Source organism: Stutzerimonas sp. VN223-3, assembly GCF_045999685.1.
In the GTDB taxonomy this organism is placed as follows: Bacteria; Pseudomonadota; Gammaproteobacteria; order Pseudomonadales; family Pseudomonadaceae; genus Stutzerimonas; species Stutzerimonas stutzeri_AR.
Genome location: NZ_RBEC01000001.1, coordinates 1,023,344 through 1,079,726 on the forward strand (window position 1 = coordinate 1,023,344; position 56,383 = coordinate 1,079,726).

Here is a 56,383-nt window from a genome sequence, read left to right on the forward strand (position 1 = left end):
CGACGGCGGCGCGGCGGCCCGCCAGCGACTCCAGCTCGCCGAGGAAGCTGACCTTCAATGCAGCATCGCCACTGTCGGCGGCCGGCAGCAACCAGCGCAGCAGCCAGGGCAGCGGAAATAGCAGGAAAATCCACGGCCACGCCAGCTCAAACATGTTTGCGAATCCAGATCTGCACGGCCTGTTCAAGGCCCTGAATGGCCTTGTCATCCAGCCGGCATTCGGCGCGGTAAACTCCTTCGACCAGAACCATCCAGCGAGTGAGGCCGGCGGCTGGGCAGCGGCTATCGAGAAACGCCAGCCAGGCGCGACCGCTGAGCGTGTGCGGATGATCGTCCGGATAGCGGATTCGGCAAAGGCGCTTGAGTAGCGCGTTGAGTTGTTGCAACCACTGGTTTGCCGGCTGCCCATCGTAGGGCTTGTTCAGCTGACTGAGTTCGATCAGCGCGACATGGCGCTGAGGCTCGATGTCAGCCTCTGTGCTGTCGTCGACTTCGTCTCGTTGCCAGCGCCGCCAAGGCCGCAAGCGCACCAGCAAGAGAATGCCGAGGCTCAGCGCTGCAAGAAACCACCAGCCGGGCGCTGGTGGCCACCAGACAACCGGCGGCGGTGTGATCAAAGGTTCGAGTTGATCGAGCGAGCTCATCGGCGCGCTCCGGGATGCTGCACGCTGAGGTGATCGCGCAGCTGATCTACCAGCTCATGCTGGGCATTCAGCGGCATCAACGGCAATCGCAGGCGATCAGCCAAGCGCTGCCAGCGTGCGCTGCGGGCTTCGCCCTGGCGGCGGTAGGTCTGGCGCAGGGCCGCATCATGAGTGTCCAGCTCCATCCGTGCGCCGAACTGAGCAAAACGCAGCAGGCCGGCGGCAGGCAAGGCGTGGTCGAGCGGGTCGAAGACTGGCATCAACAACAGGTCGACGTGGCGCGCGAGTAATGTCAGCTGTTGTTCGGCGGCATCGCCGAGGGTGCGCTCGTCACAGACGATCACCGCCAGACTGCCGGGACGCAACACTTCGCGGGCACGTCTCAATGCCAGGCCGAACGAATCCGGGTCGCTGTGCTGGTCTGCGGACAGCCCGGTATTTGCCCGGGCCAGACGATCTAGCAGCTGCAACAGACTCTGTTTGCTGCGTCGCGGTTTGATCTCGTGCTGTTCGCCATGGCCGAAAACCAAACCGCCGACTCGGTCGTTATGACTCAGCGCGGCCCAGCCGACAAGGCTGGCAGCTTGGGCGGCGAGTACCGATTTGAACGCTATACCGCTGCCGAAAAACAACCGGGGGCTCTGCTCCACGAGAATGTAAATGGGCCGCTCGCGCTCTTCATGAAACAGCTTGGTATGGGGCTCCTGGGTTCGTGCCGTCACGCGCCAATCAATGGTGCGAACATCGTCGCCGGCCTGATAGATACGCACTTGATCGAAGTCCACACCACGCCCGCGGAGCTTGGAGTGATGCAGGCCGACCAGCTGACTGCGCCGGTGCGGGCTTGAAAACAAGGGCACCTCTCTGACCCGATGGCGAATGTCGATCAGCTCGGCCAGGCTCACACGTATTCCGTCGCCGGGCGAGGGCGGTGCATGGCCGATACCGGCGTTTGGTGAGGGTTGCATCAGGCCACCGCCACCACGTCGAGGATGCGCTGCAGAACGCGATCCTGATCGATGCCGGCGGCTTCCGCTTCGAATGAAAGAATCAGGCGATGGCGCAACACGTCGAACAGCATGGCCTGAATATCTTCCGGGCTGACGAAATCACGACCCGCCAGCCAGGCATGGGCACGGGCGCAGCGGTCCAGCGATATCGAGCCACGGGGGCTGGCGCCGTAAGCGATCCAGCCGGCCAGCTCGGCGTCGAACTTGGCGGGCGTGCGGGTCGCCATGACCAACTGCACCAGGTATTCCTCCACCGCATCGGCCATGTACAGGCCGAGAATTTCCTTTCGTGCGGCGAAAATCGCCTGCTGCGAAACGCGATGGTCGGGAGGGGTTTCGCCGTTGATGGCTTCGCCGCGTGCCTGCTGCAGGATGCGCCGTTCCACCGATGCATCGGGGAAGCCGAGTTTTACGTGCAGTAGGAAGCGGTCGAGCTGCGCTTCGGGCAGTGGGTAGGTGCCTTCCTGCTCGATGGGATTCTGCGTTGCCATCACCAGAAACAGCGGTGATAGATCATAGGTGCTGCGACCGATACTGACCTGGCGCTCGGCCATGGCTTCGAGCAGCGCTGACTGAACCTTTGCCGGGGCGCGGTTGATCTCGTCCGCCAGCACCAAATTGTGAAAGATGGGACCTTGCTGAAAAACGAAGCTGCCGGTTTCCGGGCGATAAATTTCTGTGCCGGTGATGTCCGCCGGGAGCAGGTCGGGGGTGAACTGGATGCGGTGGAACTCAGCCTCGATTCCGCCTGCCAGCTCCTTGATCGCCCGGGTTTTAGCCAGGCCCGGGGCGCCTTCGACCAGTAAATGTCCGTCAGCTAGCAGGGCGATGAGCAGGCGTTCTATCAGCCGCTCCTGACCGAAGATCTGGCTGGAGAGGAACTGGCGCAACGAGACGAGCGCTTCACGGTGGTCCATCACGGCTCCCGATACTTGAGAAACGGCCAGGCGGCGATACGCCGTCTCCGGAAGCCCGGAGGCCGGGGAGTGCGATTGTATTGCACTCTCGGCGCCGATGCTCGCTTGGCCCGCCGCGATTGTGAATGGGGTAGCGCCGCCGATGATCGGCCCTTGTCAGGCTGCTAGGGTCTGTTGACGTTTCGTCGCGGCTCGCAGCGAAACGTCAACAGCCCCTAACGTCAGCGCCAGTTCAGCAACAGCCGCTGCTGGATCAACTCGGCGCTGCGCTGTACCACCGGTCGCAGACGAATCCGGCTGCCCGGCAGGCACTGGCCGAGACGCGCCACCGCTTCAGGGGTGAGCGCACCCAGCCGCGGATAGCCACCGATCGTCTGGCGGTCGTTGAGCAGTACGATCGGCTGGCCATCTGGCGGCACCTGCACCGCGCCGAGCGGTACGCCCTCGGAGACGATGCCGGACACACGGCAGCGCAGTTGCGGTCCGGTCAGGCGCACGCCCATGCGGTCGCTGCGGGTATCCACCGTCCAGTCGCAGTTGAACGCGTCGTACAGGCTCTGTCCGGCGAACTCGCCGATCTGTGCGCCGACCACCAGATCGAGCGGACGGGCTGCGGAGAAGTCTGGTATCCGTGCCTCCGGCACCTGATTGAGGGCGCCGCCCTGGCCGCTCCAGTTCAGTCGGTCGCCCGTTCTGAGCGGCTGGCCGTCGCCGCGTAACCCGCCGAGTGATTCGCGCGCTACCGTAGCGACGCTGCCCAGCACCCGTTCCCCCTCGAAGCCGCCCGGTGCTGCGAGATAGGCGCGAGCGCCGAGGCGCGGCTGAGCAAAGGTCAGCACCTGCCCGCGGCGGACGCTGAAGCTGCGCCAGGATTGCAGCGGCCGGTCGTCGAGAGTGGCCTGCAGGTCGGCACCGGCGAGGGCCAGAGAGCCGTCGCGTTCGCAGAGCAGACGCAGGCCGCCAAGGGTGATTTCGATGACCGCGGCATCGAGCGCATTGCCCAGCAGCCAGTTGGCCCAGTACATCGAAACCCAGTCGAAGGCGCCGCCCTGGGTGACGCCCAGATGGCGTACGCCGAAACGCCCGCCATCCTGCAGCAGCGCCAGGGAACGGCTGTAATCCACGGTTATCGCGCTCATGCTGTCGCGCCCTCGATTGTTGCCTGCGCGGTGTCGTCGCCGCCCAGGCGCAGGAAGCCGGCACGGTCGATCGGCTCGAAGCGCACGCGATCGCCCGGACGCAGCAGGCTGTAGCCGTCGCGCTGGTAATCGAACAGTTGCACCGGGGTGCGCCCGATCAGGTTCCAGCCGCCCGGAGATTGCACCGGGTAAGCCGCGGTCTGCCGGTCGGCGATGCCGACGCTGCCGGCGGCGACGCGCTTGCGCGGGGTCTTGAGCCGGGGCGTCGCCAGACGCTCTTCGACCAGGCCCATGAAGGCGAAGCCAGGAGCGAAACCCAGCGCGAACACCTGGTAATCATGGGCGCAGTGGCTATCGATCACCTGCTGCACGGTAAGACCCGCGCGCCCGGCGATCAGCTCCAGTTCCGGGCCGACGCTCGGGTCGTACCACACCGGTACGCGGTGCAGCGTGCCGCCGGCATCCTCAGCCGCTTCAAGGCCTTCGACAGCGCGGGCCAGACAGGCGCGCGCCTGTGTCGAGGTCATCAGACTCAGGTCGTAATGAACCATCAAGGTGGTGTAGGAGGGCACCAGATCGACCAGCGCGGGGCCGAACAGTGCGGTGATCTTCCGGCCGGCCGCCCGCAGCCAGGGCATGTTGCGTTCGTCGATGGCCTCGAACAGCCGCAGCGTCAGGCAGTCGATCGCCGAAACCTCGATGCCGGGTTTCATGCCTGCTCCAGTTCGCGCAGGGCTTCACGGATGCGCCGCACCGCGGCTACCGAGCCTGCGTTGTCGCCGTGCACGCACAGGGTATCGCTGGCCAGTCGCAGGGCGCTTCCGTCGCTGGCTTGCAACGGTTCGCCTCGGGCCAGGGTAAGGGCCTGACGGACGATGACCTCGCTGTCGTGGTGCACCGCCCCCGGCAGGCTGCGCGAAACGAGATAGCCGGCGTTGTCGTAGGCACGGTCGGCGAACGTCTCGAACCACAGGGTCAGGCCGAACTCCTCGGCCATGCGCAGCGGCGCGCCGTTGTCGGCGGTGCTCATCAGCATCAGCGGCAACTGGCGGTCGTAGCGGGCCACAGCCTGCATCACCGCGCGCAGCCGCGCCGGATCGCGCATCATGTCCTGGTACATCGCCCCATGCGGCTTGACGTAGCTGACGCGCTGGCCGTGGGCGCGGCAGATGCCCTCGAGTGCGCCGATCTGATAGAGCAGCATGTCCTCGACTTCCTGCGGCGTGCAGGCCATCGAGCGGCGGCCGAAACCGACCAGGTCGGGGTAGGCCGGGTGGGCGCCGATGCGCACGCCATGTTCGGCGGCCAGCGCCACCGTCTTGCGCATGGTGCCGGGGTCCGAGGCGTGGAAGCCGCAGGCGATGTTGGCGCAATCGATGTACGGCATGACCTCGGCATCGAGGCCCATGGTCCAGGCGCCGAAGCTCTCCCCGATGTCGCAATTCAAGAGCGGATTTTTCATAGGGGCATTCTCTTATTGGTTCACAGCGAGTTCTCGCCTTCCGGCCTGAGACGGTGGCACTGAGCGCATTGTTGAAGGGGCATCTGGCCGCGTCCAACAAATTAAGACGTGCGCGGGGGATAAGAAAATTCGATCTATCGCCGAGCCGCGCACCACATGGGCGATGCGGAGGCGAGCGGTTCTTTACTATCGAACGCAACAGGAATTTCGCGTTGGCCAACGGATGCCCGTTCGAGCAATAGTGCAGCGCTCACACGGCGTTGCTGCGCACGATCTGCGACTGCTTGGGTGGCAGAGCGTGTGCCTGGAGCAATCTGGAGGCGCGACATCGGATTGGGCGGCAAACGTGGCGCCATGAACTAGCTTTATGGCACAGGCATTGCTTTTCCTCGCCTGGAGTATGGCCGCGCACTTCACACCCCAAGGACAACCGGGAGCTTTGTCTGCCTATGAACATGCGGTTTCTCGAGACATTCGTCTGGGTAGCCAGGCTGAAGAGCTTCCGCCTTACGGCCGAAAAGCTGTTCAGCACCCAGGCGTCGATTTCCAGCCGTATCGCCGCCCTTGAAGATGAACTTGGCGTGCCGCTTTTCTTGCGTGATTCCAAGGGCGTCACGCTGACGGCACAAGGGCAGCGGGTGCTGGAATATGCCGAACAGATGATGGACACCATGCAGGCGATGAAGCAGTCGATCAGCAGCGCTGGGGATACCCAAGGGCTGGTCCGTATCGGCGCGATGGATACGATCATGCACACCTGGTTGAGTTCGTTCGTAGCGCGAATCATGGAATGTTACCCGGCCGTCGAGATCGAGCTCACCGCCGACACCGCCCGTAATCTCTGCGATCAGCTCCAGAAGGGTTATCTGGACATCATTTTTCAGACCGACGAAGTGCGCGCCGATTCGGTGCGCAATCAGGCGCTGGCGCAGTATCCGGTTCAATGGGTGGTGTCGTCGGGTTCCATATTCGATCGCACCTATCAATCGCTGGAAGATTTAACGCGCGAACGGGTGATTACGTTCTCCAAGCACTCGCGTCCGCATCAGGACCTGCTGAACATGCTGCATGCCGGCAACATCGCGTCGCCGCGCGTGAGTTGCGTCAATTCGGTGGCCGCCATGACCCGCTTGATTCGCGATGGGTTCGGAATCGGCGCGTTGCCTGCGGCCTTGGTGGCTGACGAGCTCCGGCAGGGCGTATTGGTTGTATTGGCCGATGTACCGGTGCCTCCGGCCATGGATATCGTCGCGAACTGGCGCGCCGGCGTAGGGCTCGATCTGATCGATAACGTTGTCGCGCTGGTGCATGAGGTCATCGCCGACTTCAGCCGCTCAATGGGCGCGGATATGGTGCGTCTGGCGGAGCCCGGCACGTCTGCGACGGCGCGCGAATCTGCCTGATATACGGCGTTCGCCGAGTCGGTATCGTCGCGTTTCGCATAGCAGAGAGACAGGGGCTTCGTGGCCCCTTTTTTGTGCATGCAGCCGGCGTGCGTGTTCGAGGACGTCATGCCATAAGCTTTTCCGATCATGCGTTGCTGGATTTTCTAGTTGGACACCGCCCGCCCCACTTGCCGAGACTCGAACCAGCTTCACGAAGGACCTAACGAACGAAAAGCTAGCAAACGCCAACAGAGCGACTGGAGAAGACCCATGAAAACAATAATTTTTTCTCGCTTCGGGCTTCCGGCCCTCGCCTGCGCTATCGGCCTGGCAACGTTTAGCGCGCAGGCCGCGGACAAATGGAACATGACTGCAGAGAACCCTGACGGAAACTCCATCACGGAAGTAGCCAAGGAGTTCGCCAAGAACGTGGCGGAGGCTACGGACAACGAATTGCAGATTCGCGTGCACGGCAATTCGATGCTGTTCAAGCGACCCGAGGTCAAACGAGCGGTTCAGACCGGCCAGGTACAGCTTGGCGACGTGCTGATGTCGGTGCTTGGTAACGAAGATCCGATCTTCGAAATCGACAGCGTGCCGTTCCTGGCCCGCAGTTATCCACAGGCGCGCAAGCTCTGGGAAGCCAGCCGCCCTCTGATCGAAGCGCGCCTGGAAAAACAGGGCGTCAAGCTGTTGTATGCCATGCCCTGGTCGCCGCAAAGCATCTACACGCAAAAACCGGTCACCAGCATGGCTGACTTCGATGGCATGAAATTTCGCGCCTACAACCCTGCGACTTCACGAATGGTGGAGTTGATGGGGGCTGTCCCGACGGTCATCAACGTGGCCGAGGTGCCGCAGGCGTTCAGCACCGGGATGATCAACGCCATGCTGACTTCACCGACTACGGGTGTAGATACCCAGGTCTGGGACTTCGCCGAGCACTACTACGATGTACAGGCCTTCATTCCGAAGAACATGGTCATCATCAACGCTCGTGCGTTCAATCGCCTGTCGAAGGGCGTGCAGAAGGCGGTACTCGATGCAGCGGCGAAGGCCGAAGAGCGGGGCTGGCAAGCCGCCGAAGCCGAAACGGGCGAACTGACCAAGACGCTCGCCGACAACGGCATGCAGGTTCACGCCGAGGCGCCGGCCGATGTCGAAACAGCGCTGGCCGATATCGGCCACACCATGACCACCGAGTGGCTGGAGAAAGCCGGTGCGGATGGTCAGAAGATCCTCAGCGATTACAAGGATTGAGTGGTGCTTCGTCCCGTCCTGGATAAGGGCGGGACCATGACGGAGGTAAGCTCATGAAGTCGCTAAAACCGCTGTATGAATTCTGTGGCCTGTTGTCGGGTGTGTTCATGGTGCTGATCTGCGCCTTGGTCGTTGCACAGATTTGCGCCCGGCTGCTCGGCACCATGGTGCCTTCTTCGGACGAGCTGGCAGGTTACGCCATGGCATCGTCGGGGTTTCTGGGGCTCCCTTACGCGCTGCATAGAGGCGCGCATATCCGCGTATCGCTGCTGTTCAAGGCGCTTTCCGAACGCGGCCAACAACGGCTGGAAATTGCCGGAACCCTGGTCGGCCTGGCCATCGCCGCCTACCTCGCATGGTTTTCCATGTTGTTCGTCTATGAAAGCTACCTGTTCGGCGAGGTGTCCTCCGGGCTGCTGCCGATTCCGATGTGGATACCGCAAGTGCCCATGGTGCTTGGCACCGCCGTGCTGGTCGTCGCGATGCTCGATCGACTGATCTGTTTCGTAATGGCGCGCAGTTTCGAGGTTGCCGATGCTCAGCCCGCGTTGAGTGAGTGAGCACGCTCGCGTCCGTTTTTCCAACAATAATCAGCGAGATTACCGTGGACTATTTCATCCTTTGCACGACTTTGCTTGTCGCGCTCTTCGTATTGCTGGGCGCTGGTGTCTGGGTGGCGTTGTCGCTGCTGGGCGTGGGTATCATCGCGATGGAGGTCTTCGGAGGTGCACCTGCAGGGCCTATCCTGGCGACTACAGCTTGGGCGGCAAGTGCAAGCTGGACGCTGACGGCCCTGCCGCTGTTCATCTGGATGGGGGAAATTCTCTATCGCACCAAGCTTTCCCAAGATATGTTCCACGGCCTCTCGCCCTGGATCAGGTTTTTGCCGGGCCGGCTTCTGCATGCCAACGTCCTCGGTTGCGGCATTTTCGCCGCTGTCAGCGGGTCGTCCGCTGCGACGGCCGCGACGATCGGCCGTATCTCGCTTCCGGAACTCAAGTCGCGCGGTTATCCCGACGCCATATCCATGGGGTCGCTTGCCGGTGCCGGTACGCTCGGTCTGCTGATCCCGCCTTCGATCATGATGATCGTCTATGGCGTAGCCGCCCAGGTGTCGATCTCTCGCCTGTTCATTGCCGGGTTGCTACCGGGGCTTCTGCTGCTGGTCATTTTCTCGGGGTATCTGATGGTCTGGTCGATGATCAATCGCGAGCAGATCCCAGCGGACAACGAACGGCTTTCCTTTCGCGAGAAAATCGCTCGGGCAAGGTTGCTGATCCCCGTTGCGTTGCTGATCGTTGCGGTCATCGGCTCGATCTACGCTGGCATAGCAACCGCCACCGAGGCGGCAGCGGTTGGCGTCGTCGGCGCGCTGGTGATTGCCGGTGTGTCGGGCTCGTTGACTCGCGAGACCTTCATGGCCAGCTTGATGGGCGCCGTTTGTACGTCCTGCATGATCTTCTTCATCTTGCTCGGTGCCCACTACCTGACGGCCTCGATGAGCTTCACCGGTCTGCCGTCTGCGCTCGCCGATTGGATCGTGGCCAAGCAAATGTCGCCTTATGTGCTGCTGTTTTCGCTCACCGTGCTTTTCATCGTGCTTGGCTGCTTCCTGGACGGCATCTCCATCATCCTGCTAACCACCGCGATCATCATGCCTGCCATTCAGGCGGCGGGTATCGATCTGCTCTGGTTTGGCATCTTCGTCATCCTCGTTGTCGAGATGGCACAGATCACGCCCCCGGTGGGTTTCAACCTGTTCGTGATCCAGGGCCTTACCGGTCGGGATCTCTGGTCGGTAGCCCGGGCAAGCATGCCATTCTTCTTCCTGATCGCATTGGCGATGCTTCTGATCACCGTGTTTCCGCAGATCGTCCTGGCACTGCCTCAGGCGGTGACCGGGCAGTAGCGCAGGAGCCGGTTGGCATGGCGTTGGCCGGCCCATGGGCCTGGGGAGCTACAAATGGCGCTCCCGTATCTGACAGGTCGACGTGTCCAGCTGGCCCGCCATGATCGATCAGCTGCAAAAGCTCGCCTAATTCAGGATCCGGTCCGCGGCACCTGCAATCTCTGGCCCCGACGCTGATCGATCTAGCAACGGTCAGTGAGTGCAGCTCGGCAATTTGAGCGAACCGATCCCAACGAAGACGCAGCAGTCGATGGCCGTCGTTCCCGCAATCAAATATGACCGCCCGGTCGCTGACGTCGCCACACCAGAGAGTGCATGCATCGATGTATTCCCGGTTTACTGAACTAACGTTGAACTTACACGTTGCGTTATCAGTCACCTCCCGCGACTGCCTTAGTCTAATTCCCAAGCCAGACGGAGCGAAAAAATGGCGTTCTTTACAGCTGCCAGCAAAGCCGACTTTCAGCAACAACTGCAAGTGGCCCTGGCGCAGCATGTCGACGAAAAACTTCTGTCACAAGTGGGACTTTTCGCCGAGCAGTTCTTCGGGATCGTCGCGCTACCCGAGCTCACCGAGCGACGCATGACCGATCTTGTCGGCTCAACGTTGGCCAGTTGGCGCCTGCTGGAACGCTTCGATCCGGGCAACCCGGACGTTCATGTATTCAACCCTGATTATGAGAAGCACGGCTGGCAGTCGACCCACAGCGTGGTTGAAGTGCTGCATCCGGATATGCCGTTTCTGGTTGACTCGGTGCGGATGGAGCTGACCCGCCGCGGCTACGCGATTCACACGCTGCAGAACAGCGTGCTGCAGGTCCGCCGGGACGCCGATGGCAGTCTGCTAGAACTGCTGCCCAAGGGCAGCTCCGCTGAAGGCAGCGACGCCGAGTCGTTGATCTTCGTCGAAATAGACCGCTGCGCCAGCGCCGCTGCCTTGCGCGAACTGGAGCAGTCGCTTCACGGTGTTCTGGCCGATGTACGTCTGGCTGTGAACGATTTCCCGGCGATGAAGGCGAAGGCCGAAGAACACCATGCCCGCCTGGGCACGCTGCAGCAGAACGATGCCCAGCTTGCCGAGAGCATGGATTTCATGCGCTGGCTGGCAGACGATCATTTCACCTTCCTTGGCTATGAAGAGTTCACGGTCATCGATCAGGGTGACGGTGGCCGAATCGTCTATGACGAGTCGTCCCTACTGGGCTTGTCGCGCACGTTACGTACGGGCCTCGAAGAAAGTGAACAGTTGATCATGCCGCCGGCCCTGGCCTATTTGCGCGAGCCGCTGCTGCTGTCCTTCGCCAAAGCGGCGACGCCGAGCCGGGTGCACCGGCCGGCGTATCCGGATTTCGTCTCCATTCGGGAGTTCGACGAGCAGGGGCGGGTAATCAAAGAGTGCCGCTTCCTCGGCCTGTTTACCTCCTCTGTCTACACCCAGAGCGTCCGGCGGATTCCCTATATCCGCAGCAAGGTCGCCGAAGTAGTGAAACGCTCCCACTTCGAAGATTCGGCGCATCTGGCTAAGGAGCTGATTCAGGTACTTGAAGTGCTGCCGCGCGACGAGCTGTTCCAGATGACCATCGATCAGCTCTTCGATACCGCCATCGCGATTGTGCAGATCCAAGAGCGCAACAAGCTGCGGCTGTTTCTGCGCATCGATCCCTACGGTCGCTTCTGCTACTGCCTGGCCTATGTGCCGCGAGACAGCTATTCGACCGAAACGCGGCTGCGTATTCAGCATGTGTTGGTGGACAGGCTCGAAGCCAGCGGCTGTGAGTTTTCAACTTACTTCTCCGAATCAGTGCTGATTCGCGTGCAGTTCCTGCTGCGCCTGGATCCGAACAAGCAGGTGCAGTTCGATCCGGCCCAATTGGAGCGGGAAGTGGTGCAAGCCTGCCGGACTTGGCAGGACGACTATTCCAGCGTGGTAATCGAGCGCTTCGGTGAAGGCAAGGGCACCGGCATTCTCGGTGATTTCCCGAAGGGCTTCCCAGCTGGTTACCGCGAGCGCTTCGCCCCTCACTCGGCTGCGGTCGACATGCAGCACGTACTGAGCTTGAGCGAGGAGCGCCCACTGGTGATGAGCTTCTACCAGCCGATCACGGCGGTGGAGAATCGTCTGCACTGCAAGCTCTATCACTTGAACGCACCGTTGCCGTTGTCGGACATGTTGCCGATTCTGGAGAACCTTGGTTTACGTGTGCTTGGTGAGTTTCCCTTCCATCTGCGGCGTAAGGATGGTCGCGAATACTGGATTCATGATTTCGCCTTCACCTATGCCGAGGGGCTCGAAATCGATCTGATGGAAATCAACGAGCCGCTGCAGGATGCGTTCATTCATATTCATAACGGTCAGGCAGAAAACGACGCCTTCAATCGGCTGGTCCTCACGGCAGGGCTGACCTGGCGCGAAGTGGCGCTGTTGCGGGCATACGGTCGTTATCTCAAGCAGATTCGCATGGGCTTCGATCTCGGCTATATCGCCAGCGCGCTGCTCAACCACACCGACATTGCCCGTGAGCTGGTGCGCCTGTTCAAGATGCGTTTCTATCTGGCGCGCAAGCTTGGCGAAGAAGACCTGGCCGACAAGCAGGCTCGGTTGGAGCAAGCCATCATCACGGCACTGGATGATGTCGCGGTACTCAACGAAGATCGCATCCTGCGGCGCTATCTCGCGCTGATCAAGGCAACCCTGCGGACCAACTTCTATCAGGCCGATGCTAACGGCAAGCCGAAGAGCTACTTCAGCTTCAAGCTCGATCCGCGGTCAATTCCAGAAATGCCGCGTCCGGCGCCGAAGTTCGAGATTTTCGTCTATTCGCCGCGAGTCGAAGGCGTGCATCTGCGCGGCGGCAAGGTCGCTCGCGGCGGGCTTCGCTGGTCCGATCGCGAAGAGGACTACCGGACTGAGGTGCTGGGCCTGGTTAAGGCGCAGCAGGTAAAGAACGCTATTATCGTGCCGGGCGGCGCCAAGGGCGGCTTCGTGCCACGCCGGCTGCCGAGCAACGGGTCGCGTGATGAGGTGTTGGCGGAGGGCATCGCTTGTTATCGGATCTTCATTAGCGGTTTGTTGGACATCACCGACAACCTCAAGGACGGCAAGGTGGTGCCGCCTGCCAACGTGCTGCGCTACGACGAAGATGATCCTTACCTCGTCGTCGCGGCCGACAAGGGCACCGCAACGTTCTCCGATATCGCCAACGGCATCGCTGCCGAGTACGACTTCTGGTTGGGCGATGCCTTCGCTTCCGGCGGTTCGGCCGGATACGACCACAAGAAGATGGGCATCACCGCCAAGGGCGCCTGGGTGTCGGTACAACGGCATTTCCGCGAACGCGGCATTAATGTCCAACGAGACAATGTCAGCGTGATCGGCATTGGCGACATGGCAGGCGACGTGTTCGGTAACGGCTTGTTGATGTCCGAGACTCTGCAACTGGTGGCCGCCTTCAATCACCTGCACATTTTCATCGACCCGGAGCCGGATGCGGCGCGCAGCTTCATCGAGCGAAAGCGTTTGTTCGATCTGCCGCGTTCGTCGTGGACTGATTATGACGCCTCGCTGATCTCAGCCGGTGGTGGCGTATTCCCACGCTCGGCCAAGCGCATCGGCATTACGCCGCAGATGAAGGCGCGCTTCGAGATCGAAGCGGACTACCTGACGCCGGCCGAATTGATTCACGCGCTGCTCAAGGCGCCGGTGGATTTGCTTTGGAATGGCGGCATCGGCACCTACGTCAAGAGCACCGCGGAAAGCCACGCGGATGTTGGCGACAAGGCCAACGACATATTGCGGGTCAATGGGAACGAGCTGCGGGCCAAAGTCATCGGTGAGGGTGGCAATCTCGGCATCACTCAACTTGGGCGAGTCGAATACTGCTTGCATGGCGGCGCGGCGAACACTGACTTCATCGATAACGCGGGTGGGGTCAATTGTTCCGACCACGAGGTCAATATCAAGATCCTGCTCAATGAGATCGTCAGTGCCGGCGATATGACCGGCAAGCAGCGCGATCAGCTGCTATTCCAGATGACCGACGCGGTGGCCGAACTGGTGCTGCATGACAACTACAAGCAGACCCAGGCGCTATCGCAGGCCGAACACCGTGCGCGTGAGGGGAGTGGTGAGTACAAGCGGCTGATCAGCACGCTTGAAGCGGAGGGATTGCTGGACCGCGCATTGGAGTATCTGCCAACCGAGGAGGCGCTGGTCGAGCGCGCAACCTTGGGCAAAGGCCTGACGCGTGCAGAACTCTCGGTGCTGATCTCGTACAGCAAGATCGACCTGAAGGAGGCCATTCTGCAGTCACGCGTGCCGGACGATGCCTATCTGGCGCGGGAAATGGAAAGTGCGTTCCCGCAACTGCTAGCCGAGCAATATCGCGGTGCGATGTTGCAGCATCGTCTGAAGCGAGAGATCGTCAGCACCCAGATCGCCAACGACCTGATCAACAACATGGGCATTACCTTCGTTCAGCGTCTCAGAGAGGCCACGGGCCTGAGCGCTGCAAACGTTGCGGGCGCCTATGTGATCGTGCGGGACATCTTTCATCTACCACACTGGTTCCGTCAGATCGAGGCGCTGGACTATAAGGTGCCGGCCGAACTGCAGATGAATCTCATGGAAGAGCTCATGCGGCTGGGGCGTCGCGCGACCCGGTGGTTCTTGCGCAACCGCCGTAGCGAGTTGGATGCGGCGCGTGACGTCGGGCATTTCGGTCCGCGTGTCGCAGCGCTCGGATTGAAGCTCGACTCGCTGCTGCAGGGCGGTACTCGTGAGCTTTGGCAAGCCCGTTATGAGCGCTACACCGAGGCAGGCGTTCCTGAATTGCTGGCGCGGATGGTGGCCGGCACCAATCATTTGTATACGTTGTTGCCGATTCTTGAGGCCGCTGACGAAACCGGCCAGCCGCCGGCTGAGGTCGCGGCTGCGTATTTCGCCGTCGGTGGCGCGCTGGAATTGCCTTGGTATCTACAGCAGATCACAGGGCTTCCGGTCGAGAACAATTGGCAGGCGCTGGCGCGGGAAAGCTTTCGCGATGATCTCGACAGCCAGCAGCGCGCAATTACCGTTTCGGTGTTGCAGATGAACGGCGCGCCCGAGGACTTGGATGCTCGCGTTCAGCTCTGGCTGGAACAGCGCGAATATCAGGTCGAGCGTTGGCGGCGGATGCTGGTCGAGCTGCGCGGCGCCGGCAACGTCGACTATGCCATGTATGCCGTTGCCGGACGCGAGTTGCAGGATCTGGCGTTGGAAAGCGCGCAACGCTAGCGAATGATCAACTGTCGGGATTTGCTGGCGGTTGGTTGGTGAGTAATAAAACGCCGGCGCATTTTTTGCGTTGGCGTTTTGTATTCGGCTACTGGTTCTGCAGTTGCGTTGCACGGTGAAGTCGCCTGCGTACGCCGTCGCGGATGAATCGTGCCGTGTTCGAGCCGAAATCAGTCCGGCTGGGCAGTCCGGTGGCCGAGGCGGAAGCGGGTAATTTGGGGCAGGTCACGCAGATAGCGAACCATGTCGGGGGCGCCAGCGAACTTGAGCCCTTCGCCCAGCGCATTGGCGGCTGGCTCTCGTTTGTCCAGCAACAGCAACTCGGAGTTGCTGGCGTTGCGCAATAGCGTTAGGCGGGCATAGGGCACCTTTGCATCCAGCAGCAGACCCATGAACTCACGGTCATTCCATGCCTGGGCCGGCATGGTGACGGCGTGGTATTCATTGTCTAGCGCTTGCAACCCGCCTGTATCGAGCCGGTAGTCGGTCAGCTCGCATGGCAGGGCTATTTCAAGGCCTCGCAGTCGCGCATAGGCAATGGCGCAAGCGAAGGCTTCGGCATGATGCTCACCTGACCAGTAAATCCGCTCGCCAAGCCAGCTGGCCTGGCGAAGTTCGATCGGGGCATTGGCCTGGAAGTCGGGTAGGGCCGCAGTGATGGTTCGCACGAAATCCTTGTAGCTGATGATGCGTAGCTGGCGGCAGGCCGGGGTGGCAGCAAAGGCTTCGAACGTTGGATAGAAATTTCCATCCGTGTTTTGCCCTCCGAGCCCGTCTATCTGCCGAAGATCAAGCGCTGGGTAACTACTCACCTCCTCTCGCACGAGGCGGGTCAAGGCTGCGCGAGCTCTGGCTTTGTCCTCTTGAATTGGACCTGAGAGCGCCCCCCTGGGGAGATCGACGAATCGTTGCAGGCAGGGCCCGTCGTGCCAGAAGATACTTGGCGCTGGCTCGGAGAGCGGAGTGAAGGGCAATTGGATTTGGCTGGCATGCTCAAGAACATGACGCGGCGATTTGCCGGTCAGTCCAAGGCGTTGGGCAAATCTGGCGATTCGGGAGGTCACGGACGGCATCGGCTCGGGCAGGCTCATCATTGTGGATGAACGCGTTGGGCTACGGCCAAAGTGTGGCAGAGCCGGCGACGGCGCGCACTGCCTTTGCCGAGCTTTTGCCTGCGGCGATAACGCATAGGCGTGTTTGTGAAAGGCCGCGCGTCACTCGTGGAATGCCACAATGGCAAAATCGCTGCACTGATCAATGAGGAGCCTCCATGCCAAACCTCGTACTGGATATCGCGTTACCTGCCGACAGGCTGCTGGCTGTCTATCAGGGGCGTGCCAATCGTATCCTGATCAAGAGCCGGGAGGGGACGAGGGTCAGCTTACCGGCACATCATCTGCGACCCTTTCTGACAGCGGCCGGCGTATTTGGTTCATTTGAGATGGAATTCGCTCCGGAGGGCAAGCTGATTCGCTTGCGCCGGCTCGATTAGGCGCATTTTTCCATAGGCGTTCGCTTTGTTGAGCTTGCGTTCCGCGCCGCTGGGACTACCTTCCGCCTGCTATACTCTCGCGCCACACTTTCCAGGATCTAGGCTGCGTATGTATAACCTGGCCCGCCAGTTGCTCTTCAAATTCACCCCTGAGACTTCCCATGAGCTGTCGCTCGACCTTATCGGTGCGGGCGGTCGCCTGGGCCTTAATTCGATGCTGAGCAAGGCACCGGCCAGCTTGCCGGTGCGGGTGATGGGACTGGATTTCCCCAATCCGGTGGGGTTGGCGGCTGGGCTGGACAAAAATGGCGAGGCTATCTGCGGCATGTCCCAGTTGGGGTTTGGTTTTGTCGAAGTGGGCACCGTGACCCCAAGGCCGCAGCCAGGCAACCCGAAGCCACGCATCTTCCGTCTACCTGAAGCCGAAGCGATCATCAACCGCATGGGGTTTAACAACCATGGCGTCGATGCGCTGTTGGAGCGGGCCGATGCGGCCCGTTTCAAAGGTATCCTGGGAATCAATATCGGCAAGAATTTCGATACACCGGTTGAGCGCGCCCAGGACGATTACCTGTTGTGCCTGGACAAGGTCTATCACCAAGCGAGCTACGTCACCGTGAACGTCAGCTCGCCCAACACGCCGGGGCTGCGCAGCTTGCAATTTGGCGACTCGCTCAAGCAACTGCTCGACGCGCTTCGTCTGCGTCGGGAAGATCTGGAAGTGTTGCATGGAAAGCGCGTGCCGCTGGCCATCAAGATCGCGCCGGACATGACCGACGAAGAAACCGTGCTGGTTGCCGAAGCTGTGCTGCAGGCCGGGATGGACGCCATCATCGCGACGAACACTACGCTTGGTCGTGAGGGCGTTGCCGGCCTCGCTCATGCAGACGAGGCGGGAGGGCTTTCTGGCGCGCCGGTGCGCGAAAGGAGTACCCACACCGTCAAGGTGCTGGCTGAAACTCTGGCTGGTCGTCTGCCGATCATCGCAGTCGGTGGCATCACCGAGGGGCGACATGCGGCGGAAAAAATTGAAGCCGGTGCGAGCCTGGTACAGCTGTACACGGGCTTTATTTATAAAGGGCCGGCATTGATTCGTGAGGCTGTGGATGCCATCGCGGCGCTGCAATCGCGAAAAGACGTAAATCGCTAATCTGTTGCCCGGTGGGGCTCCCTGAGGGAGCCCCGGGCTTCAAGCCCGCCGCCCGGGTGGGGCGTGCCAGTTGAAGTCGGTTTGATCCTGAATCAGCCGACCGCGTGAAGTTCGTTCAATCGATGAAGGCCGGCGGCGCCGGTCAGACCATCCCAGTTGTCGCCGCGACCCTCCCGCCAGCCGTTAATCCAGGCTTGGCGTACTTCAGGATGGGAGAAAGGACAGAGGTCGCGAGATTTACCGTGTATGCCATGCTGATAACCGCGTAGAAATGCTCGTTCCATCGGATCACGCTTGAGTCTTCTCATTGGGTATTGCCCTCAGTGGTTGACTGGTGTTCCTGTTGACCTCAAGGCGAGGTCGGGCAGATCGACTGCCAGCGAAACCCGCTGCCGGCGTGGCGGATTTCTACCGAACATCGTTGCGATGCCGGATTGAGTCGAGTTCTAACCCAATGTCTCCGAGGCGGGAATGATCGTTTTGTCATAAGTAAGTAACGAAACCATGCTGCTGCCCATAAGGCGCGCGAACCGTGACGCTCGTGAGACCCATTGCGGCCCTGCTACTCCTGTACTCCGATGGAAGACAGCGGGAATCGATACAAAATGTTGAAGCCGATCCGGGGTCGGGCCAAGCCCCAACCGAATCTAAATTTTCTGGAAATGCCATGACTGATCGCCACGAACTTATCCTCACCTGCCCCAAGGGACTCGAAGGCCTGTTGCTCGAAGAAGCCGTTGGGCTCGGACTCGAAGAGGCGCGTGAACAGACCGCCGCGATTCGCGGGTTCGCCGGCATGGAGGTTGCGTATCGGTTGTGTCTCTGGTCGCGACTGGCCAACCGCGTGTTGCTGGTGATCGATCGTTTCGCCACGGAAAACGCTGAAACGCTGTATGACGGAGTCCACCGGATCGACTGGTCGGAGCACCTCGAGGCGACTGGCAGCCTGGCGGTGGAATTCAGTGGTCACGGATCGGGAATCGATAATACTCACTTCGGCGCGTTGAAGGTCAAGGATGCCATCGTCGATCGCCTTCGCACAGCTTCCGGTGAACGCCCGAGCGTCGACAAGTTGAATCCGGACCTTCGCATACACCTGCGTCTGGATCGCGGGCAGGCGGTACTTTCCCTCGACCTTTCCGGGCACAGCCTGCATCAGCGCGGCTACCGTCTGCAGCAAGGTGCCGCGCCGCTAAAGGAAAACCTCGCCGCCGCCGTACTGATACGTGCTGGCTGGCCTCGTATTGCCGCATCCGGCGGCGCGCTGACGGACCCGATGTGTGGCGTCGGCACCTTTCTCATCGAAGGCGCCATGATGGCGGCAGATATTGCACCGAACCTGCGCCGTGAGCGTTGGGGCTTCAGTGCCTGGCTTGGGCACGCTCCGGCGATCTGGAATCGTTTGCATGCAGAAGCGCAGGCGCGTGCCGAGGCGGGTCTAGCCAGAAAGCCGCTGTGGATACGCGGCTACGAGGCGGATCCGCGGCTGATACAGCCCGCCAAGAACAATATCGAGCGAGCCGGGCTGGCGAGTTGGATTCGGGTCTACCAGGGTGATGTGGCGACGTTCGAGCCTCGGCCCGATCAGAACCAGAAAGGCTTGGTGATCTGCAATCCACCCTATGGCGAGCGTCTGGGCGACGAAGCGAGCCTGGTCTATCTTTACCAAAATCTCGGTGAGCGCCTGCGACAGGCCTGCCTTGGCTGGGAATCGGCAGTGCTGACCTCCGCCCCGGACCTCGGCAAGCGCATGGGCATCCGTAGTCACAAGCAATACGCCTTCTGGAACGGTGCGTTGCCCTGCAAGCTCTTGTTGATCAAGGTGGAGCTGGATCAGTTCGTCACCGGCCGGCGTACGACGTCCACCGAGTGTCACGCCGATCAGGAACCAGCGGAGGAACTGGCGCGCCTCAGCGAAGGCGGGCAGATGTTTGCAAACCGATTGCAGAAAAATCTGCGGCTGCTGGGCAAATGGGCCCGTAAGGAAGGTATCGAATGCTACCGCCTGTATGACGCGGACATGCCGGAGTATGCGTTGGCTATCGATCTATACGGTGAATGGGTGCATGTGCAGGAATATGCACCGCCACGCTCGATTGATCCGGAGAAAGCCCAGGCGCGTCTGTACGACGCACTCGGCGCGATTCCCCAGGCGCTGGGTATTTCCCGTGATCGGGTAGTGGTCAAGCGCCGCGAGCGCCAGAGCGGAACGCGTCAGTACGAGCGCCAGGCCAGCCAGGGAGAATTTCTCGAAGTCAGCGAAGGCGGCGTCAGGCTCCTGGTGAATCTTACCGATTACCTGGACACCGGGCTGTTCCTCGATCATCGCCCGATGCGCCTGCGCATTCAGCGCGAAGCCGCTGGCAAGCGCTTCCTCAACCTGTATTGCTACACGGCTACTGCCACGGTGCACGCCGCCAAGGGCGGCGCTCGCAGCACTACCAGTGTCGATTTGTCGAAAACCTATCTGGATTGGGCGCGGCGCAATCTGGCGCTCAATGGCCTGTCCGATCGACAGCGTCTGGAGCAAGCGGATGTAATGGCCTGGCTGGAAGAAGACCGTGGCGAGTACGATTTGATTTTCATCGATCCGCCGACCTTCTCCAACTCGAAGCGTATGGAAGGTGTCTTCGATGTCCAGCGTGATCATGTCGCCTTGCTCGACTTGGCAATGGCGCGATTGGCAGCAGGCGGTACGCTGTATTTCTCCAACAACTTCCGCAAATTCGTGCTCGACGCAGGCATTGCCGAGCGTTACGCCGTCGAGGAAGTCACTAGCGCCACGCTGGATGAGGACTTTCGCCGCAACAGCAAGATTCATCGGGCCTGGAAACTTCAGGCGCGCTGAGTGTCAGGCGGCATAGCCTTTTGATGGCGATGCTGCCAGGTGAACTGTTAGCTGGGCTACGCCGACAGCATCGAACCGCCGGCGCTTTTGACTAACGTTGTGCCGTGCTTTTGTTGCTCGGGCGGTTGTATAGGCTGACCAGCACCTGATCCAGCACCGAGGAGGCGCCCCACGGGCGTGGGTGGTTGAGGATCGCGACGACCGCCCAGGTATTGCCGTCGTTGTCGCGGCTGTAACCGGCGATTGCCCGCACCGTGTTCAAGGTTCCGGTCTTGATGTGCGCCTTGCCGGCAACGCCGGTGTTGCGCAAGCGCTTGCGCATGGTGCCGTCTATTGCCGCGAGAGGCATCGACGAGATGAATTCGGCCGCGTACGGGCTCTGCCAGGCGGCTTGAAGCAAACTGGCGAGCTCTCGTGCGCTGACCCGCTCGGCACGCGAAAGGCCTGAACCGTTTTCCATGACCAAGTGGGGTGAGATCAATCCCTTTTTCGCTAGCCACTGACGGATCACTCGTTGTGCAGCCTTGGCGTCATCGGCGTCCGCTTCGTTGCGAAATTCAGCGCCCAGGCTCAGGAACAGCTGCCGCGCCATGGTGTTGTTGCTGTACTTGTTGATGTCGCGGATGATTTCGACCAGATCCGGTGAGTAGGCGCGAGCGATCATCCGTGCGTCCTTGGGCACCTGAGCAACCCGATCAGTGCCGAGGATGCTGCCGCCCAGTTCCTTCCAGATCGCACGGACGGCACCGGCGGCGTATTGCTGGTGGTCGAGCAGGGACAGGTAGGTCTGGCCGCTACATCCGGCCGGAAGCTTGCCCGTCACCACGACGGTAACGCCATCTGCATCCTTGATCGGGTTGTAGCGAATGTCCGGCCAGCCGGGACATTTGGCTTTTGGCAGGGCCTGGATGCGGTTGTCGACGCGAACCGCGGCGATCGGCGGCTCGACGACTACGTTCACCTTGCCACCGTCGTTGCGGGCGATAAAGCGAAGCGCCTTGAGATTGATCAACAGAGAGTCTGGCCCGACCAGGAAGGGTTTGTTCTTGTCATTGCCATCGTCATCGAAGACCGGCAGCGTCGGCTGCACAAAGTGGCTGCGGTCGAGAACCAGATCGCCAGTCACGGTCTGGACGCCATTGGCTCGCAGATCACGCAACAACAGCCAGAGCTTCTCCATGTTGAGCTTAGGGTCGCCGCCACCCTTTAGATAAAGGTTGCCGTTCAGCGTGCCGTTTTCAATAGGCCCGTCGGCATGAAACTCCGTTTTCCATTCGTGATCGGGGCCCAACAGCTCTAAGGCGGCATAGGTTGTGATCAGTTTCATGGTCGATGCGGGATTGACTGACACGTCGGCATTCACGAACGTCGGCGACGCGTTGCTATTGAGCGGCAGCATGACGACCGACAATGCACTACTCTCGATTTTGTTCGCCTTTAGAGCCTGCGCCACGCGTGGCGGCAGGGTCTGATTGACCTGCTCGGCAAGCGCAGGGAAGGCCAGTGGCATCGCCAGTGCGGCAATTGCTATACGGCTTAGAAACTTGCTTATACCTCTGTCCCGATCGGCTGGGACAGGTACACCGGAAATCATCGACATGAAGGTTCCCTACAGCGTTCAGGGAAGAATGACGGGCCATTAGGCCCATGCCTGAGAGGTGACGTACTTCTCATCTGGCAAGCGTAGCCGGTGACTTCAGAGCGCTGCAAAAGGAATTCAGCAATTGATGCGTTTTCCAGACAAGCTGCGCTGCGACCTGCTGTCCGCATCGCACAAGCGCGGCGTTGCTGTTAGAGTGCGCGCCGTTATCAAGTCAGAAAAAGGTCCGATTCAATGGCTACCAATCGCTCGCGTCGTTTGCGCAAAAAACTCTGTGTCGACGAATTCCAGGAACTGGGTTTCGAAGTGAATTTGACCTACCGTGAGGGTCTTGAAGCCAAGGCGGTGGACGAATTTCTGGAAGCCTTTCTGAACGAGGCCATCGAAGTAAATGGTCTGGGTTATATCGGCGGTGAGGACTACGGTTTCGTATGCCTGGCCAGCCGTGGCTCGGTCAACGAGGAGCAGCGCGGCCAGGTCGAGGCATGGCTCAAGGGCCGCAGCGAGCTATCTGAATTCAACGTAAGCCCGTTGATGGACGTTTGGTATCCGGAGAACGAGATCAACGCTAAGGCGTGATCGAGTCATTCGTGTCCTGATCGGTTGTGGTTGGTTGTCCGGATCTGCGCAATGCAATTCGAACGACCAACCGACGTAGCAGATACATCAGCAAGGTAACGGCCACAGCCACGCCGACGCCAATTGCGGCGTTGATCAGACGCAGTTGCGGCAATCCCCAATCTTGCGCAAGGGTTTCGGCCAGCAGGACAAAGCTCAACGTCGTCTGCAGTACGAACAACCCGTAATGATGCGCCTGGAATGCCCGGCTGAGCATCACCAGCGGCAGCATGATCATTACCATCATCGGCGGATCGGCCAAGCTATGGCCCATATAAATCAGCACCGCCGCTGCGCATAGAATTCCGATACTGGCTTGTAACGCACGAACGAGGCTGCGCTGTAGGTTCATCTGCAGGGTTGTGAAGACGGCCAGCGTTAGCCAATAACCGCGTGGCAGATCGGCGATAGTGACGATCAGGCCGCCCACCGCCGCAGCCAGCATATAGGTCAACGCATGCAGCCGCCACTGGCGAATCGGCGTGCGCCGTGCTCTGCGACGCAGGACTTTCATCAAGCTGAACAGGCGGGGCATATACGGCCACATACGCAGTCCGTGCATGCCGCGCAGGCCGAACGCCAGTAGCGTGACCCACAGTCCTCCCAAGGCGAACAGCGCTGCAATCGCTTGAGGATTATTGAAGTCGCCAATACCGTGCTGGCCCTGACCGAGACAAAGACAGATGGCAAGGCCGATGCCAAGCTTGCCAGCCTCGTTGCCGTAACGTTGCAGCCATGCGAGTAGCAAGCCATAGAAGGCAAAAAGTCCAAGGCTGATCAGAGGATGAGTTGCTGACCAGAACCCGAGTCCCGCGCTACCGGCACCGAGCCCAATCAGCAATAGCATTCGCAGCATGCCGAGGCGGTGCAACGGATTTGCCTTGGCAGCCTGGAAGGCGCCGACCGTGGCCCAGAGGAAGCCGGCATGACCACTGAACAGCCCAAGCATAAGCGGTAATGCGCAACCCAGCCCCGCGACAGCCGCCGCCCCCCAGGCGGGACGGCCTGGTTGCCAACCGATCATCTTCCACAACGACTTCTTCATTTGGCTCACGTCGGGCTCGAACGTCCGGTCATCTCGCCGGCCATCTCTGTGGCGTAGCTGTCGGTCATGCCGGCGATAAAGTCGATCACCCGTACGAAGGCGTCATACAGAGGACGCTCAGGATCGGGAGCATTGCCGCCAAGCAAGTCCATGATGCGCCGGTTCTTGAATGACGGAGTGCGGCCACCGTGTTGCTCCAGTGCAGCGCCACAAAACGCATTGAGCAATATTTCGAGCGTGGTATAGGCGCCGATCTCATGCAGCGTCTTGCGTTTGTCTTGAAAGATCTTTTCTCGTGCCATGGCTTTGGCCTGCACGACGCATTGCTTGGCAGGGCCATGCATGTGATCGACCAGATCTCCGGCAAGGCTGCCCGCCAACAATGCGTTCTGCTGTTCGACGAACGCGCGCGCAGCGGCGTTGGTGAGATGTTCGATGGCCTTGCCTCTTAGAATTGCCAGCTTGCGCCTGCGTGAATCCTTTGGGCCCAGCTGGCGATAGGTTTCAGGCAGGTCATCGCCAACCAGGCTGAGCAGTAAGGACTCGACCTCTGAATAATCGAGCAGGTCCATCTCCAGACCATCCTCTAGATCGATGAGGCCGTAGCAAATGTCGTCTGCCGCCTCCATCAGATAAACCAGCGGATGACGTGCCCAGCGCTGCTCGTCCAGTTTCGGTAGGTCAAGCTTCGAGGCAATTTGTTCGAGCAGTGGGAGTTCGCTCTGGTAGCAGCTGAACTTGTGTTTCTTGTAGCCAAGCGCTTCGGCGTGGCGCGACGTCCAGGGGTATTTCAGATAAGCACCAAGTGTGGCGTAGGTAAGCCGGGTGCCGCCGTCGAACTGGTGGTATTCGAGCTGGGTCAGTACACGAAAACCTTGGGCGTTGCCCTCGAAGTTCAAGAAGTCGGCTCGCTCGGCGTCGCTCATGGCATCCAGCCAGCCACGTCCGGCGGCCTGTTGAAACCAATAGCGAATGGCGTCTTCGCCTGAGTGCCCGAAAGGTGGATTGCCGATGTCATGAGCAAGGCAGGCCGACTGAACGATCATTCCGAGATCCGCTGGGCTGCACCATTCCGGCATGCCCTCGCGCAATACTTCGCCCACCCGCATGCCTAGCGACCGGCCGACACAACTGACCTCCAGCGAGTGGGTGAGGCGGGTGTGTATATGATCGTTGCTGGAAACCGGGTGCACTTGGGTTTTACGCCCAAGACGACGGAACGCTCCAGAGAAAATGATCCTGTCGTGATCCTTGTGAAACGGACTTCGACCAAGTTCTTCATTGCTGTGAGCGGATTTCCCGAGCCGTTCACGATTGAGCAGGGTGTGCCAGTCCAAAGAACAACCTCCTTGATGTTGCCAGTGGGTACCGGCTGCAAGCGCAATGTAACGGCCGGCCGTCGAGTAAGGCGGCGCATCCTGTTATGCATAATCCAGCGCATGCGCCAGCCTACAGCACTTACTGATAATCAAACCATAAGACATATCTCGTGGCTTGACTGTCAACGGTGCTGGACTGGCTATATCAGCTCTGTAACCTTCTACTGACGCAGCTTTCGGATCACTGGGTACAGCATGATTCCCAGTCGGGCAAGTTGGCCCACCTTGCCCAGGCGACGGCCGAAGAGTGCCAGTCCCAAAGTCGTGGCAATCATCAAAGGGCCCTTCGGGACATGATGTTCTGAAGCCGCGCCGCGATTCGCTACCATTCCCTTGATCCGTTGGAATGGGTGGGCCAGTGGCTGCGAGTGATAAAGAATCTGCTGACGGTTCATCTCCATGCGCAACCGAACGAGGTCCTTGCGCATGGTTAGGTCGCTAGAGGTGCTAAGAGGAAGGCTCATGGCAGTAAACGCTCCCGATTGCGGGCCAGTTCCTCGACCGTCGCCTGGAAGGGCGAAGCGCTCTCCTTGGCGAGACGGACTGCGCGGCTGATGCATACCGCCAGGGCGATTGCGTATACCAAGCAGAGAACGAGAATTGCAGCGATGGGGTTCGTCTCCCAGAATGCGATGACAATCGCTGCCGAGAGGCCTACCAGAATCAGCAAACCGAGTATCAGGCTGATACTTGCCAGAAGAAACAGCTTGAACACCCGGGCTCTTTCTTCCTGGATTTCTATCCCGACCAGCTCCAGATGCCCTTGCAAGAGGCCTGCAAGCGCGCTGCCCATCTTTTTCAGCGAGGGCGCGGGAGCTTCATCGGAGTGCTTGGCTTCCATAGGACTCACTCCCCAGATCAGCGGCGGGTGATCAGGCCAAGGAGAAAGCCGACTCCCGCCGCGATGCCGATCGATTGCCACGGGTGAGTGTGGACGTACTCTTCAGTGCACTGGATGGCAGCCTGGCTCTGTTCACGTAGAGAACCTTCCTGTTCTTTGAGCATTTGACGCGCACGGCTCAGGTTGGCGTTAATCTTGCCGCGCAGCTCTTCGGTCTGAGTGCCTGCGGAGTCCTGCGTATGCTTGAGCAGCCGCTCGGTGTCACCGATCAGGGTGTGGAACTCCTCAATAAGGGCGTTCTGAGCGGCCTGGAGGTTGCGACGGTGCGCCGATTTATCGATTAGCGGTGTGGTGGTTCCCGTGGATCCTATAGTTCCGTTGGTTCCGTCGGGGATCGGGGTGTTGTCGCTGGTGCCGAAAGTGGATTCGGTAGACATCTGCAGCTCCTCTTGAGTTTCGCAGGGACGAAAGGTCCCGGTCTCTCAATTTCGAGCGTGACAGTGGCGCAAGGTTCCCGTTTCGGTTTGGTCGTTTAGCTATCGGTGCAGTCGGACAATGCATCAGCTTGGCTTCAGCATGATGAGCATAAAAAAGAAAACCCGCCGAAGCGGGTTTCCTATCTACTGCATTCGCATGCGGTAGCCGCTATTACATCAGCGGGATTGTGTAGCTAACGATGAAGCGGGTCTGGTCAATCTCGCGACCTTCGCCACGGTAGGTACCGTTGCGCAGTTTGACACCCAGATTCTTCAGGGCACCGCTCTGCATGACGTAGCCGATGTCGGTGTCGCGCTCCCACTCGTCGCCGTTGCCAGCCCCGGTGCCGGTGTCGGTGCCCTTCACATAACGCGTCATGAAGGTCAGGCCTGGCACGCCCATGGCGGCGAAGTTGTAGTCATAGCGAAGCTGCCAAGACGTTTCGTCCGGGTCGGCGAAAGTTGGGTCGATCATTACATAGTTGACGAGGAACGCGTCGCCGCCAGCAATGTAGGGGTAGCCGGTGTCACCGCTCATGTCCTGATAGGCCGCACCGAATGCGTGGCCACCCAGGCTGTAGGTGAACATGGCGCCGAAGGCCTTGTTATCGACGTTAGTGTTGCCGTCGTCGGTGGAATGGGCGTAACGGATGTCGCTCTTGAACGACTGCTTCTCACCCAGTGGCAGTACGTGAACCAAGTTGACGATGTGCTGCTTGTAGTTCTTATCGAGATTGCCGTAGTCGTAAGAAGTCGTCAGTTGCTTGTTCCACTGATACTTCAAGCTGGCGAAATCAAACTTGTCAGAAGCTTCACCATCAGTACTACCCGCACTGGACATCCCAAGATCAGCAAAACCGGCTTCGCTACGCAAGCTAGTTTCAGTCATCCGGCCGACGTTAACGGTCAAGCCGTCAATTTCCTGGGAGGTCAGCATACCGCCGCGGAAGGTCTGTGGCAGCAGGCGCGAGTCGCTCGGCAGGATGGTCGGCAGCTTTGGAATCATCTCGCCGATTTTCAGAGTGGTTTTGGAGTAGCGAGCTTTCGCAGCGCCGCCAATGCGTCCGTAATCGTCCGGCGCACGGCCATCGCTATCTTCGGGGAGAAGACCGGTACCTGTACGGTCCGGGCTGGAATCGAGCTTCAGACCCAGCAGCCCGATCGCGTCGACGCCGAAGCCGACGGGGCCTTCGGTAAAGCCCGACTCGAATTTGAGGATGAAACCTTGTCCCCATTCCTCGGCCTTGGACTGCGGTCTCGGATCGCCGTCCTGACGGTTGTCTGCGTTGTGATAGAAGTTGCGCAGTTCTAGGTTGGCTTTGCTGTCTTCAAAAAATGCAGCTTGAGCCATAGTGGGGATGGCCAGTGTTGCTCCCAGAGTGGCTAGGGCCACGCCCCGGGCGATTGGGGTCTTGAGCATTTCTTGTTCTCCTCGTTGGATGATGCTCTGAAGTCGCTCTTTACGGCGCCATGCAATAAAGCACTACATAGTTATTTTCAGCCCTTAGACCTTAGTCTTTAAGGCTTAAGCGTAGCAGTGTTCGCGGTTCCGCTCGGTAGTCGCTCTTGTTCCGACTCGATGAAGCATTGAGTGGCGCTACCGATACGCGCTTACACGTCCGGCCCTGCAGCTCTAAGTCCGCTTGGGCTGCCGCATCCTAGCGTTTTGCTGGTCACTAGTCGAACCCATAAATCAAACCGTCGTTTGAGTGAGTTCAAAGTCACACTTTTTTCGCTCGGCTACACCAAAAGGATAGGGCGAGATTGAGGGAATTGCATCACGATGAGGCTGCTAGAATTGCATTTGGCCAAAATGTCAAAAGAGCCGTATCTATGCTTCCTGAGTGTCAATTGTTTGGAACGCTGGGTTGCCACCTATGTGAGCAGGCCGAGGCGGTAGTTTTGCCGCTGGTGGAGCATGGCCTGTTAGTAGAGTTGCTTGATGTGGCAGATAGGCCCGAATGGGTCGACGACTATGGGTTGCGCATACCCGTGCTGCGACGAGTTGATACGGGTGCCGAATTGGACTGGCCATTCGAGATAGAACAAGTCGTATGGTTTTTGCAGTGAGTGATCGCGAGCACTGGCAACTTGGAAGTTGCGAGTTGATAGTCACCGTCGGCGCGGCAAGTGCCTGGATGCAACTAACGAGTGGGTGGGTTTAAGGCCGTTCGGGCTGTAGATAAAATTCAGCTAGAGAAACGAAAAAACCGGCCAAAGGCCGGTTTTCTTACATCAGACTATCAATTCTGATGCCGGGAATGGTCGGAGCGACTGGATTCGAACCAGCGACCTTCTCGTCCCGAACGAGACGCGCTACCAAGCTGCGCTACGCTCCGAAGATAGCGCGCATTTTACAGAAAAACATTTACTTCACAAGCGCTTGGAACGCGGTTTTGACGCTTCCCACGAAATTGCCACTGCGTGGCTGAATGAGCCATTTAGAGTTCCTGAACGGTACGAACCTGGTCTTTGTTCACTCTACCTGGTTTGCCGTCGATACCCTCGAATTCATAGAAGCCAGCCTCATCGTCATAGTCCGGGTGGTCCAGTGTCTGGATTTCGCGGCCATCGTTTAGCGTGATGACGCTAGGGTTTGAGCAGCCTGATAGCAAAGCCAATCCTACAAGTAATGCAAGGGCGGCTCCGGTTCCTGTGCGCATGATGATCTCCTCATGGTAGTTGCGTCTGTGACGGCGGTCGGCGGCGCTAAGTTCCCCGCGGCAGAGCTACCTCAAGCAGGTTGGGCGAGTTCAGATTGGCAAGCCGGGGATCGTTTTCGTCCAGATCTAGGCTGCGCGCTCCAAGTGTCAGTAGTATCTCGCGATTGCTTCGCTCTCCCGCGTGCCACGCGGTTTCAATAGCGCAAGCAAGACTGACCGGGATGATGCAGAAAAGCGGCTCCCATTGATCGCCCCGTCGGGCCATTATTGGTGTGTCCGGTTCATCCTGCGCAGCCGCGTAGAGCTGCGCGACCAATGCCTTGTCGATCAGCGGCGCATCGCACGGGAATATCATCAACCAAGAGTGGCGTGCCGCTGCAAGACCTGCGCGTATACCCGCAAGCGGGCCGGGAAAGTTTGGTTCATCGTCACCTACCAGCCGGTCGGCGAAGGGCGCGTAGCGCTCCTGGTTGCGGTTGCAGGAGACAAGCAAGTCATCGGTCAACGGCCGTGCTATTGCATGTGGCCAGGCCACGAGCGGCTTGCCGTGCCACTCGATCAATCCCTTGTCTTGCCCGCCCATTCGCTGACCACGCCCTCCGGCCAGCAGAAGAATCGAGCAATCTGGGAGCCTGCTCTGGTCCATCAAGTGCTCCGGCAAAAGCCTGTGATATAACACCTGCAATTGAGTCCAACAACCGGAACCATCTATGAGTCACCTCGCTGATCAGCCTTTTGTTGCTTTGAATATTGCTGTCCTGACAGTCAGCGATACCCGTTCTTTGGAAACCGATACTTCCGGGCAGTTACTCGTCGACCGTGTAGTTGCCGCAGGGCACCGGCTCGCTGCGAGAGTGTTGCTCAAGGATGATCTTTATCGGATCCGAGCTCAGGTCGCGACCTGGATCGCCGAAGACGCCGTACAAGTGGTGTTGATTACTGGCGGCACCGGATTTACCGCTCGCGACAGTACGCCGGAAGCGATTGGCTGCCTGCTGGACAAGCAGGTTGACGGATTTGGCGAGCTGTTTCGCCAAATATCGGTGCCCGATATCGGCAGTTCCACCGTTCAGTCGCGAGCGTTGGCGGGGCTGGCAAATGCGACGCTGGTCTGTTGTCTACCGGGCTCGACCAATGCCTGTCGAACCGCATGGGATGGCATCCTCGCGGAGCAACTCGATGCGCGCCATCGTCCATGCAATTTCGTGCCTCATCTCAAGCAGGCTGCGCCATGCGAGATTCGTTCATGACCCGGGTCGAGTCGCTCGCGTTGATGCCAGTAGAGCAGGCGCTCGAAGCATTGCTCAAGCAGGCGGAAGCCGCACCGGTTCAGGAAGTCGAGAGCGTTTCGATCGCTGACGCGGTCGGCCGGATACTGGCTGAACCGCTAGTTGCGCAGCTGGATCTGCCGCCATGGCCTAACAGTGCGATGGACGGTTATGCGTTGCGAGCGGCAGACCTGGATGGCCAACCGATGACGGTTTGCCAGAAAATCTTTGCCGGCACCCAGCCGCAGCCGCTGCTACCGGGTTGTTGCGCACGAATTTTCACGGGCGCACCGATGCCGGAAGGCGCGGACAGCGTGGAGATGCAGGAGAACGTCGAGGTGCTTGGCGATGGTCGGGTGCGCTTCGTCGAACCGATACAGCCTGGTCAGCACGTCCGCCCCCAGGGTGGCGAGGCGAGGTGCGGCGATACGGTGCTCGAAGCCGGTGTGCGCCTGGGGGCGATTGAGCTGGGGCTCGCCGCTTCGTTAGGTGCGCCGCAACTGAAAGTGCGCCGGAAGCTCAAAGTGGCATTGCTTTCTACCGGAAACGAACTGGTTGAGCCGGGTGAGGCACTGATGCCGGGACAGATTTACAACAGCAATCGAATGCTGTTGCGTCACTGGTTGCAGCGCTTGGGTTGCGAGGTTGTCGACGCTGGAATCGTACCGGATGATCCTGTGCGGGTTCGACAATGCCTGGCGGCGTTGCATGAGGTTGATCTCATTCTCTCTACGGGTGGTGTGTCGGTTGGTGAAGCTGATTTCCTAGGGCAAGTGCTGCGGGACGAGGGGGAATTGACGCTCTGGAAATTGGCAATCAAGCCAGGCAAGCCGCTGACCTGCGGTAACTATCGGGGTGTTGCGGTCATCGGGTTGCCTGGCAATCCGGCGTCTACGCTGGTTACCTTTGGCCTGCTGGCGCGACCTTACATGCTTCGCCGCATGGGTGCTTCGCAGCTAGATCCACTGCGCTTCTCTGTATCTGCGGGGTTCAGTTGGACCAAGCCCGGCACGCGTCGCGAATATTTAAGAGCTCGTATCGAGTCGGGTAGGGCGGTGCTGTATCCAAACCAGAGCTCGTCAATATTGCGCAGCGCAGCCTGGGCAGATGGATTGGTAGAAATACAAGAGCACAGCCAGTTGCAGGCGGGTGATTCCGTGCCCTTTATTTCATTTACCGAATTGCTCGGCTGATTAGCTTCGTGTCTCTGGCATTTTGTATTAGACGGGGGCTGAGGTTCGATTAGGTGCGTGCGCTACGACGCGAGACGCTGACGAATATCAGGTAAGTTGGCTCCGGCAATAAACTGATCGCATTTTTCATTGTCTACTTTTCCCATCTGCGGCCATGTCTGGCCAGAGATGTGTCTGGTATTGCCTCAAAGACAAGGAGGGATGTAGATGCAGGAAAGAAACGCCTGGGTCGATTACGCCAAAGCCATTGGGATCATTCTGGTGGTCTATGGACATGTTGCGCGCGGGGTATTCAACGCCGGGTTGCCAATGGAAGAGGGCAAATACCTTCTCGTCGACAGCATCATCTACACCTTCCATATGCCGCTGTTCTTTTTCCTGTCGGGCTTGTTCTTCTACGACTCGCTGATGAAGCGAGGAAAGACGGGGCTCATCGTCAACAAGGTAGACACGATCGTTTATCCCTTCATTGTATGGTCGCTGTTGCAGGGCCTGACCGAAGTGGCATTGTCGAACTACACCAACGGGCAGGTCACGTTAGTACAAGTGTTCTCGTTGCTCTGGTCGCCGCGCGCGCAGTTCTGGTTCCTCTATGCGCTGTTTCTGGTTTTCGTTGTCTGCTCTTTCGTTTATGCCAAGGCCGATCGCCGCTACTTTCTACCCATACTTTTGGTCTTTGGCGTCCTCTACGTGTTCAACCAGGACTTGCCTATGGGTAATGTCGGCGGGTTCATCTTCGGCAACGCAATATTTTTCGCGCTCGGTGTATGGTTTAACGAGGTAAAAGCGTTCTTTCTTGCTCGTTATGTTCCGCTCACTTTGTTGTTCGGTACGATGTTTGTGATTGGCCAATATCTATTCCACATCACCTTTGGCTTGAATTGGGAAGTAGGTGGTTTGCCGGTGCTTGTGCTGGCAACCGTTTCGATCCTTTTCATGATTGCCTTGTCGATGTGGCTGGGCCAGATTCGCATGGAGTGGCTGTTGTTCATCGGCGCCTCTTCCATGACCATCTATCTGATGCATATTCTGGCCGGAAGCGGGGTTCGAGTGATCCTTAGTCGCTTCCTGGGCATTGATTCGATCCCAGTCCACTTAATGGTCGGGACCTTGATTGGTCTCATGGCACCGTTGCTGGCGCAGGTCATCATCAAGCGCTACAACTTTTACTTCCTATTGACCCCACCGAAGCTGGTTTCCGCGACCAATCTTCGGATGCGCAGGGCATTGGCGAACTAGCCGAAGCGCTCACTCGCCATGATTGGGCCAACTTCATCGTCAGCCTTGACGCTGGGGGATGCCGCAGCCCGGCAAAGTCGCCGCGCGAGCGGAGGGAAGTCCGGGCTTGAGCCGCAGCGGAAAGGTGATTTGGCTAGCCGCAACCAATCCGTTGGATTTTTAGCGTTTCGTCCGTCGACAAAGTCAAACGCTGGTCGTTGTACTCCAGCGTGACGACGTCTCCAGGCCGAAGGATGCGGGCAATGGTTGCCCCGCTTTGATGGCGCGCCTGATCCAGTAACTCAGGGCTTGCCTGTTCTCCTACAAGCTTCTGAACCGCTGAGGCGTTGCATCGTCCTGCTGTGCCGTTCGAGCCTTGCATTGGTTCTGGCGGCTGTGATTGGCAGCCGATCAGAGCAGAGCTGAGCAGCATCAGAACGATTGATCGAATGGCCTGCATGGCGTTTTCCTTTTAGTTGGGTGGCGGGCGTGAATATATGACGAGCTGATGAGCTAAATATGGCAACCGGTCGGCTGTTGAAACAGTTACGCGCAAGGGAACTGGCGGAACAGCGGCGCCGTCTTAGCATCGATAGCCCTGCAAACTGCGCCGGGCCGACGAATAAAGATAAGGAGTTCCGCCATGTTCAACTCATCCGTGATGAAGCGTGTAGCCAGCATTCTGGCCGCGATGCATTTCATGCTATTTGCGCAAATCCCCTTGGCTCATGCGGCGATGATCGGCACCCCGGAGATTATTGCCGAACAACAGCAGCAAGTGGATCGCCAGCAGCTGCTGACGATGCTTGAAGACAAAGATGTCCAGAAGAAGCTCGTGTCGATGGGCGTCGAACGTGACCAGGTCGAGCAGCGGATCAACAGCTTGACGCCGGCAGAACTCGCCCAATTCAATCAGCAGCTGGATCAGGCGCCGGCAGGTGCCGGTGTGGTGGGAATCATCGTGCTGTTCCTGGTGATTTTCATCATTACTGATCTGCTTTGCGCGACTAATATCTTCAACTTCGTCAACTGCATTAACCGTTGATCCGACGACTAGTCCTGCTGTCTGCTGTCCTCCTGCTCGGGGCATGCGCGCGTACGCCGATCGTTCCGATTGGCTCTGCGGAGCTCCCCGAGCAGGTTGAGCTCGCTGAGGTCCCGTTCTTTCCTCAGGCAGCCTACCAGTGCGGGCCGGCTGCTCTTGCCACGATGCTTGTCCAGCGCGGTGTAAACACCGGACCGGATCAGCTCGTGGAGCGCGTCTATTTGCCGGAGCGCAAGGGCAGCCTCCAGGTCGAAATGGTCGCTGCCGCTCGGGCTCACGATCTGTTGGTTTATCCCGTTGAGCCAAGGTTAGAAGCTTTGTTAACCGAAGTGGCAGCGGGCAATCCCGTTCTGGTACTGCAGAATCTTGCGTTCGATCGCTGGCCGCAGTGGCATTTCGCGGTTGTGATGGGGTATGACCTAACAACTCAAACCATCGTTCTGCGATCCGGGACGACCCGACGATGGATAGGTAGTTTTCGGCAGTTCGAGCGAAGCTGGGCCAAGGGCGATCGTTGGGCGATAGTGACGGTTATGCCCGATCAGCTGCCGCAGACTGCTAAGGAAACGCTGTGGCTGAAGGCTGCGAACGATCTGGAGCAAACCGGGCACATAGATGCCGCCCAGCAGGCCTACGAAACGGCAGCAAAGCGCTGGTCCGGTGGTTTGTCCTGGTTTGCTCTTGGCAACAGCTGGTACGCGCAAGGCGACAAGCGCGCCGCAGAGCGTGCGCTACGGACCAGCGTCCAGCGTGACGAAACCTTCGCCGCGGGGTGGTTCAACCTGTCGCAAGTATTGGCAGAGCGGGGCTGTACTGCGCAGTCATCGAGAGCACGTGCATGCGCCGTGAAGCTGGCTCCTGAGGATGAACGGTTTACAGCTGAATTGCCGGCGGTGCAGGGCGACGAAATGGCTGCGTGCGAAGCGCCGCCTCCGTGCCCCGTACATTAGCGCTGCCTAGAAACCTACCCTGTCACGCAGGCTGTAATACAGCGCGCCGAGCGCGCTGAACGGGGCACTGAATGTCTGCCCGCCGGGAAATGGGTAGTGTGGCAGGCTGGCAAAGGCGTCGAAGCGTTCAGCTTGCCCCCGCAACGCCTCGGCAATAATTTTTCCTGCGACATGCGTATAGGTCACGCCGTGGCCGCTACATCCTTGAGAGTAATAAATGTTGTCGCCAAGCCGTCCAACTTGCGGTAGGCGAGACAGTGTCAGCAGAAAGTTACCGGTCCAGGCGAACTCTGTCTTGATGCCGTGCAGCTGTGGGAACGTCTTGAGCATTTTCGGGCGAATGATCGAATCGACATCGGCCGGGTCACGCGCGCCATAAACCACTCCGCCTCCGTAGATCAGGCGGTTATCGGCGGATAGCCGGTAATAATCCAAAAGATAGTTGCAGTCCTCGACGCAGTAGTCCTGAGGCAGCAACTTCGCTGCGAGCTCTGGATCGAGGGGTTCCGTGGCGATGACCTGCGTACCGCAGGGCATGGACTTGGCCGCTAGCTCGGGTACCAGTCCTCCGAGGTAAGCGTTTCCCGCGACGATCACGAACTTGGCCGTCACCTGGCCGCGCTCGGTGTAAACGCGTGGGCTGCTTCCGCGGTCGATGCGGATCGCCGGGCTTTGCTCGTAGATGACGCCACCCAGCGATTCGACTGCTGCCGCTTCGCCGAGCGCAAGGTTGAGCGGATGGAGATGGCCACCGCTGTGATCCAGCATCCCGCCCGTATAGCGCTCGCATGCCACTACGTTTCGAATACCGTTGTGATCGAGCATTTCCAGCTGATCGTAACCGTAGCGCTCCCAGAGAGCCTTCTGGGTCTCGAGGTGATGCATTTGCTTTGGATTGAAAGCGGCAAACACGCCTCCGTTCTTCAGATCGCATTCGATGTTGTAGCGTGCGACGCGCTCGCGAATGATTCGTCCGCCTTCGAATGCCATTGCCCCGATCAGCCGTGCTTCATCGCTGCCGGCGCTGCGCTCGACAGCGTCGAGGTCGCGACTATAGCTATTGACGATCTGGCCGCCGTTGCGCCCGGATGCGCCGAAGCCGACTTTGGCTGCCTCTAGGATAACGACCCGGAACCCGTGCTCAAGCAAGAACAACGCAGTCGATAGTCCGGTGTAGCCTGCGCCAACAATGCAGACGTCAGCCTCAACATCGCTGCCCAAGGTTTCGCGGATAGGCGCCGGGTTTGCCGAGGCGGCGTAATACGAAGAGGGGTAGGGTGTGTGCGACATTTTGTTATCCCTGTTCTCAATATTTGACGCCGATGCTATCCCTACAAAGTCGTTGATGCCATAAGCGAAGACAGCAGATCATTCTTCTGCGTCAAAAATTACAGTTATCAGTGGCTTAGCGAAAAAACGCTTGACTCTGTCAGGCGGATCTCTAGAATGCGCGTCCATCGGAGGCACATAGCTCAGTTGGTTAGAGCACCACCTTGACATGGTGGGGGTCGTTGGTTCGAATCCAATTGTGCCTACCAATTCCGAAAAGGGTCGCGCTAGCGGCCCTTTTTTTATGCCTTGCTTGTCAGCGTGGCGGCTTTCTGAAAGCATCCGTGCTCCCCATGTTTTCCAGTGACTTCGGTTCGCTTGGATCAGCCTTCGGGCTCCTGCCATTGTGCGGCGGGTTATCCAGCGGGTCGCTTTCCTGGCTCATCCCAACCCATGTGGCCTTTGGTAGGGGTCACCACTAGGAGAGGAGGCGCCATGCCCACCATTACTCTTCCTGACGGTAGTCAGCGTTCGTTCGATCTTCCGGTTTCCGTTGCCGATGTGGCTCAGTCAATAGGTGCTGGTCTTGCCAAGGCGACTCTCGCTGGCAAGGTGAACGGTCGGCTGGTCGATGCCTGCGATTTGATCGAAAACGACGCGACCCTGCAGATCATTACGCCGAAGGATGAAGAGGGGCTGGAAATCATTCGTCACTCCTGCGCACACTTGCTTGGGCATGCCGTCAAGCAGCTCTATCCATCCGCGAAAATGGTAATCGGCCCAGTCATCGCCGAAGGCTTCTATTACGATATCGCCTTCGAGCGGCCGTTCACGCCAGATGATATGGCTGCAATCGAACAGCGCATGAAGCAGTTGATCGACACCGAATACGATGTGATCAAGAAGGTTACGCCGCGCGCTGGAGTCATTGAGGTGTTCCAGTCCCGCGGTGAAGATTACAAGCTGCGTCTGGTTGAGGATATGCCCGACGAGCAGGCGATGGGGTTGTATTACCACGAAGAATACGTCGACATGTGCCGTGGCCCGCATGTGCCGAATACTCGTTTCCTCAAATCCTTCAAGCTGACCAAGCTGTCCGGCGCATATTGGCGCGGCGATGCAAAGAACGAGCAGCTGCAGCGCGTTTACGGCACAGCTTGGGCGGACAAGAAGCAGCTCGCTGCCTACATCCAGCGTATTGAAGAGGCGGAGAAGCGCGACCATCGCAAGATCGGCAAGCGGCTTGACCTGTTTCATACCCAGGAAGAGGCGCCGGGTATGGTGTTCTGGCATCCCAACGGCTGGACCATCTATCAGGTACTTGAGCAGTACATGCGTGGTGTGCAACGCGCGAACGGCTATCAGGAAATCAAGACGCCGCAGGTCGTGGATCGTAGCCTTTGGGAGAAATCCGGGCATTGGGGCAACTACGCAGAGAATATGTTCACCACCGAGTCGGAAAGCCGCGATTACGCGATCAAGCCGATGAACTGCCCCTGCCATGTCCAGGTATTTAATCAGGGGCTCAAGAGCTACCGCGAATTGCCGCTGCGTCTCGCCGAATTTGGCTCCTGCCACCGCAACGAGCCGTCTGGTGCGCTGCACGGAATCATGCGTGTCCGCGGTTTCACCCAAGATGATGCACATATTTTCTGTACCGAGGAGCAGGTCAGTGCCGAGGCGGCAGATTTCATCAAGTTGACGATGCAGGTCTATGCTGACTTCGGTTTCAGCGATATCAAGCTGAAGTTGTCTACGCGACCCGACAAACGCGTCGGTGACGATGCCTTCTGGGATCGTGCTGAGGCTGCGCTGGCAGGTGCGCTGGACGCGGCTGGTTTGCCTTGGGAGTATTTGCCGGGAGAGGGTGCGTTCTACGGTCCGAAGATCGAGTTCACGCTGCTTGACTGCTTGGGGCGGTCTTGGCAATGCGGGACGCTGCAGTACGACCCGAATATGCCTCAGCGCCTCGATGCGAGCTATGTTGCTGAAGATAACAGTCGCAAGACGCCGGTCATGCTGCACCGTGCGATCCTCGGTTCGTTCGAGCGCTTCATTGGCATCCTGATCGAACATTACGAAGGGGCGTTCCCGGCATGGCTCGCGCCTACCCAAGCCGTGGTGATGAATATCACTGATAAGCAGGCGGAATTTGCCGCGGAAGTAGAGAAAACGCTTAATCAAAGCGGTTTCCGTGCCAAGTGCGACTTGAGAAACGAAAAGATCGGCTTTAAAATCCGCGAGCATACCTTGCTCAAGGTTCCCTATCTCCTGGTTATCGGAGATCGGGAGGTCGAGACACGAGCCGTTGCTGTGCGTACCCGTGAAGGCGTCGATTTGGGCTCCATGCCCCTGGACGACTTCGCCCAGTTGCTGGCACAAGCGGTTTCCCGGCGTGGTCGCCAAGAATTGGAGTAATGACTATTAAGCGTGAAATGAGACAGGATAAACGAGCTGCACCCAAGGCCCCGATCAACGAGAATATCTCGGCTCGTGAGGTCCGTTTGATTGGTGCTGATGGCGAGCAGGTTGGCATCGTCTCTATTGATGAAGCGCTTCGTATAGCTGAAGAAGCGAAATTGGATCTGGTAGAAATTTCCGCCGATGCGGTTCCTCCTGTCTGCCGGATCATGGATTACGGCAAGCACCTCTTCGAGAAGAAGAAGCAGGTCGCTGCAGCGAAGAAGAACCAGAAGCAGATCCAGGTTAAAGAAGTAAAGTTTCGTCCAGGGACGGAAGAGGGCGACTACCAGGTCAAGCTACGCAACCTGGTACGTTTCCTGAGTGACGGGGACAGGGCCAAGGTTTCGTTGAGATTCCGCGGTCGTGAGATGGCGCATCAGGAGCTGGGGATGGAATTGTTGAAGCGGGTCGAGGGTGACCTGGCTGAATACGGTTCGGTCGAACAGCATCCAAAGATGGAAGGACGCCAACTGATCATGGTCATCGCTCCCAAGAAGAAAAAGTAACCACCAGGGCACTGGCAGGCCTTGCGGTTATTTGAAATCACCCACACTGTGGAGTACCGAACATGCCAAAGATGAAGACTAAAAGTGGCGCTGCGAAGCGCTTCAAAAAGACGGCGAATGGCTACAAGCACAAACACGCTTTCAAGAGCCACATCCTGACCAAAATGTCTACCAAGCGTAAGCGTCAGCTGCGTGGTACATCTCTGATGCACCCGTCTGACAACGCAAAAGTAGAGCGCATGCTGCGCGTTCGTTAATTCGGTCAAGACTCAGAGGAATAACTCATGGCTCGTGTTAAGCGTGGCGTCGTCGCTCGTCGCCGTCACAAGAAAATTCTGAAACTCGCCAAGGGCTACTACGGCGCTCGTTCGCGTGTGTTCCGTGTTGCCAAGCAAGCGGTGATCAAGGCCGGCCAATATGCCTACCGTGACCGCCGTCAGCGGAAGCGTCAGTTCCGCGCTCTTTGGATCGCTCGTATCAACGCTGGCGCTCGTGTAAACGGTCTGTCTTACAGCCGTTTCATTGCTGGCCTGAAAAAAGCAGCCATCGAGATCGACCGCAAGGTTCTAGCCGAGTTGGCAGTGAATGAAAAAGCAGCTTTCGCTGCAATTGTCGAAAAAGCCAAAGCTTCTCTGGCCTAAGCCCATCGACAATCGAATCTTCGGATTCGTAGCGTCACCGATAGGGGAAGAGCCTTGTGCTCTTCCCCTATTTTGTATCTGAAGGGGCATTTGCAAAAGTGCACGTGGCGATGTGACCCGAGTGGCGAATTGCTTGGTGCGGTTCTGCAAGAACCTCTGGAGGTTGTAAATGGAAAACCTGGATGCACTGGTCTCGCAAGCGCTTGAGGCGGTGCAACATAGTCAAGACATCAATACCCTGGAGCAGATCCGGGTCCAATACCTCGGCAAGAAAGGCGAGCTGACGCTGGTCATGCAGACGTTGGGTAAATTGTCCGCGGAGGACCGCCCGAAAGCCGGTGCGTTGATCAACGCAGCGAAGAGCCGAGTCCAAGACGAGCTGAATGCAAAAAAAGCTGATCTTGAGCAGGCGGCGCTAAGCGCTAAGCTCGCTGCGGAACGGATCGATGTGAGCTTGCCCGGTCGTGGTGAGGTTTCGGGTGGCTTGCATCCGGTGACCCGTACGCTCGAGCGCATCGAGCAATTTTTCAGCCATATCGGTTACAGCGTCGCCGAGGGACCAGAGGTCGAGGACGACTATCACAACTTCGAAGCGCTGAATATTCCAGGGCATCACCCAGCTCGGGCGATGCATGACACCTTTTATTTCAACGCCAACATGCTTTTGCGTACCCATACCTCGCCAGTCCAGGTGCGCACGATGGAATCGCAGCAGCCACCGATCAGGATCGTCTGTCCGGGTCGCGTCTATCGTTGTGATTCGGATATCACCCATTCCCCAATGTTTCACCAAGTCGAAGGCCTGCTCGTCGACGAGGGCATCAGCTTCGCGGATTTGAAGGGGACGATCGAGCAATTCTTGCGAGTATTCTTCGAAAAGCCGCTGGGTGTCCGTTTCCGCCCCTCGTTCTTTCCGTTCACCGAGCCGTCTGCCGAAGTGGATATGCAGTGCGTGATGTGCAGCGGAAAGGGCTGTCGCGTCTGCAAGCAGACCGGCTGGCTAGAGGTGATGGGCTGCGGCATGGTGCATCCGAATGTATTGCGCATGTCCGGTATCGATCCGGAAAAATACCAGGGCTTCGCTTTCGGTATGGGAGCCGAACGGCTCGCCATGTTGCGTTATGGCGTCAACGACTTACGCCTGTTCTTCGATAATGACCTGAGATTCCTGGCGCAATTTCGCTAGGTCCAGAGTCCCGTCAAAGAATCTTTCAGGAGAGCAGGATGAAATTCAGCGAGCAGTGGTTGCGTACGTGGGTCAATCCGCAAGTTTCCCGCGATGAGTTGGTGGCGCGCCTATCAATGGTCGGCCTCGAAGTAGATGCGGTGACACCGGTCGCTGGCATATTCAGTGGTGTGGTCGTGGGTGAGGTGCTGAGCGCCGAGCAGCATCCGGATGCTGACAAATTGCGTGTATGCCAGGTTAGTAATGGCAGTGAGACGTATCAGGTGGTTTGCGGAGCGCCCAACGTGCGGCCGGGTTTGAAGATCCCCTTCGCCATGATTGGCGCCAAGCTGCCAGGCGATTTCAACATCACGAAGGCAAAACTTCGCGGCGTCGAGTCCAATGGCATGCTGTGTTCGGAAACCGAGCTGCAGGTCGGTGCTGATGACAGTGGGCTGATGGAGCTGGCTTCAGATGCGCCAGTTGGAGGCGATCTTCGTGATTATCTTGGTTTGGATGATGCGAGCATCGAGATCGGCCTGACCCCCAATCGTGGTGATTGTCTGTCGATTGCCGGGCTTGCGCGTGAGGTGGGAGCGATTTACGGGGCGGCGGTTTCGCCAGTCGATGTCGACCCGGTTGCTGCGAGTCATGACGAGGTGCGCCCGGTTGAAGTGCTGGCGCCGAAAGCCTGTCCTCGGTATCTCGGACGTGTGATTCGCAATGTCGATCTGTCGCGTCCAACACCGTTGTGGATGGTCGAGCGCTTGCGTCGTTCCGATATCCGTAGCATCGATGCGGTGGTGGACGTCACCAACTATGTGATGCTTGAGCTGGGGCAGCCGCTGCATGCGTTCGATCTCGCCGAAATTAACGGTGGTATCAGGGTTCGGATGGCTGAGGATCAGGAAAAACTTGTCCTGCTAGACGGGCAGGAGGTAACCCTGCGCGCAGATACGCTGGTTATAGCTGACCATCAGCGTGCGCTCGCAATTGCCGGGGTCATGGGCGGCGAGCACAGTGGCGTAAGCGCATCGACTCAGAACCTGTTCCTTGAGAGCGCCTTTTTCGACACCATCGCCCTCGCTGGCAAAGCACGATCTTACGGTTTACATACCGATGCATCGCATCGTTACGAACGAGGTGTCGACTCACAGCTTGCCCGTTCGGCCATGGAGCGGGCCACTGCGTTGCTGCTGGAGATCGTTGGAGGCAGCGCCGGTTCTGTGATCGAAGCCGTTAGCGAATCTGATCTTCCCGGCGTTGCGCCGATCCTGCTACGCAAGGATCGTATCGATCAAATGCTGGGATTAAGTATGGGCGGCGATCAGGTTGTTTCGCTCCTGTCTGCCTTGGGGCTCGGCATCGTCGAAAAGTCGACGGATTGTTGGGAAGTTCGTGTGCCTAGCCACCGTTTCGATATCAGCCTTGAGGTCGACCTTATCGAAGAGTTAGGCCGATTGTATGGCTACGATCGTCTACCGGTGCGTTACCCGCAGGCGCGCCTGGCGCCGGAGGCCAATCCGGAAGCTCGAGCAGAGCTACCTGCTCTGCGCCGCTTGTTAGTGGCCCGTGGCTACCAGGAGGCGATTACTTATAGCTTCATCGACCCGAAGCTATTCGAGCTATTCAGCCCCGGTGTCGAGCCACTGCAGCTGGCTAACCCGATTTCTTCGGACATGGCCGCTATGCGCGCAACGCTTTGGCCGGGTTTGATTAAAGCCTTGCAGTACAACCTCAATCGTCAGCAGACGCGGGTGCGTCTGTTCGAAAGCGGTCTGCGTTTCGTTGGCCAGCTTGGCGAGTTGAAGCAGGAGCCGATGCTGGCGGGTGTGATTACAGGAAGTCGCTTGCCGGAAGCCTGGGGCAACGAAAGGACTGCGGCTGACTTCTATGATATGAAGGCCGACGTTGAAGCCTTGCTCGGGTATGTCGGCGATACGGCGGCGTATGATTTCGTTGCTGGCGATCACCCGGCTCTGCATCCGGGGCAAACCGCCCGAATCGAGCGGGAAGGGCGTCCGGTCGGTTTTGTTGGCAGTCTTCATCCTGAGCTGGCCGCCACTCTGGGTATCGATCAGCCGGTCTATCTGTTCGAACTGCAGATTGCTGAAATCAGCGAAGGCCGGCTGCCGCGTTTCAGCGAGCTATCCCGCTTCCCCGAAGTGCGCCGTGATCTGGCGATTCTGGTAGGGCGCGAGGTGTCGGCTGACGATGTGATGCGGTGCATCCGTACGGCAGCTGGCGATAACCTAACGGACCTCAAGCTATTTGATGTATATCAAGGTAAAGGTATTGATCCGCTTAGCAAAAGTGTGGCAGTCGGCTTGACCTGGCAACACCCTTCGCGCACTCTAAACGACGATGAGGTGAGTGGTGCGATGCAGCAGATCCTCGCTTCCCTGGAAAAAAGGTTCAACGCCACGTTAAGGAAATAGCGTATGGGGGCTCTGACGAAAGCTGAAATGGCGGAACGTCTATATGAAGAGCTAGGCTTGAATAAGCGCGAGGCCAAGGAGTTGGTCGAGCTGTTTTTCGAGGAGATTCGTCAGGCGCTTGAGCATAACGAGCAAGTGAAGTTGTCCGGTTTCGGCAACTTCGATTTGCGCGACAAGCGACAGCGCCCAGGGCGTAATCCGAAAACCGGTGAGGAAATCCCGATCACGGCGCGTCGCGTCGTGACATTCCGGCCAGGGCAAAAATTAAAAGCCAGAGTCGAAGCCTATGCTGGAACCAAGTCATAACGACGAACTGCCATCGATTCCTGGCAAACGCTACTTCACTATTGGTGAGGTCAGCGAGCTCTGTGCCGTCAAACCGCACGTGCTGCGCTATTGGGAGCAGGAATTTCCTCAACTGAACCCTGTGAAGCGTCGCGGCAACCGGCGCTACTACCAGCGGCAAGATGTTCTGATGATCCGGCAGATTCGTTCTCTGCTATACGAGCAAGGCTTTACTATTGGCGGAGCTCGGCAAAGAATGTCGGGTGACGAGGCTCGTGATGACACCACGCAGTACAAGCAATTGATCAGGCAGATGATTACCGAGCTTGAGGATGTGCTTCAGGTGCTTAAGAATTAAGGGCTTTTAAAGAGCAACCGGGCTGCCACGGAATCCGGACATCGCTTCTGTATGAGAAGGGTCAACTTATCGCGGGCCATCCAGCGATAAAGATGACCAGGAACTACCAGCGCGAGCGCTCGGAAATAGTTTGGTCTGGCGCGGTGTCGGGCTTCATATTGCAGAAATCATCGGACAATTTGCGCGCGTTGTACAAGACCAGAAACGAAAACGGGGTCAGAGCTATAAGCTTCTGACCCCGTTAGATTTTGGTCGGGACGGAGTGATTCGAACACTCGACCCCTTGCACCCCATGCAAGTGCGCTACCAGGCTGCGCTACGCCCCGACGATGCGTTCAGCTCTGCTGAAAGCGGATCGAACTATACATTAAGCAACTGAATATGTGAAAGTTTTTATCTGCCATCCCCGAGCATTCCAGGCCAGCGCTCTTTCTGCTCGGTCTGTTTCTGCTTCTCTCGTTCCGAACGCCTATGAATCAGAAGCGGGAAGAGCATGTTTAATCGAAACTGGAAATGTGCCGCAGGTGTCTGCTCGAATCGAAGCTAAAAACTACCTGCCTGGACGATATCCATGCTTGAGTCCTGCCCGCTGAACGAGGCATAGAGTTCGTTTCCTCTATTCCGTGACGTTGTATCACTGAAAGTCTCGACTGCGTATATCCAGCCCTATTAGCAGTGGCGTGAGGTCGCTCAGGCGACCGGCGATGACGTGGCGTACGCCGCTGGCTGACTCCAGGTGGCCATCGATTCGCAACATCTGCGACTGGATCAATACCCGTCGCTGACGCTCGGCGAGGTCGCGCCAGACCACCACATTGATCATCCCGAATTCGTCTTCGAGGGTGACGAAAATCACTCCGCTGGCGGTTTGTGGGCGTTGGCGGCCAATGACCAAACCGACAACGCTGACCGGGCGGCCGTGCTCGACACCGGCCAGTTCACGCGAGCTGCGACAGCGCCGTGTTCTCAGCTGATCGCGTAGCAGCGCCAGCGGATGCGGGCCCAGCGTTGTGCCGAGTGTGGCGTAGTCGGTCAGTAGATCTTCACCGGCCGTGGGGAATGGCAGGACTACAGGTGCTTCCTGTTGCTCGAACTGGCCAACGAATAGCGGCATTTGTGGTTCGATTCCAGCTACCGCCCAGCGCGCTCGATGGCGGTGACCGGCAAGACCACGCAAGGCGCCGGCGTCGGCCAGTTTTTCACGAGCACGAGCGTCCAATCCAGCGCGCATGCATAGATCACTGACGTCAGTGAATGAGCAAACCTGACGAGCCGTCTCGATGCGTCGCGCATCCACTTCGCGAAAGCCGCGCACCATACGCATACCCAGGCGGATCGCCGGCTGTTCCTTGCCGTTTGGCTCCAGGCTGCAGTCCCAAGCGCTGTGGCGGACATCCACCGGACGAATCTCCAAGCCGTGGCGGCGGGCGTCCTGAAGAATCTGATCGGGGTTGTAAAAGCCCATCGGCCAGCTGTTGATCAGGGCGCAGGCAAAGGCGGCCGGCTCGTGGCATTTCAGCCAGCAACTGGCGTAGGTGAGCAGGGCGAAGCTGGCGGCATGGGATTCGGGAAAACCGTAGCTGCCGAACCCTTTGATCTGCTCGAAGATGCGTGCGATGAAGTCCGCCTCGTATCCCTTGGCGAGCATGCGTTCGGTAAGTCGGTGGCGGTGGGGTTCCAGGCCACCATGACGCTTCCAGGCGGCCATGGATCGACGCAGTTCGTCGGCTTCGCCGGGCGTGTACTCGGCGGCAACGATTGCCAGCTCCATCACCTGTTCCTGAAAAAGCGGCACACCAAGAGTGCGCTCGAAGACGGGGATCAATTCATCTGACGGATAGTCGACTGGCTCTTCACGATTACGTCGGCGCAGATAGGGGTGAACCATGTCGCCTTGGATCGGGCCCGGGCGCACGATGGCAACTTGGATCACCAGATCGTAGAACTCCTTGGGGCGCAGGCGCGGCAACATGGCCATCTGTGCTCGCGATTCGATCTGGAACACGCCGACAGTGTCGGCGCGGCTGATCATTTCATAGGTGGGCCGGTCATCCTGCGGCAGGGTCGCGATGGTCCATTGCGTGCCGCGATAGTGTTCGATCAGGTTGAAACAGCGGCGTAGCGCACTGAGCATGCCGAGGGCGAGCACATCGACCTTGAGCAAACCGACAACGTCGAGATCGTCCTTGTCCCACTGGATCACGGTGCGCTCGGCCATGCTGGCGTTTTCCACAGGCACCAGGGTTTCCAGCGAATGCTCGGAGATGACGAAGCCGCCTGGATGCTGGGACAGGTGACGGGGAAAGCCGATCAATTCGCCAGTCAACACCAATACCCGGCGTAACACCGGACTGTCAGGATCGAAACCGGCTTCGCGCAATCGCTCGTCGTCGGGAATCCTGTCGCTCCAGCGTCCACAACAATCGGCCAGTGCATTGACTTGGTCCGGAGGTAGGCTGAGCACCTTGGCTACGTCACGTAAGGCACCGGTGGCGTGATAAGTACTAGCCACGGCAGTCAGCGCGGCTCGATCACGGCCATAGCGGCGAAACACGTACTGAATGACCTCCTCGCGACGCTCGTGCTCGAAGTCGACATCGATGTCCGGCGGCTCGTTGCGTTCGCGGGAGAGGAAGCGTTCGAACAGCAGCCGGCTTCCTTTGCGCATAGGGTCGAGTTCAGTGATGCCCAGCGCGAAGCACACCGTGGAATTGGCAGCCGAGCCGCGTCCCTGGCAGAGAATGTGCTCGTCGCGGGCCCAGCGGACGATGTCGTGGACGGTCAGGAAGTAGCTCTCGTATTCCAGCTCGACGATCAACTTCAGTTCGTGCTCGATCCGCTTCTGAGCTTCGGTCGGCACGCCGTTCGGCCAGCGCCAGCATGCGCCCTGTTCGACCAGCGTGCGCAGCCAGGAAGTAGCGTCGTGCCCGGCGGGCACCAATTCGTGGGGGTACTGATAGCGCAACTGGCCGAGGTTGAAGGTACAGCGCGCGGCGATGCGCAATGTCTCGTCGAGCAGGGCCTGTGGATACAGTTCGGCCAGTTCCTCGCGTCGGCGTAGATGACGTTCCCCGCTAGAAAATAGATAACGTCCGGCCTCCGCTACCGGCAGGTGATGGCGAATCGCAGTCATACAGTCCTGCAGCGCGCGGCGACCGCGGGCGTGCATATGCACGTCGCCGCAGGCCACTGCGGGTATGTTCAGACGCGCGGCCAGTGCCTGCCATTGACGCAGGCGCAGCGCATCGTCTGGCCCACGATGCAGCTCGATACCCAGCCAGAGGCGCTTTGGAAATCGTTCGTGTAGCCAGCGACCCTCGTCGTCAGCATCGGGCTGGTGGGCAATCCAGATAGCCAGTAGTCCATCCAGCGGTTCGCTCAAATCTTCAGAGAGAAGCTGATAACGACCTTTCTCGGCGCGGCGGCGGGCTCGGGTGATCAGCCGGCACAAGTTCTCATAGCCGGTCAGGTCTTCCACCAGCAGAACCAGCTTTGGTCCACCTTCGATCTGTATTTCGCTGCCGATAATCAACGGCAGGCCAACATCTTTCGAGGCCTGCCACGCCCGTACGATGCCAGATAAGGTGCATTCATCCGTGATGGCAAGGGCTCGGTAGCCAAGCCGGACGGCGCGCTCGAATAATTCTCGGGCACTGGAGGCGCCACGTTGGAAGCTGAAGTTGGACAGGCAATGCAGTTCGACATAGGCGGTTGTCATGCGAACCAGCCGTGCAGCAGCAGCGGCCCTCCAGTGACGGGCCGGAAGGCCCAGCCACGCTGTCCTGCGCGAGTTTCCACCAGGTAATAGTCACGTCGAACATCACCGCCGTCCCACCAGCCAGATTCGATGCGCTCGGGGCCGGCGAGAATGCGCAGCGATGCTTCGTGCAGCGGCTTGGGCTCTGCCAGCAACCAGCCGGGGCGCAGACCAGTGGTTGGTGGAGGCTCGCTCTGAGAGGCATGCTGCGGTTGCCACGCACATTCGGGGCGATGATCGGCCCGGGCGCCGAGCCCCTGCACGGCATCATCGCCCAGCCGGGCGCGCAGGCGTTCCCGTAGCTGCTCCCAGGGCAGCGACTGCTGTGGACGCTCGTCGAACAGCTCACGGTGCTCTGGGACGAAGGTCGGCAGCTCGCGCGCGACCAGGCGCACCGCCAGTACCGGCGCCGGCAGTTGCAGGTGTTCCAGGCGGCCACGAGTCAGTTCGAACAGCTTGGCTGGATCACGCTCGGCGCTGAGCAGGCCGACCGGCATCTGGCTATCGGCCAGGTTGCGGTGCTCCAGATGCAAGGTGAAACGCTGTACACCGCTGTCGCGACCGGCCAGGTAGGCGGCGAGATCGGCGGTCAGACGGCGCAGCGGAAACAGCAGTGCCTGGTGCGACTCGACTTCGAAGTTCAGCTCGATCCGGGCATCGAAGCGGTCTGGTGGCCGGTAGAAATCCAGCGCCAATGGACGATGTTCTAGCAGAGTATCGAGATGCCTCAGCGCTTCTGCGGGAAAACGCCGCGCCAGGCCATTGCGGGGCAGGGCGAGCACCTGCTTTAAGGTCCGAAGACCCATGCGGACAAAAGCGGTCGTCACTTCACGCGACAGGCCGATACGCTCTATCGGCAGTGAGCTCAGTACGCGATGCAGCGTCTCGGTATCCATCACGGCTAGGCCGTCATGCACGTTGGCCAGGACGCGTGCGGCGGCTGGGTTGGGCGCGAGGGTAATACGATGTTGAAAGCCCAGCGCGTCTAATTCCTCGCGCAGACGTGCCTCCAAACGAGGCCAAGGGCCGAACAGGCCGAGACTGGAGTGCACTTCCAGCAGCAGGCAGCGCGGGTAGTGCAGGCTGACTTGGGAACTGAAGCCATACCCCCAGGCGGCCAGAAATTTCTGCCAGTGCTCGATTGTCGCGAGGTCATAATCGGCAGTAGCGAAGTCGCGGGTCAGCGCCTGGGCGGCGATTAGCGATTGCCTCGGCTTAAGACCAAGAGCTCGCGCGGCTGGATTGACCGCCTGCAGTACGCGGCGCTGCGGCGTGCCGCTCAAAAGTGCTAGCGGCGCCTCGGCATCGGCGCGGCTGCGCAACACACCATCCATGGCCAGTTGCGGCAGCAGAATGCAGGCCCAAAGCATGTCCATCTCAGTGCCACGCTGCGGCGGGGATCGGTCGCGCGGGAGCCAGGCCGCCACGACACTTGAGTACGCGCAGTTGCGCTGGCTGGACTTCGACAGCCAAGCGCAGTGCCGCCGGTGAGGGATTGACCGCCTCGCGCAATGGTCGGTAGGCGAAGGCCAGGGTCTGGCCTGTCTCGGCAGCAACCTGTAGGCGGCGCAGGGCGCGATCATCGGCCTGTTGCGGCCAGCACAACACGGCGCCACAACTGCCCGAGCGCAGACATTGCTCGGTAGTCCACAAGGCGTCACGTCCTTGCGCCTTGATGATTATCAACTGACGCAGGTCCACACCGGCGGCCAGCCAGGCGTGGGGGTAGGGAACATGAGGAGGAGCCACCAGCACCACACGCTCACCGCCGACGGTCAACCGTGCCAGAGTCGGCCAGAGCAGGCGCAGCTCGCCGATACCGGTAGTAGCGAAAAGAATTTCACTTAGGGCCGATTCCGGCCAGCCGCCGCCGGGCAACGCTGCGTCCAACGCGGCATGCCCGGTTGGCTGAGTGTTGGGCGATACGACTCTGGTCTGGCCACGCCACAGGCGACGTGCATCAAGTAGATGGGTGAGAGCGACCGCGGATGTCATGGCAATGGAGTAGTCCAAATACTGTATGTGGATACAGTATTTGGCTTGCCCGAAGAACGGTCAAGCTGACGCGATGAAACGCGTATCTGCATGAAGGTTTTCGGCGTATTGCTGACTGGTCTCTGCGAGCTGATTGCAACTGCCATTCAGTGCTGTGGCTTGGCGAGGTCGCCAGTTGCTTTGAGGGATCTGCTACTGAGGCTGCCGCATGGAGTGGCTGCGGCTGTTCCTTCTTCGAACAGACATCCGCTAGCCACCGTATTAAATGAATATTTATGAATTTAAAGTACATCAGTATTCATTATATTTATTCTATTTTTCGGGGCACACTCCTGTGACTTCGCTCGATCTCTTTTCTTGCTTCGGATTCCGTCGGGTCGGATAGAAGCTCGGCGTTGAGCTGCCACTTAATTTGCTTTGGAAACGTTATGGCCGATGCTTCTTTAGATGACACCGCTCCGACATACAACTACGCAGTTATCCGTCGTTTTACCCTGATGACGCTGTTCTGGGGTGTCGTTGGGATGGGGATGGGGACCATTATCGCGGCCCAGCTGGTCTGGCCGGAACTCAACCTCGGGTTACCCTGGACGAGCTTTGGACGCCTCCGCCCGGTTCACACCAATCTGGTGATATTCGCGTTTGGCGGAGGTGCGCTATTCGCGACCTCGTTCTACGTCGTGCAACGCACCTGCAGGGTACGGCTGATCTCGGATTGGCTGGCCAACTTCGTTTTCTGGGGCTGGCAGGCTGCGATCGTGGCGATACTGATCAGTTACCCCCTCGGCATTACCTCATCCAAGGAATACGCCGAGATGGAATGGCCCATCGCGTTATGGGTCACGCTGGTTTGGGTGGTCTACATGTATCTGTTTTTCGGAACGATCGCGCGGCGCCGGACCCAGCACATCTATGTCGCTAATTGGTTTTATGGCGCTTTTATCGTTGTCACGGCGATGGTGCACGTAATCAATCACGCCGCCATTCCGGTGAGTCTCTTCAAGTCCTACTCGTTCTATTCCGGCGCAACGGACGCGATGATCCAGTGGTGGTACGGGCATAGCGTGGTGGGCTTCATTCTTTCCGTGGGTTTCCTCGGGATGATGTATTACTTCGTGCCCAAGCAGGCCGAGCGCCCGGTGTACTCCTATCGGCTATCGATCGTGCATTTCTGGGCAATCATCAGCCTGTACATCTGGGCCGGCCCGCACCACCTGCATTACACCGCACTGCCGGAATGGGCGCAGAACCTGGGCATGGTGATGTCGATCATTCTGCTGGCACCGAGTTGGGGCGGGATGATCAACGGCATGATGACGCTGTCGGGCGCCTGGCATAAATTGCGCACCGATCCGATCCTGCGCTTTTTGGTGGTGTCCCTGGCTTTCTACGGCATGTCCACTTTTGAAGGCCCGATGATGGCGATCAAGACCGTCAACGCCCTGTCCCATTACACCGATTGGACCATCGGCCATGTACACGCCGGTGCCTTGGGGTGGGTCGCCATGATTTCCATCGGAACGCTCTATCACATGGTTCCGGCGCTGTGGAACCGCGAGCGCATGTACAGCGTGCGCCTGATCAACGCGCATTTCTGGCTGGCGACCATAGGTACCGTGTTGTATATCGCCTCGATGTGGGTCAACGGTATTACCCAGGGCCTGATGTGGCGCGCGATCAACGATGACGGCACCTTGACCTATTCATTCGTCGAAGCGCTGGAAGCCAGCCATCCAGGCTATATCGTGCGTCTAATCGGCGGTGGAACATTCTTTCTCGGCATGCTTTTGATGGCCTATAACACTTGGCGGACCGTGCGTTTGGCTGCGAACGAAGAGCCAGGCATTGCCGGTGCGGCGGGGCAGGTAGCCTGAGTAACATTGCGTTGTCCGAGGCGTTTAAAAAAATATTCATGGAATAAGTAAATAGCTTCTTATTTTTTATCAGTTCGTGGTTGTGTCTAGACTGCCTCCATTACTTTCTGGAGGCATTGCGATGGGCTGCGAATCGATCCGCTGTCTGATATGCCGGTTTGCAGAACCGTATTGCACAACAGGCCCGTAAAACGGCCTGAGCGCAGGTATTGATTCATCCGCGCCGGTTGCCGTGCGGCCGGCTTAACGCAACTGTCATAGAGGAAAAGACATGAGCATTCGTCTCGGCGACATCGCACCCGACTTCGAACAGGATTCCAACGAAGGCCGCATCCATTTCCATGAATGGCTCGGCGATAGCTGGGGCGTGCTGTTTTCCCACCCGGCCGATTTCACGCCGGTGTGCACCACTGAGCTTGGCTTCACCGCCAAGCTGAAAGATGAGTTCGCCAAGCGCAACGTCAAAGCCATCGCGCTCTCGGTGGACCCGGTGGATTCGCATATCAAGTGGATCGATGACATCAACGAGACCCAGAATACGCGGGTCAACTTTCCGATCCTGGCCGACGCCGATCGCAAGGTGTCCGAGCTGTACGACCTGATTCACCCCAACGCCAACGACACCCTGACCGTGCGTTCGCTGTTCGTTATCGACCCGAATAAAAAAGTGCGTCTGACTATTACCTATCCGGCGAGCACTGGACGCAATTTTCACGAGATCCTGCGTGTGATCGATTCGCTGCAACTGACCGATAACCATAAGGTCGCCACGCCCGCCAACTGGCAGGACGGCGACGAAGTAGTGATCGTGCCTTCGCTCAAGGATGAGGAAGAGCTCAAGCAGCGCTTCCCGAAGGGCTACCGCGCGGTGAAGCCTTATCTGCGTATGACGCCACAGCCGAACCGTTGATCGAACGCTGGCAAGCCAGTAGGAATGTCCGAATTCGCGATATAGGCGCAGGGCAGGATACCGGGACGGTCAATGTTTCGATCAAATAGGGGGCGGCGACCACGGTATTCGCACCTGTCGATTGCATCGGGCTGGCTTTGCTTGTGCTAGGAAAATCAGTCGATTAGGATTCGCGCCCGGGTATGGGGCGCGAGTGCTCGCATCACTTCGTCATGACATATCGAATATTGAAGCCCGGCTCGGAAACGGCCGGGCTTTTTCATGTCCCCGGCTCTCAAGATGGTGAGCGGGCCGGTTCTGTTCCTGTGGGTCTGGAATGCAAGTCAAGTTAAAGAGAGGATTGCCATGCGTGAGCGCTTGTTGGCCGCGGAAAAGGTAAAGGCTATCGAGTGGCAGGGCGGGCAGCTGCGTTTGCTCGACCAGCGCAAACTGCCGCTAGAAGAGCTATGGCACACCTACGATTCTGCTGCGGCTGTTGCAACGGCCATTCGCGACATGGTCGTACGCGGTGCTCCTGCGATCGGGATTAGCGCGGCGTATGGGCTGGCTCTCGGGCTCAAGACTCGGCTTGCCGAAGGCGGCGATTGGCGTGCGGCGCTGGAAGACGACTTCAAAGTGCTTGCCGACTCGCGTCCGACCGCCGTCAATCTGTTCTGGGCGCTGAATCAGATGCGTGAGCGGCTGGATCGGCTGAAACCAGGCGAAGATCCGTTGATGGCTGCCGAGGCTCAGGCGGCTTCCATTCACGCGAGCGATCGCGAAGCCAATCTCACCATGGCGCAGTTCGGCGTCGACCTGATCCGCAAGCACCAAGGCAATCAGCAAAACCTGCTCACTCATTGCAACACTGGCGCACTCGCTACGGGTGGCTTTGGAACCGCGCTTGGCGTGATCCGTGCAGCGCATCTGGAAGGGCTTGTCGAGTGCGTTTACGCCGATGAAACCCGCCCCTGGCTGCAGGGCTCCCGCCTGACGGCATGGGAGCTGGCGGGTGAAGGTGTGCCTGTGACGCTGAATGCCGATTCGTCCGCGGCGCATCTGATGAAAACGCGCGGCATTACTTGGGTGATTGTGGGTGCTGACCGGATCACCGCCAATGGCGATGTCGCCAACAAGATCGGGACCTATCAGCTCGCCGTGCTTGCCATGCACCATGGCGTGCGGTTCATGGTTGTAGCGCCCAGCTCGACCATCGACATGGAATTGGAAACCGGAGACGACATACCCATCGAGGAGCGCTCAGGCATCGAATTGCTGGAGGTCAATGGTCAGCGATTCGCAGCGGATGTCGATGCGTTCAACCCGGTATTCGATGTAACACCTGCCGATCTGATCGATGCCATCGTGACCGAGAAAGGCATCGTGGAGCGTCCGAACGCCGCCAAGCTCGCTGCTCTGATGAGCCGTAAGCGGCTGCATTAGAGGCGAAAGGACGAGTAAAGGGGGCTGGAAGCTGGAAACTGGACGGAAGCGCTAAGGCCTTGTGTCCTTCCGGTAAATGAACGAGCGGCACGGATTCGAGCGCTTTCTTCGTTACGCCTACAGCCTCCAGCGGCACGCCGCCTTGTGATACCATTCCGCGCTTAATCGCAGGACCCTGCTGACTATAAGGAACCAGGCTTCCATGGGCGAACTGGCCAAAGAAATCCTCCCGGTCAATATCGAAGACGAACTCAAGCAGTCCTACCTCGACTACGCCATGAGCGTAATCGTCGGACGAGCGCTGCCGGATGCGCGCGACGGATTGAAACCTGTGCATCGCCGTGTGCTTTTTGCCATGAGCGAGCTAGGTAACGACTGGAACAAGCCATACAAGAAATCCGCCCGCGTGGTTGGTGATGTGATCGGTAAATACCATCCCCACGGTGATTCCGCGGTCTATGACACCATCGTGCGGATGGCGCAGCCATTCTCGCTGCGCTACATGCTGGTCGACGGTCAGGGCAACTTCGGTTCCGTCGATGGTGACAGCGCGGCGGCCATGCGATACACCGAAGTGCGGATGGCCAAGCTGGCGCATGAACTGCTGGCCGACCTGCACAAGGAAACCGTGGACTGGGTGCCCAACTACGACGGCACCGAGCAGATCCCGGCTGTCATGCCGACCAAGATCCCGAACCTGCTAGTCAACGGCTCCAGCGGTATCGCCGTGGGCATGGCGACCAACATCCCGCCGCACAACCTCGGTGAAGTTATCGATGGCTGCTTGGCGCTGATCGCCAATCCCGATATCAGTATCGACGAACTGATGCAGTTCATTCCGGGCCCCGACTTTCCTACCGCCGGCATCATCAACGGCCGTGCCGGTATCGTCGAGGCGTACCGTACCGGTCGCGGGCGCATCTACATGCGTGCCCGCTCGACCATCGAAGACATCGACAAGGTCGGCGGCCGCCAGCAGATCGTCATTACCGAGCTGCCCTATCAGCTGAACAAGGCACGTCTGATCGAAAAGATCGCCGAGCTGGTGAAAGAGAAGAAGCTCGAAGGCATCACTGAGCTGCGCGACGAGTCCGACAAGGACGGCATGCGCGTGGTAATCGAGCTGCGCCGCGGCGAGGTGCCGGAGGTCATTCTCAACAACCTCTACGCCCAGACCCAGTTGCAGAGCGTGTTCGGCATCAACGTGGTGGCACTGGTCGATGGCCAGCCCCGCACAATGAACCTCAAGGAGCTGCTCGAAGCCTTCGTTCGACATCGCCGTGAAGTCGTCACCCGCCGTACGGTCTTCGAGCTGCGCAAGGCGCGTGAGCGCGGGCACATCCTAGAAGGGCAGGCGGTTGCACTTTCCAACATCGATCCGGTCATCGCTCTGATCAAGGCTTCGCCGACCCCGGCAGAAGCCAAGGAAGCCCTGATCGCGACCGCCTGGGAATCCACGGCGGTCGAAGCCATGGTCGAGCGCGCGGGAGCCGATGCCTGCCGTCCGGAGGATCTCGACCCGCAATACGGTCTGCGTGACGGACGCTACTACCTGTCGCCGGAGCAGGCTCAGGCCATTCTCGATCTGCGTCTACACCGCCTAACCGGCCTCGAGCATGAAAAGCTGCTCAGCGAATACAAGGAAATCCTCGACCAGATCGGCGAGTTGATTCGCATCCTGACCAGCCCGGTTCGCCTGATGGAAGTCATCTGTGAAGAGCTAGAGGGCGTCAAGGCCGAGTTCGGTGATGCACGTCGTACCGAAATCCTCGATGCACGCCTGGACCTGACCCTGGCCGACCTGATCACCGAAGAAGAGCGCGTCGTCACCATTTCCCACGGCGGCTACGCCAAGTCACAGCCGTTGGCGGCCTATCAGGCCCAGCGTCGCGGTGGACGTGGCAAGGCGGCCACAGGGGTGAAGGAAGAGGATTACGTCGAGCATCTGCTGGTTGCCAACAGCCATACCACGCTTTTGCTGTTCTCCAGCAAGGGCAAGGTGTACTGGCTCAAGACCTACGAGATTCCCGAAGCTTCGCGTACCTCGCGCGGCCGTCCGCTGGTCAACCTGCTGCCGCTGTCCGAAGGCGAGCACATCACTGCCATGCTGCAGGTCGATATCGAGGCTGCGCGTAAGCAGCAGTTGAACGACGATGACGATGTCGAAGATGCGGAGATCATCAGCGAAACCGATGAAGCGGAAGAGTTGCTCGACGGCGAGGATTCCGATGAGTCGGCAGACGAGCCGACCGGCACCTACATCTTCATGGCGACCGCCAAGGGCACCGTGAAGAAGACCCCGCTTTCGCAATTCAGCCGCCCACGTAGCGTCGGCCTTATCGCGCTCGGCTTGGAAGAGGGCGATACGCTGATCGCCGCTGCGGTTACCGACGGTGCGCGCGAGGTCATGCTGTTCTCCGACGGCGGAAAGGTAATCCGCTTCAAAGAAAAGCACGTGCGCACAATGGGCCGTACCGCTCGTGGCGTTCGTGGCATGCGCCTGCCGGAAGGTCAGC

At 59.0% G+C, this 56,383-nt stretch carries 50 protein-coding genes and 3 tRNA genes (2 of these 53 cut by a window edge); 28 read left to right on the plus strand and 25 right to left on the minus strand.

Annotation, left to right across the window (positions count from 1 at the left end):
* The 7 genes from D7241_RS04735 to D7241_RS04765 form a co-directional block, all read right to left on the minus strand.
* On the minus strand, positions 1–154 hold the 5' end (the start) of the coding sequence (locus D7241_RS04735) for a vWA domain-containing protein (protein WP_408100509.1). Its footprint begins 863 nt before the window's first position; 154 of the gene's 1,017 nt are visible here — the first part of the coding sequence; it begins with the start codon at positions 152–154; its stop codon lies off the left edge, out of view.
* Complete coding sequence (locus tag D7241_RS04740) at positions 147–644, minus strand: DUF4381 domain-containing protein (protein ID WP_255981833.1); 498 nt, start codon at positions 642–644, stop codon at positions 147–149. Before D7241_RS04740 ends, D7241_RS04735 begins: the two co-directional genes overlap by 8 nt.
* On the minus strand, positions 641–1,612 hold the full coding sequence (locus tag D7241_RS04745; protein ID WP_408100510.1) for a DUF58 domain-containing protein: 972 nt from the start codon (positions 1,610–1,612) through the stop codon (positions 641–643). Before D7241_RS04745 ends, D7241_RS04740 begins: the two co-directional genes overlap by 4 nt.
* Positions 1,612–2,571, minus strand: coding sequence for an AAA family ATPase (locus tag D7241_RS04750; RefSeq protein WP_408100511.1), 960 nt, complete (start codon positions 2,569–2,571; stop codon positions 1,612–1,614). Before D7241_RS04750 ends, D7241_RS04745 begins: the two co-directional genes overlap by 1 nt.
* A gap of 221 nt (positions 2,572–2,792) precedes the next feature.
* Positions 2,793–3,710 carry a biotin-dependent carboxyltransferase family protein gene (locus tag D7241_RS04755; protein WP_408100512.1) on the minus strand — a complete coding sequence of 306 codons (918 nt, stop codon included), beginning with the start codon at positions 3,708–3,710 and terminating at the stop codon, positions 2,793–2,795.
* The gene (gene pxpB / locus D7241_RS04760; RefSeq protein WP_408100513.1) at positions 3,707–4,423 is read right to left on the minus strand and encodes a 5-oxoprolinase subunit PxpB; all 717 of its coding nucleotides are present in this window, start codon (positions 4,421–4,423) and stop codon (positions 3,707–3,709) included. The genes D7241_RS04755 and pxpB overlap by 4 nt, the downstream gene beginning before the upstream one ends.
* Positions 4,420–5,172, minus strand: a complete 753-nt coding sequence (locus D7241_RS04765; protein WP_408100514.1) for a 5-oxoprolinase subunit PxpA — start codon at positions 5,170–5,172, stop codon at positions 4,420–4,422. Before D7241_RS04765 ends, pxpB begins: the two co-directional genes overlap by 4 nt.
* Before the next feature lie 449 nt (positions 5,173–5,621).
* On the opposite strand from D7241_RS04765, the gene D7241_RS04770 reads away from it, so the two are divergent.
* From D7241_RS04770 to D7241_RS04790, 5 genes are all read left to right on the plus strand, one after another.
* Complete coding sequence (locus D7241_RS04770; RefSeq protein ID WP_255981821.1) at positions 5,622–6,575, plus strand: LysR family transcriptional regulator; 954 nt, start codon at positions 5,622–5,624, stop codon at positions 6,573–6,575.
* 252 nt (positions 6,576–6,827) lie between these two features.
* Entirely contained in the window at positions 6,828–7,817 is a 990-nt protein-coding gene (locus D7241_RS04775; RefSeq protein WP_408100515.1) for a TRAP transporter substrate-binding protein, read from the plus strand.
* Positions 7,818–7,870: 53 nt separating this feature from the next.
* A complete protein-coding gene (locus D7241_RS04780; RefSeq protein WP_408100516.1) occupies positions 7,871–8,377 on the plus strand; it encodes a TRAP transporter small permease in 507 nt (168 codons plus the stop codon).
* A 44-nt stretch (positions 8,378–8,421) separates the two neighbouring features.
* Complete coding sequence (locus D7241_RS04785; RefSeq protein WP_408100517.1) at positions 8,422–9,726, plus strand: TRAP transporter large permease; 1,305 nt, start codon at positions 8,422–8,424, stop codon at positions 9,724–9,726.
* A 427-nt stretch (positions 9,727–10,153) separates the two neighbouring features.
* A complete protein-coding gene (locus D7241_RS04790) occupies positions 10,154–14,998 on the plus strand; it encodes an NAD-glutamate dehydrogenase (protein WP_408100518.1) in 4,845 nt (1,614 codons plus the stop codon).
* A 170-nt stretch (positions 14,999–15,168) separates the two neighbouring features.
* On the opposite strand, the gene D7241_RS04795 is transcribed toward D7241_RS04790, so the two are convergent.
* Entirely contained in the window at positions 15,169–16,092 is a 924-nt protein-coding gene (locus tag D7241_RS04795) for a DUF6685 family protein (protein WP_408100519.1), read from the minus strand.
* A 176-nt stretch (positions 16,093–16,268) separates the two neighbouring features.
* Between D7241_RS04795 and D7241_RS04800 the strand changes: the two genes are divergently transcribed.
* Both D7241_RS04800 and D7241_RS04805 read left to right on the plus strand, forming a co-directional pair.
* A complete protein-coding gene (locus D7241_RS04800; protein ID WP_408100520.1) occupies positions 16,269–16,490 on the plus strand; it encodes a DUF2835 domain-containing protein in 222 nt (73 codons plus the stop codon).
* Positions 16,491–16,599: 109 nt separating this feature from the next.
* Positions 16,600–17,640 carry a quinone-dependent dihydroorotate dehydrogenase gene (locus D7241_RS04805; protein ID WP_408100521.1) on the plus strand — a complete coding sequence of 347 codons (1,041 nt, stop codon included), beginning with the start codon at positions 16,600–16,602 and terminating at the stop codon, positions 17,638–17,640.
* A 92-nt stretch (positions 17,641–17,732) separates the two neighbouring features.
* On the opposite strand, the gene rmf is transcribed toward D7241_RS04805, so the two are convergent.
* Positions 17,733–17,948, minus strand: coding sequence for a ribosome modulation factor (gene rmf, locus D7241_RS04810; RefSeq protein WP_021207445.1), 216 nt, complete (start codon positions 17,946–17,948; stop codon positions 17,733–17,735).
* 359 nt (positions 17,949–18,307) lie between these two features.
* Here rmf and rlmKL point away from each other — a divergent pair, with 359 nt between their 5' ends.
* The gene (rlmKL, locus tag D7241_RS04815) at positions 18,308–20,488 is read left to right on the plus strand and encodes a bifunctional 23S rRNA (guanine(2069)-N(7))-methyltransferase RlmK/23S rRNA (guanine(2445)-N(2))-methyltransferase RlmL (protein WP_408100522.1); all 2,181 of its coding nucleotides are present in this window, start codon (positions 18,308–18,310) and stop codon (positions 20,486–20,488) included.
* A gap of 91 nt (positions 20,489–20,579) precedes the next feature.
* On the opposite strand, the gene dacB is transcribed toward rlmKL, so the two are convergent.
* A complete protein-coding gene (gene dacB / locus D7241_RS04820) occupies positions 20,580–21,998 on the minus strand; it encodes a D-alanyl-D-alanine carboxypeptidase/D-alanyl-D-alanine-endopeptidase (protein WP_255982145.1) in 1,419 nt (472 codons plus the stop codon).
* A gap of 324 nt (positions 21,999–22,322) precedes the next feature.
* Here dacB and D7241_RS04825 point away from each other — a divergent pair, with 324 nt between their 5' ends.
* Positions 22,323–22,667, plus strand: coding sequence for a YggL family protein (locus D7241_RS04825; protein ID WP_255981802.1), 345 nt, complete (start codon positions 22,323–22,325; stop codon positions 22,665–22,667).
* Here the strand turns inward: D7241_RS04825 and D7241_RS04830 are convergent.
* From D7241_RS04830 to D7241_RS04855, 6 genes are all read right to left on the minus strand, one after another.
* Complete coding sequence (locus tag D7241_RS04830; protein WP_408100523.1) at positions 22,657–23,751, minus strand: FUSC family protein; 1,095 nt, start codon at positions 23,749–23,751, stop codon at positions 22,657–22,659. The genes D7241_RS04825 and D7241_RS04830 overlap by 11 nt on opposite strands.
* Before the next feature lie 5 nt (positions 23,752–23,756).
* Complete coding sequence (locus D7241_RS04835) at positions 23,757–25,088, minus strand: deoxyguanosinetriphosphate triphosphohydrolase (RefSeq protein WP_408100524.1); 1,332 nt, start codon at positions 25,086–25,088, stop codon at positions 23,757–23,759.
* A 203-nt stretch (positions 25,089–25,291) separates the two neighbouring features.
* Positions 25,292–25,594 carry a hypothetical protein gene (locus tag D7241_RS04840; protein WP_408100525.1) on the minus strand — a complete coding sequence of 101 codons (303 nt, stop codon included), beginning with the start codon at positions 25,592–25,594 and terminating at the stop codon, positions 25,292–25,294.
* Complete coding sequence (locus D7241_RS04845) at positions 25,591–25,971, minus strand: phage holin family protein (protein ID WP_255981794.1); 381 nt, start codon at positions 25,969–25,971, stop codon at positions 25,591–25,593. Before D7241_RS04845 ends, D7241_RS04840 begins: the two co-directional genes overlap by 4 nt.
* A gap of 17 nt (positions 25,972–25,988) precedes the next feature.
* Positions 25,989–26,408 carry a YqjD family protein gene (locus D7241_RS04850; RefSeq protein WP_408100526.1) on the minus strand — a complete coding sequence of 140 codons (420 nt, stop codon included), beginning with the start codon at positions 26,406–26,408 and terminating at the stop codon, positions 25,989–25,991.
* 211 nt (positions 26,409–26,619) lie between these two features.
* Positions 26,620–27,867, minus strand: a complete 1,248-nt coding sequence (locus D7241_RS04855) for an OprD family porin (protein WP_408100527.1) — start codon at positions 27,865–27,867, stop codon at positions 26,620–26,622.
* A 413-nt stretch (positions 27,868–28,280) separates the two neighbouring features.
* On the opposite strand from D7241_RS04855, the gene D7241_RS04860 reads away from it, so the two are divergent.
* Entirely contained in the window at positions 28,281–28,517 is a 237-nt protein-coding gene (locus tag D7241_RS04860) for a glutaredoxin family protein (RefSeq protein ID WP_408100528.1), read from the plus strand.
* 192 nt (positions 28,518–28,709) lie between these two features.
* Here the strand turns inward: D7241_RS04860 and D7241_RS04865 are convergent.
* The 3 genes from D7241_RS04865 to mobA form a co-directional block, all read right to left on the minus strand.
* Positions 28,710–28,786, minus strand: a tRNA-Pro gene (locus D7241_RS04865).
* Positions 28,787–28,888: 102 nt separating this feature from the next.
* Positions 28,889–29,110, minus strand: coding sequence for a YgdI/YgdR family lipoprotein (locus tag D7241_RS04870; RefSeq protein WP_408100529.1), 222 nt, complete (start codon positions 29,108–29,110; stop codon positions 28,889–28,891).
* A gap of 46 nt (positions 29,111–29,156) precedes the next feature.
* A complete protein-coding gene (gene mobA / locus D7241_RS04875) occupies positions 29,157–29,756 on the minus strand; it encodes a molybdenum cofactor guanylyltransferase MobA (protein ID WP_408101189.1) in 600 nt (199 codons plus the stop codon).
* Between the two features lie 64 nt (positions 29,757–29,820).
* Between mobA and moaB the strand changes: the two genes are divergently transcribed.
* The 3 genes from moaB (at position 29,821) to D7241_RS04890 (ending at position 32,810) form a co-directional block, all read left to right on the plus strand.
* Positions 29,821–30,360, plus strand: a complete 540-nt coding sequence (gene moaB / locus D7241_RS04880; protein ID WP_255981784.1) for a molybdenum cofactor biosynthesis protein B — start codon at positions 29,821–29,823, stop codon at positions 30,358–30,360.
* Complete coding sequence (gene glp / locus D7241_RS04885) at positions 30,342–31,571, plus strand: gephyrin-like molybdotransferase Glp (protein ID WP_408100530.1); 1,230 nt, start codon at positions 30,342–30,344, stop codon at positions 31,569–31,571. The genes moaB and glp overlap by 19 nt, the downstream gene beginning before the upstream one ends.
* A gap of 207 nt (positions 31,572–31,778) precedes the next feature.
* On the plus strand, positions 31,779–32,810 hold the full coding sequence (locus D7241_RS04890; RefSeq protein ID WP_408100531.1) for an acyltransferase family protein: 1,032 nt from the start codon (positions 31,779–31,781) through the stop codon (positions 32,808–32,810).
* Positions 32,811–32,943: 133 nt separating this feature from the next.
* Here the strand turns inward: D7241_RS04890 and D7241_RS04895 are convergent, their stop codons facing one another.
* A complete protein-coding gene (locus D7241_RS04895) occupies positions 32,944–33,249 on the minus strand; it encodes an I78 family peptidase inhibitor (protein ID WP_408100532.1) in 306 nt (101 codons plus the stop codon).
* A gap of 183 nt (positions 33,250–33,432) precedes the next feature.
* Here D7241_RS04895 and D7241_RS04900 point away from each other — a divergent pair, with 183 nt between their 5' ends.
* Both D7241_RS04900 and D7241_RS04905 read left to right on the plus strand, forming a co-directional pair.
* Entirely contained in the window at positions 33,433–33,834 is a 402-nt protein-coding gene (locus D7241_RS04900) for a PA2779 family protein (RefSeq protein ID WP_408100533.1), read from the plus strand.
* Positions 33,831–34,784, plus strand: coding sequence for a PA2778 family cysteine peptidase (locus tag D7241_RS04905; protein WP_408100534.1), 954 nt, complete (start codon positions 33,831–33,833; stop codon positions 34,782–34,784). Before D7241_RS04900 ends, D7241_RS04905 begins: the two co-directional genes overlap by 4 nt.
* Positions 34,785–34,790: 6 nt before the next feature.
* Here D7241_RS04905 and D7241_RS04910 read toward each other — a convergent pair whose 3' ends face one another.
* Positions 34,791–36,074 carry an NAD(P)/FAD-dependent oxidoreductase gene (locus D7241_RS04910; protein WP_408100535.1) on the minus strand — a complete coding sequence of 428 codons (1,284 nt, stop codon included), beginning with the start codon at positions 36,072–36,074 and terminating at the stop codon, positions 34,791–34,793.
* A gap of 171 nt (positions 36,075–36,245) precedes the next feature.
* Between D7241_RS04910 and D7241_RS04915 the strand changes: the two genes are divergently transcribed.
* From D7241_RS04915 to D7241_RS04955, 9 genes are all read left to right on the plus strand, one after another.
* Positions 36,246–36,322, plus strand: a tRNA-Val gene (locus D7241_RS04915).
* Between the two features lie 226 nt (positions 36,323–36,548).
* Positions 36,549–38,471: a threonine--tRNA ligase gene (gene thrS / locus D7241_RS04920; RefSeq protein WP_255981772.1), complete on the plus strand. Its 1,923-nt coding sequence runs from the start codon at positions 36,549–36,551 to the stop codon at positions 38,469–38,471.
* The gene (gene infC, locus D7241_RS04925; protein WP_019339385.1) at positions 38,471–39,022 is read left to right on the plus strand and encodes a translation initiation factor IF-3; all 552 of its coding nucleotides are present in this window, start codon (positions 38,471–38,473) and stop codon (positions 39,020–39,022) included. Before thrS ends, infC begins: the two co-directional genes overlap by 1 nt.
* Before the next feature lie 62 nt (positions 39,023–39,084).
* Positions 39,085–39,279 carry a 50S ribosomal protein L35 gene (gene rpmI, locus D7241_RS04930; RefSeq protein ID WP_019339386.1) on the plus strand — a complete coding sequence of 65 codons (195 nt, stop codon included), beginning with the start codon at positions 39,085–39,087 and terminating at the stop codon, positions 39,277–39,279.
* 27 nt (positions 39,280–39,306) lie between these two features.
* On the plus strand, positions 39,307–39,663 hold the full coding sequence (gene rplT, locus D7241_RS04935) for a 50S ribosomal protein L20 (RefSeq protein WP_019339387.1): 357 nt from the start codon (positions 39,307–39,309) through the stop codon (positions 39,661–39,663).
* Between the two features lie 169 nt (positions 39,664–39,832).
* Positions 39,833–40,849, plus strand: a complete 1,017-nt coding sequence (gene pheS, locus D7241_RS04940) for a phenylalanine--tRNA ligase subunit alpha (RefSeq protein ID WP_408100536.1) — start codon at positions 39,833–39,835, stop codon at positions 40,847–40,849.
* Between the two features lie 38 nt (positions 40,850–40,887).
* Positions 40,888–43,266 carry a phenylalanine--tRNA ligase subunit beta gene (gene pheT, locus D7241_RS04945; RefSeq protein ID WP_408100537.1) on the plus strand — a complete coding sequence of 793 codons (2,379 nt, stop codon included), beginning with the start codon at positions 40,888–40,890 and terminating at the stop codon, positions 43,264–43,266.
* Positions 43,267–43,269: 3 nt separating this feature from the next.
* Positions 43,270–43,572, plus strand: a complete 303-nt coding sequence (ihfA, locus tag D7241_RS04950; RefSeq protein ID WP_003282572.1) for an integration host factor subunit alpha — start codon at positions 43,270–43,272, stop codon at positions 43,570–43,572.
* Positions 43,553–43,909 carry a MerR family transcriptional regulator gene (locus D7241_RS04955; RefSeq protein ID WP_408100538.1) on the plus strand — a complete coding sequence of 119 codons (357 nt, stop codon included), beginning with the start codon at positions 43,553–43,555 and terminating at the stop codon, positions 43,907–43,909. The genes ihfA and D7241_RS04955 overlap by 20 nt, the downstream gene beginning before the upstream one ends.
* 249 nt (positions 43,910–44,158) lie before the next feature.
* On the opposite strand, the gene D7241_RS04960 is transcribed toward D7241_RS04955, so the two are convergent.
* From D7241_RS04960 to imuA, 4 genes are all read right to left on the minus strand, one after another.
* Positions 44,159–44,235: transfer RNA gene (locus D7241_RS04960), tRNA-Pro, on the minus strand.
* A 308-nt stretch (positions 44,236–44,543) separates the two neighbouring features.
* The gene (locus D7241_RS04965) at positions 44,544–47,627 is read right to left on the minus strand and encodes an error-prone DNA polymerase (RefSeq protein ID WP_408100539.1); all 3,084 of its coding nucleotides are present in this window, start codon (positions 47,625–47,627) and stop codon (positions 44,544–44,546) included.
* Positions 47,624–49,036: a Y-family DNA polymerase gene (locus tag D7241_RS04970; RefSeq protein WP_408100540.1), complete on the minus strand. Its 1,413-nt coding sequence runs from the start codon at positions 49,034–49,036 to the stop codon at positions 47,624–47,626. The genes D7241_RS04965 and D7241_RS04970 overlap by 4 nt, the downstream gene beginning before the upstream one ends.
* A gap of 7 nt (positions 49,037–49,043) precedes the next feature.
* Positions 49,044–49,661, minus strand: a complete 618-nt coding sequence (gene imuA, locus D7241_RS04975) for a translesion DNA synthesis-associated protein ImuA (protein WP_408100541.1) — start codon at positions 49,659–49,661, stop codon at positions 49,044–49,046.
* Between the two features lie 428 nt (positions 49,662–50,089).
* On the opposite strand from imuA, the gene ccoN reads away from it, so the two are divergent.
* The 4 genes from ccoN to gyrA all read left to right on the plus strand — a co-directional run.
* The gene (gene ccoN, locus D7241_RS04980; RefSeq protein ID WP_408100542.1) at positions 50,090–51,535 is read left to right on the plus strand and encodes a cytochrome-c oxidase, cbb3-type subunit I; all 1,446 of its coding nucleotides are present in this window, start codon (positions 50,090–50,092) and stop codon (positions 51,533–51,535) included.
* A gap of 271 nt (positions 51,536–51,806) precedes the next feature.
* Positions 51,807–52,445 (plus strand): peroxiredoxin, encoded by a 639-nt coding sequence (locus D7241_RS04985; RefSeq protein WP_255981742.1) that lies wholly within the window; start codon positions 51,807–51,809, stop codon positions 52,443–52,445.
* Between the two features lie 345 nt (positions 52,446–52,790).
* On the plus strand, positions 52,791–53,867 hold the full coding sequence (mtnA, locus tag D7241_RS04990; protein ID WP_408100543.1) for an S-methyl-5-thioribose-1-phosphate isomerase: 1,077 nt from the start codon (positions 52,791–52,793) through the stop codon (positions 53,865–53,867).
* A 202-nt stretch (positions 53,868–54,069) separates the two neighbouring features.
* Positions 54,070–56,383: the 5' portion of a DNA gyrase subunit A gene (gyrA, locus tag D7241_RS04995; RefSeq protein WP_408100544.1), read on the plus strand. The gene runs 491 nt beyond the window's last position; only the first 2,314 of its 2,805 coding nucleotides appear in the window; the start codon lies at positions 54,070–54,072; the stop codon falls past the right edge of the window.

What these genes read in the sequence shown, in the direction of transcription:
- D7241_RS04965 (WP_408100539.1), bottom strand. Translation starts at nt 47,627, where the DNA reads ATGACAACCGCCTATGTCGAACTGCATTGCCTGTCCAACTTCAGCTTC.
- mtnA (WP_408100543.1), top strand. Translation starts at nt 52,791, where the DNA reads ATGCGTGAGCGCTTGTTGGCCGCGGAAAAGGTAAAGGCTATCGAGTGG.
- rplT (WP_019339387.1), top strand. Translation starts at nt 39,307, where the DNA reads ATGGCTCGTGTTAAGCGTGGCGTCGTCGCTCGTCGCCGTCACAAGAAA.
- pheT (WP_408100537.1), top strand. Translation starts at nt 40,888, where the DNA reads ATGAAATTCAGCGAGCAGTGGTTGCGTACGTGGGTCAATCCGCAAGTT.
- rmf (WP_021207445.1), bottom strand. Translation starts at nt 17,948, where the DNA reads ATGAGAAGACTCAAGCGTGATCCGATGGAACGAGCATTTCTACGCGGT.
- D7241_RS04775 (WP_408100515.1), top strand. Translation starts at nt 6,828, where the DNA reads ATGAAAACAATAATTTTTTCTCGCTTCGGGCTTCCGGCCCTCGCCTGC.
- D7241_RS04855 (WP_408100527.1), bottom strand. Translation starts at nt 27,867, where the DNA reads ATGCTCAAGACCCCAATCGCCCGGGGCGTGGCCCTAGCCACTCTGGGA.
- D7241_RS04795 (WP_408100519.1), bottom strand. Translation starts at nt 16,092, where the DNA reads ATGATGAGCCTGCCCGAGCCGATGCCGTCCGTGACCTCCCGAATCGCC.
- D7241_RS04805 (WP_408100521.1), top strand. Translation starts at nt 16,600, where the DNA reads ATGTATAACCTGGCCCGCCAGTTGCTCTTCAAATTCACCCCTGAGACT.
- ccoN (WP_408100542.1), top strand. Translation starts at nt 50,090, where the DNA reads ATGGCCGATGCTTCTTTAGATGACACCGCTCCGACATACAACTACGCA.
- D7241_RS04890 (WP_408100531.1), top strand. Translation starts at nt 31,779, where the DNA reads ATGCAGGAAAGAAACGCCTGGGTCGATTACGCCAAAGCCATTGGGATC.
- ihfA (WP_003282572.1), top strand. Translation starts at nt 43,270, where the DNA reads ATGGGGGCTCTGACGAAAGCTGAAATGGCGGAACGTCTATATGAAGAG.
- D7241_RS04900 (WP_408100533.1), top strand. Translation starts at nt 33,433, where the DNA reads ATGTTCAACTCATCCGTGATGAAGCGTGTAGCCAGCATTCTGGCCGCG.
- thrS (WP_255981772.1), top strand. Translation starts at nt 36,549, where the DNA reads ATGCCCACCATTACTCTTCCTGACGGTAGTCAGCGTTCGTTCGATCTT.
- D7241_RS04895 (WP_408100532.1), bottom strand. Translation starts at nt 33,249, where the DNA reads ATGCAGGCCATTCGATCAATCGTTCTGATGCTGCTCAGCTCTGCTCTG.
- D7241_RS04800 (WP_408100520.1), top strand. Translation starts at nt 16,269, where the DNA reads ATGCCAAACCTCGTACTGGATATCGCGTTACCTGCCGACAGGCTGCTG.
- infC (WP_019339385.1), top strand. Translation starts at nt 38,471, where the DNA reads ATGACTATTAAGCGTGAAATGAGACAGGATAAACGAGCTGCACCCAAG.
- D7241_RS04790 (WP_408100518.1), top strand. Translation starts at nt 10,154, where the DNA reads ATGGCGTTCTTTACAGCTGCCAGCAAAGCCGACTTTCAGCAACAACTG.
- D7241_RS04780 (WP_408100516.1), top strand. Translation starts at nt 7,871, where the DNA reads ATGAAGTCGCTAAAACCGCTGTATGAATTCTGTGGCCTGTTGTCGGGT.
- moaB (WP_255981784.1), top strand. Translation starts at nt 29,821, where the DNA reads ATGAGTCACCTCGCTGATCAGCCTTTTGTTGCTTTGAATATTGCTGTC.
- D7241_RS04745 (WP_408100510.1), bottom strand. Translation starts at nt 1,612, where the DNA reads ATGCAACCCTCACCAAACGCCGGTATCGGCCATGCACCGCCCTCGCCC.
- imuA (WP_408100541.1), bottom strand. Translation starts at nt 49,661, where the DNA reads ATGACATCCGCGGTCGCTCTCACCCATCTACTTGATGCACGTCGCCTG.
- D7241_RS04825 (WP_255981802.1), top strand. Translation starts at nt 22,323, where the DNA reads ATGGCTACCAATCGCTCGCGTCGTTTGCGCAAAAAACTCTGTGTCGAC.
- D7241_RS04750 (WP_408100511.1), bottom strand. Translation starts at nt 2,571, where the DNA reads ATGGACCACCGTGAAGCGCTCGTCTCGTTGCGCCAGTTCCTCTCCAGC.
- glp (WP_408100530.1), top strand. Translation starts at nt 30,342, where the DNA reads ATGCGAGATTCGTTCATGACCCGGGTCGAGTCGCTCGCGTTGATGCCA.
- mobA (WP_408101189.1), bottom strand. Translation starts at nt 29,756, where the DNA reads ATGGACCAGAGCAGGCTCCCAGATTGCTCGATTCTTCTGCTGGCCGGA.
- D7241_RS04845 (WP_255981794.1), bottom strand. Translation starts at nt 25,971, where the DNA reads ATGGAAGCCAAGCACTCCGATGAAGCTCCCGCGCCCTCGCTGAAAAAG.
- rpmI (WP_019339386.1), top strand. Translation starts at nt 39,085, where the DNA reads ATGCCAAAGATGAAGACTAAAAGTGGCGCTGCGAAGCGCTTCAAAAAG.
- pxpB (WP_408100513.1), bottom strand. Translation starts at nt 4,423, where the DNA reads ATGAAACCCGGCATCGAGGTTTCGGCGATCGACTGCCTGACGCTGCGG.
- D7241_RS04770 (WP_255981821.1), top strand. Translation starts at nt 5,622, where the DNA reads ATGAACATGCGGTTTCTCGAGACATTCGTCTGGGTAGCCAGGCTGAAG.
- D7241_RS04740 (WP_255981833.1), bottom strand. Translation starts at nt 644, where the DNA reads ATGAGCTCGCTCGATCAACTCGAACCTTTGATCACACCGCCGCCGGTT.
- D7241_RS04830 (WP_408100523.1), bottom strand. Translation starts at nt 23,751, where the DNA reads ATGAAGAAGTCGTTGTGGAAGATGATCGGTTGGCAACCAGGCCGTCCC.
- D7241_RS04985 (WP_255981742.1), top strand. Translation starts at nt 51,807, where the DNA reads ATGAGCATTCGTCTCGGCGACATCGCACCCGACTTCGAACAGGATTCC.
- D7241_RS04870 (WP_408100529.1), bottom strand. Translation starts at nt 29,110, where the DNA reads ATGCGCACAGGAACCGGAGCCGCCCTTGCATTACTTGTAGGATTGGCT.
- rlmKL (WP_408100522.1), top strand. Translation starts at nt 18,308, where the DNA reads ATGACTGATCGCCACGAACTTATCCTCACCTGCCCCAAGGGACTCGAA.
- dacB (WP_255982145.1), bottom strand. Translation starts at nt 21,998, where the DNA reads ATGCCACTGGCCTTCCCTGCGCTTGCCGAGCAGGTCAATCAGACCCTG.
- D7241_RS04910 (WP_408100535.1), bottom strand. Translation starts at nt 36,074, where the DNA reads ATGTCGCACACACCCTACCCCTCTTCGTATTACGCCGCCTCGGCAAAC.
- D7241_RS04765 (WP_408100514.1), bottom strand. Translation starts at nt 5,172, where the DNA reads ATGAAAAATCCGCTCTTGAATTGCGACATCGGGGAGAGCTTCGGCGCC.
- D7241_RS04955 (WP_408100538.1), top strand. Translation starts at nt 43,553, where the DNA reads ATGCTGGAACCAAGTCATAACGACGAACTGCCATCGATTCCTGGCAAA.
- pheS (WP_408100536.1), top strand. Translation starts at nt 39,833, where the DNA reads ATGGAAAACCTGGATGCACTGGTCTCGCAAGCGCTTGAGGCGGTGCAA.
- D7241_RS04860 (WP_408100528.1), top strand. Translation starts at nt 28,281, where the DNA reads ATGCTTCCTGAGTGTCAATTGTTTGGAACGCTGGGTTGCCACCTATGT.
- D7241_RS04970 (WP_408100540.1), bottom strand. Translation starts at nt 49,036, where the DNA reads ATGCTTTGGGCCTGCATTCTGCTGCCGCAACTGGCCATGGATGGTGTG.
- D7241_RS04755 (WP_408100512.1), bottom strand. Translation starts at nt 3,710, where the DNA reads ATGAGCGCGATAACCGTGGATTACAGCCGTTCCCTGGCGCTGCTGCAG.
- D7241_RS04850 (WP_408100526.1), bottom strand. Translation starts at nt 26,408, where the DNA reads ATGTCTACCGAATCCACTTTCGGCACCAGCGACAACACCCCGATCCCC.
- D7241_RS04840 (WP_408100525.1), bottom strand. Translation starts at nt 25,594, where the DNA reads ATGAGCCTTCCTCTTAGCACCTCTAGCGACCTAACCATGCGCAAGGAC.